Origin of the sequence: Pseudophaeobacter profundi (genome assembly GCF_029697505.1) — a bacterium.
GTDB lineage: Bacteria > Pseudomonadota > Alphaproteobacteria > Rhodobacterales > Rhodobacteraceae > Pseudophaeobacter > Pseudophaeobacter profundi.
This window is the reverse complement of sequence record NZ_JARJEF010000001.1, coordinates 1-56,496: the sequence shown is the minus strand read 5'-3', so window position 1 is coordinate 56,496 and position 56,496 is coordinate 1. Positions and strand designations below refer to the sequence as shown.

Sequence of the window (56,496 nt, the reverse complement as noted above, 5' to 3'; positions counted from 1 at the left end):
AAGGGCAGGTAGGTATTCAACATAGGCCGTGAGGCTGTCCCAGAAGAATGTAAACAGGAATGCGGTAGGCCCTACCACCAGTGTAAACAGGGCCAATAAACCTGCCAGCCCCATGTTGATTTCAGACAGGACCTTGACCCCGCCATCCAACCCGCGCAGCACCGAGACCAAGGCAATAGCGGTAATGCCGGTGACCAGCACCACCTCTGTTGTGCTGCCCATCGGTATGCCAAACAGCTCGTTCAGCCCTGCGCTGGCCTGTTTTGCACCAAATCCCAAAGAGGTCGCCAGACCAAACAATGTGGCAAAAACGGCCAGAATGTCGATGACATGCCCCGGCCAACCCCAGATCCGTTCACCAAAGACTGGATAGAAGGCAGAGCGGATCGTTAGTGGCAGGCCTTTGTTGTAGCTAAACAGGGCTAGCGCCAAGCCGAGAACCGCATAGATCGCCCAGGGGTGCAGGCCCCAGTGATAGATCGTGGCCGCCATGCCCAGGCGGATTGACTCTTGCCGATCATCCTGCGCCCCGGAAAGCGGCGCCCAGTCTGTGCGTGCGCCTGCTTCGCCTGCGGTCCCACCGAAGGAGGAGGAAAAGTGGGAAAGCGGTTCGGAAACCCCATAAAACATCAGCCCGATGCCCATGCCGGCGGCAAACAGCATCGAGAACCAGCCAATATAGGTGTAGTCTGGTTGCGCGCTAGACCCGCCAAGGCGAACGCTACCATAGGGAGAGACGATCAGGCACAAGGCAAAGAGGACCACCAGATCGGCAGCTCCGATCAGGAACCAGTCAAAGTTCTTGGTGGTGAAGTTGAACATGCTTTTGAAGATTTGCTCAGCCTCTTCTGGCAGTGCCAGGGTGAAGAAGACAAAGGCCAAAATTGCGGCGCCGGAGATGGCAAAAACCGGATTGTGAATGTCATAGCCAAACGGACCAAGAGAGCCGTCTACATTGTGCTGCCCTATTTCGTAGTCCGTCGCAATGACATCCGCTACGCCTTCTGGCGCGGGGATACCATGTTCGGGTGTGTCGTCAGACATCAGGTGCCTCCTCCTTGAGAGTGTTCATAATTGGGCCTCGTCCGCGCAGGGTAGGGCCTTGAGAGACAGACGCATTTGGCAGGCGTGGCAACACGCCGCCTTGCGACCGTTTTGTGCGCAATCGCGCCAGCAGGGCGGTGCGCGCCCGGGATCAGCCCGGGCTACTGGCATCGCCGTCTGGTGTGGGCGGTCCTATATGTGTCTTTGCACGAATATGAAAGGCGTGCGGCGGGGCGCATGTAATCCACCGTGTTTCGCGGCCTGTTGCAGCAGGCCCTGTTGCCTGGGGACGACGTCGAAACCGTGAAATTGTCAGGTGGCAGTCGGGGGCGTACAGGCAGGGGATGATGCCGCCGCTGAAGGTTTTGCACAGCTTGGGGATGTGGTGCCCTCTTGCCCGGCCAATACACCGTATCGGGATCAATCGTGCGCTGAAATGAACTGATTTAAGAAGTTGTTTTTATTTTCTTTGTGGCCCTATCTTCTGGTGACAAATTTAGCGAGGAGAGCACCATGGCCTGGATCAAGACAGTTCCATTCGAAGAGGCGACCGGCAAACTGAAGACACTCTATCAACGGGTGACCGGGCCGGGGAACAATGTCGACAACATCATGATGGCGCATTCCCTGCGGCCGCATTCGATGGAAGGGCATATGGCGCTTTACAAGAACGTGCTGCACCATAGCGGCAACAAGATTCCCAAATGGTTCCTGGAGGTTCTAGGTGTCTGGGTCTCGTCGCTGAACAATTGCGGCTATTGCGTTGAACACCATTTTTCGGGATTGCAGCGTCTGCTAAGGGATGAGGAGCGCGGCCTGGCCATTCGCGCCGCGATTGAAGCGCGCAGTCCGGCGCAGGCTCCGCTGGATGCGGCGCAGCAGGCGGCGTTGCTCTATGCGCGCAAATTGACCGATGCCCCCGCCTCCCTAGTCGAAAGCGATGTCGAGGCGCTGCGCGCAGTTGGCTATGATGATGGAGAGATCCTGGAGATCAACCAGGTCAGTGCCTATTTTGCCTATGCCAACCGTACGGTTCTGGGGCTTGGCTGTTCGACCAAGGGGGATGAGCTGGGGTTGAGCCCAAATAATTCCGACAATCCTGATGACTGGGGACATAAATAATCACGGCCAGGGGCGGTGCGGGCAAAGTGGCTGTCTGACGGCGCTTGCCGGGGGCGCAGTACCTGCTAAGACTGCTGCATGACAGATCAATTGACGCCCCCTAAATCCACCCCGAAGATGAACACAGGCGGCCATGTGCGCGCGCTTTCTGTGCTGGGCCTGCCGTTGGTAGGCGGCCATGTGGCGCAATTTGCCATTGGCATGACGGATTCTGTCATGTTGGGGTGGTATGGCGCGGCGGCGCTGGCCGCGGTGACGCTGGCGGGGTCCTACTTCTTTGTGTTTTTCCTGATGGGCGCGGGATTCGCCATCGCGGTGATGCCGCTGGTGGCAGCGGCTGCCGGGGCAGGCGAAGAGCGCCAGATTCGCCGTGCGACCCGAATGGGGCTGTGGCTGTCGCTGCTCTATGGCGTGGCGGCGATGCCGCTCTTGCTGTTTTCCGAGATCATTTTGCTGACCCTGGGCCAACCCCCAGAGGTGGCTGGCCCGGCCGCGACCTATCTGCAACTGGCGGGGTGGGGGCTGTTTCCTGCGCTTCTGGTCATGGTGTTCAAATCCTATCTGGCGGCGCTGGAGCGCACGCAGATCGTGTTGTGGATCACTATTCTTGCCGCCGTGGTCAACGGCCTGGTGAACTATGCGCTGATCTTCGGCAACTGGGGCGCGCCCGAGCTGGGAATCGCCGGTGCGGCCTATGCCTCTATCACCACGCAGACGGTATCTTTGCTGGCGGTTGGCGCCTATGCGCTTTGGGTATTGCCGGAACAGGAAATCCTGAAGAATTTTCATCGCCCCGATTGGGAGATGTTCGCGCGCGTCTTCAAGCTGGGCATGCCGATTGGCCTGACCAACCTGAGCGAAGTCAGCCTCTTTGCCGCCTCGGCGATGATGATGGGCTGGCTTGGGACCATTCCGCTGGCGGCGCATGGGGTGGCGGTCACCCTGGCGGGGCTGACCTTCATGGTACATCTGGGGCTAAGCAACGCGGCGACGATCCGGGCTGGCAATGCCTATGGGCGCGGCGACCGAGAGCACATGGCCCTTGGGGCGCGGGTGGTGATTGTGATGTCGTTGGTCATGTCCTTTGTTGGCATGGCTGTCTTTCTGCTGCTGCCGGATCAGTTGATTTCGCTGTTTCTTGATGCAGAGGATCCCAACAAGCCTGAAATTCTGCTGGTGGGGGCCGGGCTGCTGGCGATGGCGGCGCTGTTCCAGCTGACCGATGGGATGCAGGTTGTTGCCCTGGGGCTGTTGCGCGGCGTACAGGATACCAACTGGCCGATGCTGATTGCGGCGTTCAGCTATTGGGCGATTGGGGTTCCGGCCTCGTATCTCTTTGGCTTTACCTTTGGCTGGGGCGGTATCGGGGTCTGGTCGGGGCTGGTGCTGGGGCTCAGCTTTGCCGGGGTGTTCCTGATGCTGCGGTTCTGGCGCCATACCATCAAGCAGACAGGCAAACAGGCCCGCAGGCCGAGCGCCGCCATCTAGTCGGCTTTTGGGGCCTGTTTCATTAGTCGATCCGCCTTCTTGCGTACCAGCACGCTGCGCAGATCGTGCATCGCCAGCAGCAGATCATCGGTCACAGCCTCCAGCTGGTCGGGGCTGGCCTTGGTCTGGGCCCAATGGGCGGTGAGGCTCAGGTGATCCACCGCCCGTTTGATATCGTCGATGTCGCGGGCGGCCAGCACGGCGCTGCGCTCTGTCATCCAGGATTTGATCGCCGCCAGGTCCTGGTCTGACAGGGCCCGGCCACCATGCGGTTTGATCTCTCCGTTGCGGATGTTCACCGCCGCGATCTGATCCATATCGATGCGCCGCTGCCGGTTTTCGGTATCAACCCGAAACACAAAAGCACCGTTTTCACGGATGCGAAAGAAATACTCGGGCAGCGATGCAGCCATCGGGTCGGATCCTTTGACTTAGGTAAGGGAGGCGCAGAAATCCGCGATGCGGCTGCAGGCCTCGGTGAGGGCCGCGTCCGAGGTTGCATAGCTGACGCGGAAGTTGGGCGACAAGCCAAAGGCCGCCCCAAAGACCACCGCCACATCCGCCTCGGCCAAGAGCGCGGTTGCAAAGGCTTTGTCATCCTCGATCACGGTGCCCTTTGGGCTGGTCTTGCCAATCAATCCCTGGATCGAGGGGTAGACATAGAACGCACCTTCAGGGGTGGGGCAGGTCACCCCGTCGATGGCATTGAGTTTTTCGACCACCAGATCACGACGGCGTTTGAAGGCGATGTTATTGGTTGCAAGAAAGTCCTGCGGCCCGTTCAATGCCTCAACCGCGGCCCATTGGCTGATGGACGAGGGGTTGGAGGTCGATTGCGACTGTACCTTGCGCATGGCGGCAATCAGGTGCTGCGGTCCGGCAGCATAGCCAATGCGCCAGCCGGTCATGGCGTAGCCCTTTGAGACCCCATTGCAGGTGAGGGTACGTTCATAAAGGCCGGGTTCCACCTGGGCGGGGGTGGCGAATTCAAAGCCGTCAAAAACCAGATGTTCATACATGTCATCCGACATCACCCAGACATGCGGGTGGCGCATCAGGACATCGGTCAGCGCCTTCAACTCGGCGCGGCTATAGCCGGCCCCGCTGGGGTTGGAGGGCGAGTTGAAGATAAACCACTTTGTCTGGGGGGTGATGGCCGCCTCCAGCTGCTGCGGCGTCAGTTTGAAATTCGTTTCCAGACTGGCCTCAACCGGCACCGGCGTGCCGCCCGCCAAGAGCACCATGTCCGGGTAGCTGACCCAGTAGGGGGCCGGAATGATCACCTCGTCGCCGGGGTTCAGGGTGGCCATCAGCGCATTGTACAGCGTCTGTTTGCCCCCAGTGCCGACGGAAACCTGGGCCGGTTCATAGGACAGGCCATTCTCGCGCTCAAGCTTGTCGCAAATCGCTTGTTTCAGCTCGATAATTCCATCCGGGGCGGTGTATTTTGTCTTGCCTGCGGCGATCGCGGCCACCGCTGCATCCTTGATGTTCTGCGGCGTGTCGAAATCGGGTTCACCGGCGCTCAGCCCGATGACATCGCGGCCAGCGGCCTTCAGTTCTGCTGCCATGGCAGTGATCGCGATTGTCGGCGACGGTTTTACGCGCTCGAGGGTCTTGGAAAGGAAAGACATGGCGACTGGCCCCTGTTTGAATGTTCTTGGCAACTGTCATAGGGTGCCACCAAATCTCGATCAAGCAACATTGATAAAGACCGGAACGGAGATGGCATATGTCTGACGAAACAACGGATTGGTTCGGGCCAGAGGCTGCAACCTTCGGCGACCGCGTGGCCGCCGCCCGCGAAGCCGCCGACATGACACAGGCGCAACTGGCACGCCGCCTTGGGGTGAAAAAATCCACCCTGATTGGTTGGGAACAGGATCTGTCAGAGCCACGCGCCAACAAACTGTCGATGGTTTCGGGCCTGCTGAATGTATCGATGTCCTGGCTGCTGACCGGCGAGGGGGAAGGTATGTCCGAGCCTGGCGACGTTGAGCTTGAGGTGGGGGATTTTGCCGGTATACTGCAAGAGCTACGGGCGCTGCGCAATGATATGCGCAGCAGCTCTGAGCGCGCCGCCCGGTTGGAAAAGAGACTGCGCACGCTGATCCAAAGCGCTGCCAGTACATGAGGTCAAGGTGATGACACAAGCGCCTGAAAGTCATGAGCATCGTTTGAAGCGCCTGAAAATGCGCTCCATGCGTCGTGGCATCAAAGAGATGGACATTCTCTTGACTGCCTATGCTGACGCCAATCTGGGTTTAATGGATGGCCCGAGGCTGGATCTCTATGATCAGCTTCTGCATGAAAACGATCAGGATCTTTATCAATGGGTGACCGGCCAGGTCACCCCGCCCAGCCCCTATGCAGATTTGATTAACCACGTCGCCCAAACGCATCAAACTAAATAAAAAACCAGCTTAACGCATTTTTGGGAAATTTTCTGCATTATCTCCTGAGCAAACTCGAGTCGGAGACGCGTATGAGCATGGAATTACCAATTGGCCAGCAGGACCGCAAAGGGTTCATGACTGGCTACCTAGAAGCGCTGGCGCTGGTGGAACGTCTTCACCGGTTGTTGCTGGATGTTATCAAGGATGAATTTGAACGCGTCGGCGTTCTGGAAATCAACGCAGTGCAGGCACTGCTCTTGTTCAATGTCGGCGACAATGAAGTCACCGCCGGTGAACTCAAGAGCCGTGGGTATTATCAGGGCAGCAATGTCAGCTATAATCTGAAAAAGCTGGTTGAGCTGGGCTATATGCACCATCAGCGCTGTGAAATTGACCGTCGTTCTGTTCGGGTTCGTCTGACACCGCGCGGTCGAGAGATCCGCGATATTGTTGCGGGCCTCTTTGCACGCCACGCCGACGGCCTGGAAGGCAAGGATGTTATCAGCCGCGAAGGCATCGCTGACATCACAAGCTCGCTCAAGCGGGTGGAACGGTATTGGTCGGATCAGATCCGCTATATCTACTGAACACAGGCTTTGGGGCGACATGTCCCATGGCACAGACAGTATGGCAACATGCTGAAGGTCATATTGGGCAGGCGCAAGAATTGCTCCGTTCAACACGCGATACGACCTCGGATCAGCTGGGAAACAGTTGAGTCCAGACTTGAAGAATTCGGGTTCGCCACAAGACGCACCGCCTTGGTCCTGACGGGACCGGCGGTGCGTTTTCATATCTGCGATAGCGCAGGTACTGCCACCCAATAATCGCAGCAGCAATGGGGGGCTTTTGCACCTGGCCTGGGCCTTACCAGTGGCCAGTGTTTTCCATGCTGGCCCAGGGTTCTGCCGGCTCCAGAGATTCGCCGTTTTGCAGCAGCTCGATTGAGATATTGTCGGGCGAGCGGATAAAGGCCATATGGCCATCACGCGGCGGACGGTTGATGGTGATCCCATTGTCCATCAGGAACTGGCAGGTGTCATATATATTATCGACACCATAGGCCAAATGGCCAAAATGACGGCTGTCGCTTGGCAGCCCATCATCGCCATCCCAGTTGTATGTCAGCTCCAGCGGGGCTTCTTCCTGACCCGGAGGCGCCAGATAAAGCAGCGTGAAACGCCCTTTTTCGCTGTCATAGCGGCGGGTTTCGCGCAGGCCGAGCAGTTCGTAGAACGCCATGGATTTTTCCAGGTCTTTCACCCGAACCATTACGTGCAGATAGGTAAGCGCCATATGCGGTGATCCTTACAAGTTGGAACACCCGTTTCTGCAGTTGTTCTTGACCTGACAGAATCGGGGGTGTGCTGTAGTTTTCTAAAACTATCATAACTATAGGCGAAGACAGATTGATTCGCAGGGGGGCTGGAACCGGGGCGCCGCATTGACAGGCCAATCAACTTGCCTTTGGCTGACAGGCGCAGCTATAGCTGTCCCATCTAGTGATGAGCGTCAGAAAAGGGGATCCCTGTGCAGCAATATCACGCGGCCTTGCGGCAAATTCTGGAAACCGGAGTGTCTAGCAGCGACCGCACCGGCACTGGTACTATCTCTTGTTTTGGCATGCAGGCGCGCTATCCGCTGGAGGATGGGTTTCCACTGGTCACCACCAAAAAACTTCATCTGCGCTCGATCATACATGAGCTGCTTTGGTTCCTGTCGGGCGATACGAATATCAAATACCTCAAGGACAACGGGGTTTCGATTTGGGATGAATGGGCCGATGAACAGGGCGATCTCGGGCCGGTCTATGGCCATCAATGGCGGCGCTTTCCCAAGCTGGAGCTGATCCCGGGCACGACCGGGGATGAGCCCGTCTACAGGGCGGGGTCTGTCGATCAGATCGCCGATCTGGTACAGATGATCAAGACCAGCCCCGACAGCCGCCGCCTGATCGTTTCCGCCTGGAACCCGGGTGATGTGCCGGATATGGCGTTGCCGCCCTGCCATACCCTGTGGCAGGTGCGTATCCTGGGGAACAAATTGCATTTGCAGCTTTATCAGCGCTCGGCAGATATGTTCCTTGGGGTGCCGTTCAATATTGCCTCTTATGCCTTGTTGCAGCTGATGCTGGCCCATGTCACCGGCTATGAGCCTGGGGATTTCATTCATACCCTTGGCGATGCGCATATCTATTCCAATCACCGCGAACAGGTGGCCCTGCAACTGTCGCGCCAGCCCAAGCCCCTGCCGCAGATCCGGATCAAGCGGCCGGTCAGCTCTATTTTTGATTTCACCTATGATGATTTTGAAGTGCTGAACTATGATCCCGACCCAGGGATCAAAGCCCCCGTCGCGGTGTGACCGCCCGCCGGGGTATTGCCGCCATCCCATATACCACGCACCGGTTTTAACCGGGTGCTTCAGCTTCAAGGCAGACCAGCACGATGATTACCCTGATTGTTGCCCGCGACCGCAATGGCGCCATTGGCAAGGACAATACCATTCCTTGGCACGCCCCCGAAGATCTGAAGGCCTTTCAGCGCGAAACCCTGGGTGGCGCCTTGATCATGGGGCGTAACACATGGCAGAGCCTGCCGGTCAAGCCCTTGAAAAACAGGCTGAACCTGGTTGTGTCGTCTGACCCTTCTGCCGCTGACACGGTCCATGACAGTGTAAGTCGCGCAGTGGCAGCGGCCTATGCCCAGGGCTATCGCCGGATCTATGGCATTGGCGGTGCCGGGATCTACCAAGAGATGCTGTCCCTGGCAGATCGTTTGTTGATCACCGAGGTTGATCTGGCAGTTGCTGAGCCCGACACATTCTTTCCCGAGTTTGCCGAGGCGGATTGGCAGCGCCTAGGCGAAACAAAACTACGCCCAGCCGATCCTGCCTGCGTCATGGTGGAATACCTGCGCCGCATAACGACGGGCTAGGCCTGTCGCGTGCCGTCGCAACGGTGGCTGGGGAGCATTAGAACCTTCGCGGGGGTGCTTAGGCAGGCCGGATTTCGCCTGCCATTTGCCGACCATCTCGCCCCTCGGTCAGTTCATAATCGACCTTCATGTTATCTGCGAGCCCAGTCAGGCCGGATCGTTCGATCTGCGAGATGTGAACAAAAACGTCACTGCCGCCGTCTTTGGGTGTGATAAAGCCAAACCCCTTGCTGGTGTTAAACCATTTCACGGTGCCACTTGGCATTTGCCGTGCCTCCTTCTAATTTATGCGCTGTTCTGGTGCGATCCCAGGACCGATCCAGAGGTAATCTGGGCTCTGTGATACCAGCGACCTATACGCGTAATGCTGCGAATGGCTTTGCAGGTGAGCCCGGATGCAACCTTTGCATGTGGAAAAAATAAATCAAGTGGGTAAGTTTCATGCTTCTTAAGATAGATCCTTTCCCCGACCAAAGAGAGATCGAGCAATGATCCTATACGGATTGAAAAACTGCGACACCTGTCGCAAGGCGATGAAACAGCTGCCGGATGCCAGATTGGTTGATGTCCGCGCCGAGGGCGTGCCGCCCGAGGTTCTGGCAGCAGCCCTGGCGCAGTTTGGTGAGCGGCTTGTGAATACGCGCTCAACCACTTGGCGCGGGCTCAGCGCTGAAGAACGGGCCAGCGCCCCGCTGGAGCTGCTGCAACAGCATCCTGCCCTGATGAAGCGCCCCTTGATCCAATCCGGATCAGAACTGGCCCTTGGCTGGGACAAAGCCACCCAGGCAGTCCTGGGGCTGGCCTGAGGTGAAGTTTGCCAAAGGCGCCGCTGCGGGGGCAGGGCGCCTTTGGGGTGTGGTTCTGCTCGTGGCCTTAGCTCGGGTCGGCGGGGATCAGGCGGCGCAGTAATGCATCTAGTGACAGGGGACCCGCACCCTTGACGATCAGGACCAGCAGTAGAAAGCTCCACATCAGGCGTTGGTCAACCAGGCCAATGCTGCTGTCGAACAGACGGCCCAGCTCAACCCCGTGGCCGGTGACATCCACCAAGGTTTGCACCCAGATAAAGCCAAGGGTGCCAAGCGCCGCAAGGCGGGTGATCAGCCCCAGCAAGATCAGCGTCGGCAGCACATATTCCGCCAGCGTACCGGCAAAAATGATCAGTCGTTGAAGCAGGTTCAGCTGCGAAACATCATAGAGCGCCGCCTCGGCGGCCTTGGGGAAAATCTGCGCAAAGGCCCCGGCCGATGGCGAAAAGATCGACCCTTCGATCTTAAGCCCGGCTGAATTCCAGTAGTAAATCAGCAGCACCGCGACAAACACCAGTCGTGCCAGGGTGGGAAGGATTAAATCCGCAGACCGATCCAGCCGATCGGCCTGGGTCTGATATATCGAGACAACTGCGTGCATGTCTTTACCTTTTTCTTTCTAGTCCGGTGATGGCACCGCCCTGCAACAGCAGGGTCAGCGGCAAGCTCAAATCAAAATCGGCGTCTGTCGCAGTGGCACGCTGCAGTGCGGCACCAATGCTGGCCCCCTGTTGCATGGCGTCCAGCCAGACTGCGCCTGCGGTGGATAACAGATGCGGTACCGGATCAAATTCCGGCCGCGTAATCAGCACCGCCTGCGCCCCGGCCTGGGGGGCAGGGGCCTGCGGTTCGGTGTTAAAGCGCCAGATCGCCTCTATGGGCCAGGGCGATTGCAGCAACCGCAGGGCTGGGGCAAAGATAAGACGGCTTGCCAGTAGCGCGTCTTCTGACAGGTTGGCCAGAATCTCGGGCGCAATTGGTGTTGCATCGGCTGCGTGGTAGGCGTGGCGCAGGGCCAATTCCAGGCGGGCCACATCGGGGAGATAGCCGAGATGGCTAAGCTGTGGCATCTCCTCAAGGAAACTTGGAAATTCAGCGCCGTAAAACATCATCAGCGGCGAACTGGGGGGATGGGCGCGTAGGAAAAGCCGCGACAGTCCGTTCATGTTTTCCGTTCCCAACAGTTTTGTGATGACCGGAAAGGCGCTGTGCATCGCCTCGCGAAGCGAGACGGCGATATTGTTGCGATAGACGGAAAACCGCCGCCCGGCGCGGCCGCCGTCCTGATCCACCAGACCAAGGGGAATGGGCAGGCTTGCATCCCGCATCGCCCGTGCAAAGGCATCTTGGGATACCATAGCCGCAGGGGCGTGGCTTTGCTTGCAGCGGCTCATGCCCGGACAGCCGGTCTGCTGGCTTCGGCGGGAAGATGCCCCAGCGCAAAGGCAGCGCGCTCGGCTTCGGCGGCCAATAGCGGCCAGTCGGGCACATCGGTATCCCATTCTATCAGTACGGGTTTTGGGCCAGTGCGTTCCAGAGTGTAATCCAGCAGCACCCAGACCGGATCGACAACCGCGCAGCCGTGACTGTCGATCAACAGTGGGCGCCCCTGATCATCCGTGTCGCTGTCATGGCCGCCAAGGTGAATTTCCCCCACTCGCTCCAGGGCATAATCATCAATATAGCCCTGTGGTGAAAAGCCGAGATTATTGGCTGAGACAAAGACATTATTCACATCCAACAGCAGCCCGCAGCCGGTGCGGCGGCTGATCTCTGTCAGGAACTCGGGTTCTGACCAGGTGCTCTCGGCAAAAGCGAGGTAGCTGGAGGGGTTTTCCAGCAGCATCGGCCGACCAATTGCAGCCTGCAACTGGTCAATATGATCGCAGACGCGGGTTAGCGTGGCACCGGTATAGGGCAGTGGCAGCAGATCATTGTAGAAATGCCCCTCATGGGTCGACCAGGCGAGATGTTCGGAAAAGCTGGCGGGTTCCAGCCAGGCCAGCAGTCGTTGCAGCCGGGCCAGGTGGGCTGTGTCCAGTGCGGCCTCGCCGCCGATCGACAGGCCAACCCCATGTACTGAAATTGGAAATATTTCGGCCAGATGACGCAGTTGCGCCAGTGGCCGCCCGCCCTCGCCCATGTAATTCTCGGCGTGGATCTCTAGCCATTGCACCGGGGCGGCATCTGCCAGAATTTGGGAAAAATGCTGCGGCTTGTACCCAACACCAGGGGCGGCTGGCAGGGCGTTGAGGGACGGGGCTGGGGAGGTGGCAGCTGTCATGGCGGGGCTCGTGTTGTGGCTGCGGCAAGGGGGCCTGGGCGGGTCCTTGGGGAGCGGCAGATGGTTGGCCGTTTCGCACGACAAGGGGGGATTAGGTGAAAAGGGCAGCATCCCTGCGCTGCCCTTTTGTATGTTGGTCAGGCGATATCTTGTCTGGTCAGCCCTTTAGGCCGGCAGATCGCGTTCCAGCGGTTCCAGAGAACCACTGCGTTCGGTGCCATCGGGCGCGGCGGGCAGGTCGAGATCTGCGCAGGTGCCGGCATCGACCAGTGTCCACGCGTTGCCTTGGTAGTCGACAGTAGAGGTGCCTGCACAGGTGGTGCCGGGGCCTGCTGCACAGTCATTCTGACCGGCAAGCGAGACGCCATAGCATTTCTCCTTGGTTGCAGCCGCTGCAGGCAGGCTGGAGGCCGCGGTGAGGGCAGCTGCGATGGCTCCGGCAACGGCGAGAGACTTGGATGGGTTCGACATCTCTTAAAATCCTTCTGGTTGGTGACGACATGCAGAGCCTAACTCGTTGTGAGAACGAGCTTAAATCACGAGAGCGTGTCTCACGGCGGCGTCAGGCACTGTGAGGGGATTGTAACAGATTATTCCCTGAAAACAGGGGGAATCTGCGGCCTGAACAGCAAAACGGCCCCCGATTGGAGGCCGCCTCGTGGTCAAAAGGTGTTAAATGTTACAGCAGATCCGGGGCGGTTGCCTCCAGCGCCAGCGCCTTTGTAACATTCTCGAGACTGTCGACCCGGGTTTGCTTTTCCCCCAGACGGCGGATCGATACCGTGCGCTCTTCGACTTCACGGTGGCCAATGGCCAGGATCACCGGCACCTTGCCAACCGAATGTTCGCGGACCTTGTAGTTGATCTTTTCATTGCGAATATCGGCCTCGGCGCGCACACCCACGGCCTGCAACTGGGCGACGACCTCTTGCACGTAGTCATCGGCATCCGAGGTGATCGAGGCGACAACAACCTGACGCGGCGCCAGCCAGAAGGGCAGCTTGCCCGCATGTTCTTCGATCAGGATACCGATAAAACGTTCAAACGAACCAAGCGTTGCCCGGTGCAGCATAAAGGGACGGTGCTTGTTGCCATCGGTGCCGATGAAGTTGGCCTCCAGGCGTTCCGGCAGGTTGGGATCCACCTGCAGGGTGCCGCATTGCCAGTTGCGGCCGATGGCATCCGTGAGGGTGAATTCCAGCTTGGGGCCATAGAAGGCACCTTCGCCTTCCAGTAGCTCATAATCATAGCCAGCGGCCTTGCAGGCATCGCCGAGGGCCTTTTCGACCAGATCCCAGCTTTCGTCGCTGCCGATGCGTTTTTCGGGACGGGTCGACAGCTTGATGGTCCAGTTGTGGAAGCCGAGATCGGCATAGACCTTGGACAGGAAGGCGATGAACTTGGCGGTTTCGGACTCGATCTGATCTTCGGCGCAGAAGATATGGCCATCATCCTGGGTAAAGCCGCGCACCCGCATGATACCGTGCAGGGCACCAGAGGGTTCATAGCGCGCGCAAGAGCCGAATTCCGCCATGCGCAGCGGCAGGTCACGGTAGGATTTCAGACCCTGGTTGAACACCTGCACATGGCAGGGGCAGTTCATCGGCTTCAGAGCGTTGACGGCTTTTTCCCGTGCGTGGTCTTCGTCGACTTCGACGATGAACATGTTCTCCTGGTATTTGTCCCAGTGGCCAGAGGCCTCCCAGAGTTTGCGATCCACAACCTGCGGGGTGTTGACCTCGACGTAGCCGTCACGTTCCTGCATGCGGCGCATATAGTCCTGCAGGGTGGTGTAGATTTTCCAGCCATTGGGGTGCCAGAAGATTTGGCCCGGGGCCTCTTCCTGCATGTGGAACAGCTCCATCTCGCGGCCCAGCTTGCGGTGGTCGCGTTTGGCGGCCTCTTCCAGCATGTGGAGATGCGCCTTGAGCTTTTCCTTGCCGGTGAAGGCAACACCGTAGATCCGCTGCAGCATGGCGCGGTCACTGTCGCCGCGCCAGTAGGCACCGGCGATGGACATCAGCTTGAAGGAATCGCCGGGCAGCTGGCCGGTGTGCTGCAGGTGGGGGCCGCGGCACAGATCCTGCCAGTCACCATGCCAATACATGCGCAGGGGTTCGTCGCCGGGAATGGCATCGATCAATTCGACCTTATAGGGTTCATCATTGGCGGTGTAGAAATCAATCGCGCGCTGGCGATCCCAGACCTCGGTGGTTACCGGTTCACGCTTGTTGATGATCTCTTTCATCTTTTTCTCGATCACGCCGAGATCTTCAGGGGTGAAGGGGGCTGCGCGGTCGAAATCATAGTACCAGCCGTTGTCGATCACCGGGCCGATGGTGACCTTGGTGTCGGGCCAGAGTTCCTGCACGGCGCGGGCCATGACATGGGCCAGATCGTGGCGTATCAGCTCATTGGCCTGCGTCTCATCCTTGAGAGTGTGCAGGGCGATGGTGCCGTCACAGGTGATCGGCCACTGCAGATCCCAGTGCTGATCGTTGAAGGTGGCGGAGATCGCTTTCTTGGCCAGCGAGGTCGAAATATCGGCGGCCACTTCGGCGGCGGTGATGCCGTCTGCATAGCTGCGCGCGTTGCCATCGGGGAATGTGAGAGAGATTTGGGCCATGGTTTGGCTGCTCCTCGTCGGTTTGGCGCCCACTGAACGCCCGGTTGCGGGTTATGTGATTATGGGCTGATTTCGCAGGTGCGCGTTCCACTGTCAAGGCGGCGAGGGGCCAGCCCCTCGCGCTCCCCGGGATATTTGCGGCCAAATGAAATGGAATAGGCCTGTGCTGCTTTAGTCTGGCTGTGGGATGGGGACGCCCTGCCGGATCATGCGGGAATAGTCGGCAGCAATTCCATGCGCCTGGGCGCGGGCGGTGATCCGGCCTTTTTGGGTGAGTTCAGACAATGGCAGCGCGGTGGCAAGAACACCCATGTCATAGGCATATTCCGGCAGGTAGCCATTGGCCATGACGCGCCAGTCCAGTGGTACTTCGCCCAGGATGGTACGGATCAGCTGAAACACCACGGTGGTACAGTTGGTCGAGAGCGAGTTATACCAGCGCGGCGTCTCCGCCAGTTGGTTGGAGGCCGCCACATATTGCAGCAACAGCGCGCGGGCCTGTTTGGGGCCTGTGTTGAGGCGGTAGAGCTGGACGTCTTCGCCGCGGGCATTGGTGCGGGTGCCGACGAGGTCGCGTTCATCTGCGGCTATGATCGCCAGGGTATTGGATTTGAACATATCCGCGAGGGGAGAAAAGGCGCCGTCCTTTTGGCGCCGGACCTCTACGGACCAGGCGATCTGTTCGCCATTGGCAAAGCCAAAGCTGACGATCATATGCGCGATTGTCTTGCCAGCCCAATAGGACATGAACAGATCGACGGTGTCTAGCGTATCGAGATCATAGTGGCGCTGTTCCCAGTGTGGATCAAAATCTGTTGGGCTGCGCCAGGTGAAGTTGCGCAGGTTGGTCAGAGTCAGCTGGGAGCCCTTTATTTCGCCGGTGACTTGGCGCGCCACATCCGGGGCCCAGTCGCGGCTGGCAGGCGGAGTGAGGCTGATCCACCAGGTCAGCACCGCCGCCAGGGCCAGGCAATAGGTGGCCAGGGCGCGTAGGCGGCGGGGGCGAAACAGGCCGCAGATCACCGCCAGTCCAAGTAGCGCAAAGCCAACCGCCAGCCCCAGCCGCAGGCCTGGCGCCAAGGGGAGCCGATACCACAGGGCCAGCACCGCCCAGGCGCTGGAGAGGGCAATGGCAAGAGACAGCAGAACCAGAAAACTGTGGTGGAGTATGCGTGTCATGGGGCCCTCCGGGCGGTCGCAGGTCAATCGCCGCAGCCTAGGGGCAGGCCCGTTTGGGGGCAAGCCCGTCAGCGCATAGGTGATTTTGGCAATTGCAGCGCTGTCGCCTGCATGGCACATCTTGGGCACTGAAGGGGAGACGAGGAATGGCTGTAACAGAGTTTCTGAAGACCGCGCAGGGGCGTCAGATCGCCTATCACAGGCATGCTGGGGCCGGGCCGACGTTGGTGTTTCTGGGTGGGCTGAAATCTGACATGCAGGGCACCAAGGCACTGCATCTGGAGGCCTGGGCCCTTGGCCGTGGCCTTGGGTTCTTGCGCTTTGACTATTCGGGCCATGGGGAGAGCTCTGGCAGTTTTGAGGCGGGCTGTATTGGCGATTGGCACCAGGATAGCCTGGCAGCGATTTCGGAGCTGACGACCGGGCCATTGCTGATTGTGGGGTCCTCCATGGGGGGCTGGCAGGCGCTGTTGCTGGCACGGGCCATCCCGGAGCGCATCTGCGGTATGGTAACCATCGCGGCGGCCCCCGATTTCACCGAAGATGGCTATTGGCAGAGCTTTAGCGCAGCGCAGAAATCCGCGTTGGAGAGCCAGGGCTATGTTGAAATGCCCAGCGACTATATGGAGCCCTTCCGCATCAGCAAACGGCTGATCGAGGATGGTCGCGATCATCTGGTGCTGCGCGCGCCGCTGGATCTGCCCTTTCCGGTGCGCTGCTTGCAGGGCACGGCGGATACGGCTGTTTCCACCGAAACTGCATTGCGCCTGTTGCAACATGCCAGCGGAGCTGACATCCGTCTGACCCTGGTCAAGGATGCCGATCACCGGTTTTCGGACGAGACTTGTCTTGCCCTTATCGAGGCTTCTGTCGCAGAGTTGCTATAGGTTCGCCGGGCCTGTCCTGCCGATCTTGGCCGAGGGCCCGGGTGGATGAGTTGGAGTTTGAAAATGACCATGGAGCAACGCATCAGCCTGATCACCCTGGGGGTGCCGGATCTGGACCGGGCCGCAGCATTTTATGCGGCTTTGGGGTGGCAGCGCACTGAGAGCCCGGATGGGGTGGTGGCCTTTGATCTGATCTCGCAGACCCTGGGGCTATACCCGCTGGAGAAGCTCGCCGAGGATATCGGATTGCCGCTAGAGGCGCTTGGCACCGGGGCGATGACCCTGAGCTATAATACCCGCAGCCCAAGAGAGGTCGACGACGTGATGGCGCTTGCGATGGCGGCGGGGGCCGAGGTGCTACGCCCGGCGGGCGAGGTCTTTTGGGGCGGCTACATTGGCTACTTTCGCGCCCCCGATGGCCATATCTGGGAAGTGGCGCATAATCCCTTTTCGCCGCTGTCGAAACAGGGCGCCTTTCGTTGGGATGGATACTGATGGCCCTGCCGGGCCTTGCTGGGGCTCTGCATGAAATGGCCCTTGCCCTTGGCGGGCCTGGGCTGCACAAACCCCTATAGGGAGAGTTGTGCAGGATCGGCTCTGCCATATCGTTTGGCCGGATCGTATCCGGCGGGGGTTGCAGGTGCAATCCCGGCACAGAAAGGGCAGAGGCATGGGGCAGGGCGAGAACTTAGGCGCAGAACCGGTGGTTTTTCTGCCGGGAATGATGTGCGACGCGCGGATCTTCACCCCGCAAATTCTGGCGCTGTCAAAGCAGACCCCGGTCATGGCCGCAGCGCTGTTCGGCGGCGAGACGGTGGAACAGATTGCCAGCCATTTGCTGGAGATGTTGCCTGCGCGCTTTGCCCTCGTGGGGCTGTCGATGGGGGGTATTGTGGCGCTGGAAATCCTGCGCCGAGCCCCGGCGCGCGTCTCTCGTCTGTGTCTTATGGCGACGACCCCCCTGGCTGAAACGCCGGATCAGGCAGCGATGCGTGAGCCGCTGATCATCAGCGCCCGCACCGGGGGGCTGGAAACGGCGCTGCAGCAGTCACTGCCGCCAGAGGTGCTGGCACCGGGGGCGCAGCGGCTGGAGATCCTTGGTCTGGTGCGCGATATGGGGCTGGATCTGGGGGCAGAGCTGTTTGTCGCGCAAAGCCGCGCCCTGCAACGCCGCATAGATCAGCAGGCGACGGCGCGGCGCTGTCGGGTGCCGACCTTGATCCTATGCGGCGAACATGATCGCCTGACCCCGGTAAAGCGGCATGAATTCCTGGCTGAACTGATCCCCCATGCGGGGCTGAAGATCATTTCCGGGGCAGGGCATTTGCCAAGTCTGGAACAGCCGGAGGAGGTCACTCAGGCGCTGCTTGGCTGGCTCTCTGTCCCGCATGAACGCCCCCGTGAGCGACCTGTTGAACCTCTGGTAGAGAGCTGAGGGCGCGGGCACGGTGCCTGCCCACCTGGCGTTCCGGTTTTAGGGGTGCAGACTGGCCCGTTCTTCTTTGCTCAGCACCTTGGCTTTGGTCACGGGCTGGCCGGATGTGCTGTCAAAAAACGGAGTTTGGCGCCACATGCCCGAAAGGCGTGCGGTGATCATCCGGGAAAAGATGCCGTAGACCATGCGCATCATTCCCTCGTTGCGGGGGGGCTTGCCTGGCTGGGGAACGGCGGATCGCGCCCGCACCTTGCCAAGGCAGTCTGGGTTTTCAAACAGATCTGAACGCATCCCGGCAAAGGCCAGTTGCGGCTTGGCCAGTGTATTGGCAAACGGTGTGCCGCAGCAATCGGCATACCAGCGATACAGTCCCTTTGGCCCCAACCGCATCAGTTGCAGATGTTCGGCGCCTTGGGTCAGGGTGATGGCATGGGGGGCAAGTTGAAACAGATCAACCCCATCCACCGGATCGGGCTGATTATGATACAGTTCTGCCGCGCGGCAATCTTGGCAAAAGCAAAGTAGCCTCAACCCGGATTTTCGGCCCTCAGCCGAGATATGCCCGGCCAGACGACCACAGTTGCAGGAAAACGTGCAGGCCTCGTCGCTCATGGATTAGGCTTTACGGGCTTGTGTCGGGGTCTTTGCCTGGCCTGCCGCTTTGGGGCTGGTTTGGGCTTTGGCTGTGCTTGCGCCTGCCGCCGGATTTGCCTGTGCCGTGGTGGATTTGCGGGTGTTTGCATCCATGAAATCAATCACCAAGGGGCGGATATTGTCGCGCCAGCTGCTGCCGGCAAAGATACCGTAGTGACCGGCGCCAGGTTCCACATGGCTGGCTTTCTTGCTGTCGGGCAGGCCGGTACATAGATCAAGCGCGGCGATGCATTGTCCGGGCGCAGAAATATCGTCATTGGCGCCTTCGACGGTTTTGACCGCCACATCGGTAATTGCCCCGATATCGACCTTGTGGCCATCGACGACGAATTCGTTGCGCGCGATCTCGCGCGACTTGAACACCCGATCCACGGTCGAGAGGTAGAATTCCGCCGTCATATCCATAACGGCGAGGTATTCGTCATAAAACCGGTTGTGGTGATCATGATCCGAGGCATCCCCACGGCTGGCGCGCTGAATTTGGTTGCTGAAGGCCTGGGCGTGGCGTTCCATGTTCATCGACATGAAAGAGGACAGTTGCAACAGGCCGGGATAGACCTTTCGTCCGACGCCTTTGTACTTGAAACCAACCCGCTGGATCATGGTTTCTTCCAGCTGGCCCATGGTGACGCGGCGGCCAAAATCTGTGACCTCGGTCGGGGTTGCATCTGGATCCACCGGCCCACCGATCAGGGTCAACGATGAGGGCTGCGCCTTGGGGTCCTGTTCTGCCAGATAGGCAGTGGCAGCCAGAGTCAGCGGGGCGGGTTGGCAGACGGCGACAACATGGGTTTCCGGACCCATTTCGCGCATGAAATCAACCAAATAAAGTGTGTAGTCTTCGATGTCGAACTTGCCGGCGGAGACAGGAATGTCGCGGGCATTGTGCCAATCGGTGATATAAACTTCGCAGTTCACCAGCAGGCTCTTGACGGTTGAACGTAGCAGGGTTGCGTAGTGGCCGGACATTGGCGCCACGATCAGAACCTTGCGGGGCTGCTCCTTGCGGCCGGACACCCGAAAATGGATCAGGTCGCCAAAGTCGCGCTTCACAACCGGGGTGACCTCGACAAGATGGTCCTTGCCGTCTTCGCAGGTGAAGCTGTGGATGCCCCAGTCAGGTTTTACCGTCATGCGGTGAAAGCTGCGCTCGGTGACTTCGCCCCAGGCAGCCATCCAGCTGAGCGCCGGATTGGGGAGCGCTGAAAAGATGGGATATGAGCCTATGGACTGAGCACTGGCGCCGAGCCATTGGTTCATGTTCCGGGCCGTTTCCATCAGGTCGTAGGACATCATAAAACGCATAAGGCTTTCCTTTTTAACTGTTTGCCGCAGGGGCGTTCACGCAAGACACTGCAACTTTGGGCAGTAAATTACACAGGGCCTCGGACCTTTCGTCGCTTTGGCGTAACATGGTTAAACCAGTATTCTGCACAGCAGAAAGAGTATGGGGGATTCCTTAAGATGACAACAAGTGACGCAGTCGACCATGGCACTTCTCCGGAACACATTGAACGGCTTAAGGAAAATATGGAGCGTGTCGACCAGCTCTCGCAGAAATTGATCGAGATTATGGCCAACAAGAAGGGCCATCACCCCGGATTGGATGGTCCGAATCAAGATCTTTTCGCACGTGCAGCAACGTCTTACTGGGCTGAAATCCTGCAAAACCCCGCAAAATTGATGGAACAACAGGTCGAGTTCTGGGGCAAATCGGTGCTCAACTTTGCCGAAGCGCAACAGATGCTGGCAACGCAGGAGGTTGATACCCCAGAGGCCGATCACGTGGAGGATCGCCGCTTTGGTAATCCGATGTGGGAAAAGAACCCTTATTTCCACTATGTGAAGCAACAGTACCTGACCAACGCACAGACCATTCGCACTGCGGTTGAAGGGGTCGAAGATCTGGACGCGATTGATCGACATCGGCTCAGTTACTTTTCTGATCAGATCATCAACATGATGGCCCCGACCAACTTTTTGCCCACCAACCCGGATGCGCTGGAAAAGGCCCTAGCAACCGAGGGGCAATCGCTGGTCGACGGGCTGCAGAACCTGGTGGATGACCTGGAAGCCAATAACGGCGAGCTGGTGGTGCGTCTGGCGGATGAAAGCGCCTTTGAGATCGGGCGCAACATCGGCACAACTCCGGGCGAGGTGGTGTTTCGCAACCGGATGATGGAGATGATACAGTATCGCCCCACCACAGAAACCGTGCACGAAACCCCCATCGTGCTGTTTCCACCCTGGATCAACAAATTCTATATTCTTGATCTCAAAGCGCAAAACAGCCTGATCAAATGGGTGACCGAGCAGGGCTACACGCTGTTTGTGGTCTCTTGGATCAATCCAAATGGCGATTACGCAGATGTGGGGCTGGAAGAATACGTCGAAGAAGGTTTCCTGACGGCAATCAACAAGGCCAAGGAGATCTGCGCGGTCAAACAGGTCAATGCCATCGGCTATTGCATTGCAGGCACCACGCTAAGCCTGACCTTGGCGCTGATGAAGAAACGGGGCGATAAATCGGTGAAGTCGGCCACGCTGTTTACTGCGCTGACGGATTTTTCCGATCAGGGGGATTTCACCCCCTTCCTGCAGAATGATTTTGTTGATGCCATCGTCGAAGAGATTGGCGAAGACGGTATTCTGCCCTCTTACATCATGGCGCGAACCTTTTCCTATCTACGGGCCAATGATCTGGTCTATGGGCCAGCCATTCGCAGCTATATGCTGGGGGAAACCCCGCCGGCCTTTGATTTGCTGTACTGGAACGGTGACGGTGCCAATCTGCCAGGTAAGATGGCGCAGCAGTATCTGCGCCGGCTCTGTCAGGCCAATGAATTTGCGACCGACGGGTTTGAACTGTTTGGCGAGACATTGCATGTACGGGATGTGGATATTCCGCTGATGGCAGTGACCTGCGAGACAGATCACATTGCCCGCTGGCGCGATTGTTATCGCGGGGTGCAGGCCATGGGCGGGCGCAGCAAGACCTTTGTGGTCTCCCAGTCGGGTCACATCGCGGGGATCATCAATCCGCCCAGCCGTAACAAATATGGTCATTACACCAATGACGACCTCAAGCTGTCGCCCGAAGCCTGGATGGAGGGTGCAGCCTTTCACGAAGGATCCTGGTGGCCCCGCTGGGAAGCCTGGCTGAAAAAGCGTTCTGGCAAGCAGGTTCCCGCGCGGGAACCGGGTGATTCGAACAATCCCCCGCTAGAACCGGCACCGGGCAGCTATGTGTTGCGTCGGGCAAGCGATTGATTTTCTTTGATTTGCGAAATTTCTCTGCACCGCAGCATGAAAGAACTTGAAATGCTGCGATGCAGAAAGTATCTTTTCCTCATGCTGAAACGCGGGATGGTCCCGAGTTGGCAACGTAAGGAACCAGTTCAATGGCTAAGACCCAAGATTTTACCGCAATGATGAAAGACATGATGGGCGCATTTCCGGTGGATACCTCCGCTATGGAAGATGCCTTCAAAAACACTGCCGCACTGAACGAAAAGCTGAGCGCTGTTGTTCTGGGCGCTGCTGAGCAGTCCTCTGAGATCTCCAGCAAGTGGACCAAAGACGCCCTGGCCAAAATGTCCGGCGTTTCCAAAGTACAAAGCGACCCTGCCGAATACGCAAAATCCGCCACCGATTTCGCAAGCGCCTCTGCCGAGGTTGCCGCTGAGAACCTGGCCGCTTTTGCTGAAATTGCAAAAAAAGCCCAGATGGAAACTGTTGAGCTGCTGATGTCCGCTGGCAAGGACATGGGCGAAGAAGCAACTGCCGCCGTCAAAAAGGCCACCAACGAGGTGACCTCTGCTGCGAAAAAAGCCGCTGCAAAATAAGCAGTCGCAAGGCTGAGCACCAAGCGCGGGATCAACACGTCTCCTCCCTGATGTTGAACCTAGGCTATGGTGTTGAAAAGGACAGATCCCCGGGATCTGTCCTTTTTTGTATGTTCAGGCCCTGCGCTGATAGGGCTCGTTCACGCTCTGGCAGGGCGATAGGTCAAAAGGCCGCCTGGGTGAAATCCGCGACTTCGGGTTGCCAGCCGCAGCTTTGCCGGATCTTTTCCGCCCGCATCTGCTGGTCCAGAGTGGGGCCCTCGGCCCAGGCACCATATTTGAACATGACATATTTGCGGTTGCGCACCAGATAGGCCCCATCATGGGGGTGGCGTGTCAGGATCTCTGCCAGGATGTCACGCACGGGTATGCCGGATTGTGCCGCCACATTGAAATGGCCGGTCAGCTGTGCTTGCTCGGCCAGCAGGCGATAGGCGCGGGCCAGGTCGCGGCGGTGCACCAGCGGCCAGCGGGTGTGAATGCTGCCCCAGACTTCGAGCGGCAGACCTGCGGCGGCCTGGTCCAGCATTCGGGCAAAAACCCCACCGCCATCTTCGTGATAAACCATGGCAGGATGCACCACTGCGCAGCTCAGGTTAGGGTCCCTGAGCAAAAGACTGGCAGACACCTGCATCCAGGAAAAGGCCGGAATGGGGCGCTGCGGGCTGGTCTCGCAGGCCGCGTGATCGCCGGTTTCGCCATAGATCCAGCAGCCCCCGGTATAGATCACCCGCAGCGGCTGATTGCTGGGGCGCACCCTGGCTTCCGCCCGCAGGCAGGTCATCGCTGCGGCATCCACTGACGCCATATCCGTGCCAAATGTGCTGGCTAGCTGGATGACCACATCCACCCCGGCAAGTGCGGCCCGCCAACTGCTTGGAGCCCGCAGATCCCCGCGCCAGGGCTGGCCACCAAGCTCTGATAGCTTTCGCGCCGAAACCTCAGAGCGGCACAGGCCAATAACCTGGTGTTGATGCGCCACCAGATCTGCAGTGACGGCGCTACCGATGGAGCCGGTGCCCCCAAGGATCAAAATTTTCACGTTATCGCTCCTGTGGTCTGAGGGGATCCTTGTAAAACCTCAAGTCTGGTTTAGCTCAAGCGAAATCTGCGGTTTATTTCATGGCAGTTGAAATTCAGGTACGATGGTGGAACCATTCTGCAGGCTTTTCTTTTGTTCTGCACTCGCATAGGATTTTCTGCGATGCATCATGTCCGGGGAGGGACAGTATGGCCGACCAGGAAAAAGCCCTGCTTATCAAGCGTTACGCCAGCCGGCGTTTGTACAACACTGAGACCAGCGACTATGTCACGCTTGAAGATATTGCGGGGTTCATCCGGGAAGGGCGCGAAGTCCAGATCGTCGATTTGAAATCTGGTGATGATCTGACGCGCCAATATCTGCTGCAGATCATCGCCGAGCATGAAAGCCGTGGGGAAAACATCCTGCCGGTCAATGTGCTGAATGATCTGGTACGTAGCTATATGCAGCCCGGCGGCGGGGTTATGCCGCAATTCCTGCAGGCCTCTTTCGATATGCTGCGCGACAGCCAATCGCAGATGGTGGAAAATATGTCAGCGATGAATCCGATGGCGCAGATGCCCGGTTTTGACGCGATGAAGGCCCAGCAAGAGGCCTTCTTGAAGGCCATGACTTCTGGCCTGCCCGGCGGTGTCGGCGGTTGGGGCAGTGCAGCCGAAGAGACAAAGGCCAAAGATGCGGATGAGGGCGAGGATCTGGATGCGATCAAGCGCCAGCTGTCAGAGCTGCAGGAAAAGCTGTCCAAATTGAAATAGCATTCCCCGCTGGGGCCAGTCGCAGACCGGATCGGTACAGGCGGCAGGCTCGCGGATAAGCAAAATGCGGCACCTCCAGAAGGGGTGCCACATTTTGATGTCGGGCTTTGGTCGGGGCTTAGCCTAGGCCGCGGCGCGCTCCATGGTAGAGGTGACGGCTGTCACCAGAATATCGGCCACGAGGTCCAATTCTGACTGGGTAAGGCGGACCGGCAGGCGCACGTCACAGGCCTGCATCAGCATGGCGCGGGTCTGTGGCAATTCTGGCAGATCCGGAATGAACTGCCAGTTCCAGAAGGCACGGGCATTGTCGGCAGAGCGGCCAAAGATCTGCACCTTGACGCCGGCCTCGGCCGTGGCTTCGGAAAAGGCGGTGATCTGCTCGGCTGTCATCCCCACCAGGTTGAACTGGATCGAATCCGGTGCGCGCTGTTCGGGGGCGAGGGGGGCAGGGACATAAAAATAAGGCGAGGCATTCAGCTGCGCTGCGACATAGTCGTGGTTTTTCAAGCCGTCCGTCACCCGGCGGGCCAATTCGGGCAGTTGCGGGCGAATGACCACGGCGGATAGGTTGCTCATCCGCAGGTTATACAGCGGCAGCTGGTTCTGCCATTTGGCAAAGGCATCCGCCAGGTCTGTGCTGTTGTCGCCCATTGGGCCTTTGTGCTTTTTCCAGTTGTGTTCATAGGCACCGGACATGATGACGGCGCGGGCCACCAGATCAGCATCATCGGTGATCAATATGCCACCTTCGCCGGCATTGATCATCTTGTAGGACTGGAAGGAAAAGCAGCCAATCCGGCCTAAGGTTCCGATATTGCGACCATTCCAGGTGGTGCCTAGCGAATGGGCTGCATCCTCGATCACCGGAATGTCGCGCGCCTCACAGAGCGCCAGAATCGCATCCATATCAGAGGTATGGCCGCGCATATGGCTGATGATGACCGCCTGAATGTCGCTCTCCAGCCGGGCTTCGAAATCCACCAGGTCAATGCGGTAGTTGTCGCCAACCTCGCACAGGACGGGCAGACAATCGGCATGGAGCACGGCAGAGGGCACGGCGGCAAAGGTAAAGCCAGGGATCAGAACCCTTGCATCGCGTGGCAGGTCCAAGGCCTTGAGAGACAGAAACAAGGCTGCAGAACAGGAGGAAACCGCCAGTGCATATTTGCTGCCCAGAAGGCTGGCAAATTCCTGTTCCAACAGGGCAACCGGGGCATTTTCTGGCGCGGTATAGCGAAACAGATCGCCAGATTGCATCAGCGCATCAATTGCCTCGCGGGCTGCTGAGGGGATCGGTTCCGCAGCATGAACATTGGGGGCCTGAGTCATATTTCAAATTCCTGAATTATGGATTTGATAAATATAAAACAATTGGCACCTCCTGCCAAGTCGCAGATGGATTTTGTCGGTGGCTTTTGGCGTAATTTCACAAATCCGTTGCGTTGGGACGTGCCGCTGGGACGGTCTTGGGCGGCAAGGCGGGGGTGAAACCGGGCACAGGGGCGAAAATGCCCCCTCCAGCGGTGCGAAAGGGAGCATATCCAAAGTCAGAGATTTGGCAAATGAACAGAAACGGCCCGCGTTCAGATGCCGATCCGGTCGCGCAGCGCATACCAGCTCATGGCGAGGGCCAGCAGCGGCGAGCGCATGGCGGGGCCGCCAGGGAAGCTGGGCGCCGGAACCTTCGCCATGGTATCAAACCCTTCGGCCTCTCCCCGGATGGCATGGGCCATCAGCTGCCCGGCGTGGACGGCGGTGCCGACCCCATGGCCGGAATAGCCAGAGGCCGACAGCACATTGGCGCTGAGCCGTGCCAAATAGGGCATGCGTTTCATGGTGATCCCAAGGGTGCCGCCCCAGGCATAGTCAACCCGGACGTCTTTTAGATGCGGAAAGATCTGGGTCATGGGCCGACGTACCACGGCCTCGATATCGGCGGGAAAACGATAGCCATAGCTTTCACCGCCGCCAAAGAGCAGCCGTTTGTCATGGCTGAGCCGAAAGTAGTTGACCACGAACCTGCCATCGGCCACGGCGATGTCGCGGCTCAGCACCCTGGCGGCATCATCGCCCAAGGGTTCGGTTGCGACAACAAAGTTGTTGATCGGCATGACCTTGCTGGCGACCTGACGGTTCAGCCCACCAAGATAGCCATTGCAGGCCAGGATCAGGTGGTCGGCGCGCAGGCTTCCCTTTGCGGTTTTCACCCGCACCTCGGGGCCTTCGCTGATCTCCAGCACTTCGCTTTGTTCATGCAGGGTGGCCCCGGCTGCGGCGGCCGCACGGGCCAGACCAAGGGCGAGGTTCAGCGGATGCAGATGGCCAGCGCCATGGTCCAGAATGCCGCCCTTGTAATCGGGCGAGGGGCAGATTTCCTGGCAGGCCTCGTCTGATAAAAGGTCAATCTGGTCATAGCCATAGCGATCTTGCAGGTGACGGCCATAGTCATGCAGATGGGCGACATCCTTGGCGTTGGAGGCGGTCCAGGCAACGCCTGGGCGCAGGTGGCAATCGATCTGATGCTTGGCAATCAGGGACTTTACCAGATCCTTGGCGTCCTCGCCCAATTGCCACAGCTTTTGCGCATCTGGTATTCCGACAAAGCTCTCCAGGCCTTCTTGATCCAGGCGCTGACCGCTGCCCAACTGGCCACCATTGCGCCCCGAGGCACCAAAGCCCACCCGATGGGCTTCTAGGACGACAACCTTCATCCCGGCTTCGGCCAGGTGCAGCGCGGCCGAGAGGCCGGTAAAGCCGCCGCCGATGATGCAGACGTCGGCGCGCTGGTCGCCCTGAAGTGGCGCAAATGGCGCTTGCGGTGTTGCTGTCGCCGCATACCAGCTGGTGGGATAGCGCCCTTTTTGATCGTTGGAATGCAGCAGGTTCAAAGTCATTGGGGTCACCCTCTTGTCAGCTGTCGTTCGCCCCTTTTGCCGCACCAGCCTTGGGCTGGGCAGAGAAACCTCTGGCGGCGATGCCTGCAGGGCAAACGGGGGCGGCTATTGGCGCGGCCACCGCCAGTCGGGGGCGGGTGTGCCGCGCGGGTCAGATATCGCCTTAGACATTCATCAGCAGATGCTCGCGCTCCCAGGGGGAGATCACCTGCAGGAACTCTTCGTATTCGGCCCGTTTCACGATGCTGTAGACGCGGGCGAAATCAGGGCCGAGCACCTCGTGCAGTTTGGTTGCTTCGTCGAACAGATCCAGCGCGCTGCCCATGACATTGGGAATATCGCCTTCGCCTTCATAGGCGTTGCCTTTGAACTGCGTGTCTGGCTTTTGTTGTTCCAGCAGACCAAGATAGCCACAGGCCAGCGAGACAGCGATCCCGAGATAGGGATTGCAGTCCATCCCGGCGAGGCGGTTTTCAACACGGCGGGCCGCAGGGCTGGACAGTGGAATGCGAATGCCGGTGGTGCGGTTGTCACGCGCCCATTCCAGATTGATCGGGGCTGCGTGGTCTTTCACATAGCGCCGGTAGGAATTCACATAGGGTGCCATCACCGCAATCCCCGCAGGCAGGTGGTTCTGCAACCCGGCGATAAAGTGGAAAAAGGCATCAGTTTCACTGTCGTCATCGGCGGAAAAGATGTTCTTGCCAGTTTTCAAATCCAGCACCGAATGGTGAATATGCATCGCCGAGCCAGGTTCATTCTCGATCGGCTTGGCCATAAAGGTGGCAAAGCAGTCATGGCGCAGGGCAGCTTCGCGGATCAGTCGTTTGAAGTAAAAGACCTCATCCGCCAGCTTGACCGGATCGCCGTGCAGCAGGTTGATTTCCAGCTGGCCTGCGCCGCCTTCCTGGGTGATGCCGTCGATCTCAAAGCCCTGGGCCTCGGCGAAGTCGTAGATGTCGTCGATTACCGGGCCAAATTCATCCACCGCTGTCATCGAATAGGCCTGTCGCGCCGCTGCTGGGCGACCAGAGCGCCCCATCATCGGTTCGATCTTTTTGCCCGGATCAATGTTGCGTGCGACCAGGAAGAATTCCATCTCAGGCGCGACAACCGGCTGCCAGCCCTTGTCATGGTACAGCTGAACTACGCGTTTCAACACATTGCGTGGGCTATAGGGGATCGGCGTGCCGTCACGGTCCAGCGCATCATGAATGACCTGCAGCGTCCAGTCCCCCGTCCAGGGGGCCGCCGTCGCAGTGGACATATCGGGTTGCAGGGTCATGTCTTTTTCAATCCAGCCGTCATCATCGGCGGCCTCGGCCCAATCCCCGGTGATGGTCTGGTAAAAGATGCTGTCCGGCAGGTGAAAGAAATCCTGCTTGGCGAATTTGGATGCCGGCACCGCCTTGCCCCGGGCGATACCGGGGAGGTCCGAGATAACGCATTCAACTTCGTCGAGACGACGGCCCTCCAGATAGGTTCTTGCCGCTTCGGGAAGGTCGTCAATCCAGGATGACATTAAGTCCTCTCTTTCTTCATAAAATCTGCGAGGAAGGTTGCAATTTCGGGGGCGTCTACAGAAGTGTCGAGATCTTGGCGGGCCTGATCAAGCAATGCGTCGGGCACCACGCCGCGACCGCGCTTTTCAATCAATCCGCCGGTGAAGGCATTGCTGAATTCGGGATGTGGCTGCAGGGTCCAGATATGGTCACCATAGGCCAAGATGCCATTTTCACAAAATGCATTGCCAGCCAGAACGCGGGCCTCGGCTGGGCGTTCGATCACCTGATCCTGATGCCAGGCATTCAGGGTTATGGGCTGGCCATCCTGTTCATAGGTGACATGGCCCACCGCCCAGCCGCCGTCAAATTTGGCCACCTTGCCGCCCAGAGCCTGGGCAATGATCTGATGACCAAAGCAGATCCCGGCAAGCGGTTGCTTCCTGGCGTGAATGTCACGGATCAGATCTTCCAGCGGTGGGATCCAAGCATGATCTTCATAGGCCCCATGGCGGGAGCCCGTGATGATCCAGCCCTCTGCCGCCTGCGCATCCTTGGGGAATTGCCCATCCACAACCTCAAAGGTTTCAAAGGCAAAGCCGTGGCCCGCCAAAAGGTCGCAAAACATCTGGTCGTAGTCGCCTGCCTCTTGGATAAGATCCTCGGGGGCGTGGCCGGTTTGCAAGATGCCGATTTTCATAGTTCACCAGATTTGATCAAAAGATAGAGCCCAAAGCAACATGCTCCTGGCTGGCTGAGGTCATACCGCTTCCAGCCAGCTGAGCCAATGTTTCTCTGGCGGCAGGGCTGCAAAGCCGACGTGTTCCTGTCGCTTGGTCATCGTCAGATTGCGGATCATCATCTTTGGCAGGATCCGCGCCATCAGCGGGTCTTGTTCGAACAGGGAAATGGCGCTTTGCCAATCGTCGGCCAGCTGCGGCAGATCGGGAATGTCGTAGATATTGCCAGAGGATGCAGGCGGCGGCACCAGGGCGTCTTCGATGCCCAGCAGGGCGGCGCCAAGCACGACGGACAGCATCAGATAGGGGTTGATGTCGCCGCCAGCGGTCCGGTGTTCGATGCGTCGTGCCTTGGGGTTGCCACCGGGAATGCGGATTGCAGCGGTGCGGTTTTCATAGGCCCAGGCGGCGCTGGTTGGCGCATGGGCACCAGGCACCAGTCGTGCATAGGAATTGCCATGCGGAGCAAAGATCAGGGTGCTGGCTGGCATGGCGGCCAGGCAGCCTGCCACGGCCTGCTGCAACAGATCCGATCCCTTCTCAGAGCCATCATCAAAGACGTTGTTGCCGTCCCTGTCGACCACCGAAAAATGCACATGCATGCCATTGCCGGCTTCGTCCTCATAGGGCTTGGCCATAAAGGTGGCGGCCAGGTCGTGCTTGCGTGCAAGTCCTTTTACCAGCGCCTTAAACAGCCAGGCATCATCCGCGGCGCGCAGCGCATCCTGATGGTCGAGGTTGATTTCAAACTGCCCCAGACCGGCCTCTGAAATAGCGGATTGGGCGGGGATGCCCATCTCTTCTGCACCGTTGTACAGATCGGTGAAAAAGGCATCGAAAGCGTCCAGCTCTTCGACCGAGAGCACCGATTGCTGCACCAGTTTGCGCCCGGTGTGCGGGTGCGCGGGGGGGGTAGGTTGGGGACCGCTGTCATCAACCAGATTGAATTCCATTTCAGTGGCGGCCATCACCTGCCAACCGCGTGCGGCGTAGCGGTCCAGCACCTGGGCAAGCACCTGCCGGGGGTCACCCAAAAAAGGCTCACCAGCTTCGGTTTCCATCACCATCGGCACCAGCGCCGAAGGGGTCGCAAGCCAGGGCATCGGCACTGGCCCCCGTGAGGAAGGTGTGAGAATTCCGTCGGCATCACCGGTTTCAAACACCAGCGGACTGTCTTCGATGTCCCGGCCCCAGATATCGACGTTCAAGGCCGAGAGCGGCATTCTGGCCGCGCCGGTGGCCAGTTTGGCCATCTGCGAGGCAGGCATCCGTTTGCCACGCATCTGCCCGTTCAGATCGCAGGCGGCGATGCGGATGGTTTTCAGCTGTGACAGATCCATGCTCTGATCTCCTTGGTCGCTATGACAGTGTTGTACTGCAGGATCGCGAATGAGCCAAGGAAATTTGATCAAAAGTTTCAGTGTTCGCCTGTTTTCCGCCTAAGTTTGCATAAAAATAGGCCCCAGAGGGGCCCATTTTTCTTGCAATTATTTGATCTTTTAGCGGATGAGGTTCGGTTTGAACTTTAGCTTTGGGCGCTTGCTCTGGGGCAGATGCCGATTCAGCCATGTGTTGACCCGGCCAAAGACGGCGATGATCACCAGGGTCAGCAGGATGAAATAGAAGGCCAGGATCGGGTAGGGCACAAAGGGATTGAAGGTCTTGTCGGCGAAATAATTCGCATAGTACAGCGCATCGCCCTTTTGCTGCCATGCGGGAAAGCCGGAAAAGAACACCAGGGTAGTGGCATGGAACAGAAAGATCGCTTCGTTGGTATAGGCAGGCCAGGCCAGACGCATCATGGTGGGCCATTCGATGCGCCGAAAACGTGTCCAGCCGGACAGCCCATAGGCATCGGCCGCCTCTATATCGCCCTTGGGGATCGACCGCAGCGCACCATAGAGGATTTCGGCGGAATAGGCCGCTGTGTTCAGGAACAACACAATCAATGCACCTGCCCAGGCCGACGACAGCGGGTTGAAGAAGCTTGAAACGCTTTTCAGGCTGAGAAACAGGAAATAGGCAAAGAAGAACTGGATAAACAGCGGCGAGCCACGGAACAGAAAGATAAACCATTCAGCCGGTTTGCGCGCCCAGGCCGATTTGGAATTCTTGCCAAGCGCCAGAAAATTGGCAAGGACAAACCCGGTGGCCACGGCAATGACGCCAAAGTAGATGTTCCACAACAGCCCCGATCCAATCAGGGTGAACTGTTCACACAGGGTAAAGTCGCTGCGCGGTAACATGCGTTCGCCATAGCCAAAGGCGCGAAAGGCATAGTCTTGTAGAGTTTGATAGCAGCTCATGCGGCTTTCCTTTGCGCTTCACCATCCACGGTGGCTTGGCCATGGGCCAGGCGGGTGGTGATCCGGTCCAAGACCAGTTCCGAAACACGGGTAAAGACCAGATAAAACACCAGAAGCCCCAGAAAATACCACATGCGCCAGTCCGGATGCGGATAGTCGGTGAATTTGGCGGTCTTGGAGCCGCCAAGCTCGCGGGCCCAAAAGACGATGTCTTCGACGCCGAGCAGGAACAAGAGCGGCGTTGCCTTGATCAGTACCATCCACAGGTTTGACAGGCCGGGCAGGGCATAGGTCCACATCTGCGGCACCAGAATACGCCAAAAGGTCTGCCGGTGGCTTAGCCCGTAGGCTGCGGCGGTTTCGATCTGGGCATGTGGCACGGCCTGCATGGCCCCAAACAGGACATTGGCGGCAAAGGCACCAAAGACGATGGCAAAGGTCAGCACCGCCAGGCTGAACCCATAGGCTTCATGCAGCCACTGTGGTGCATCGCCAAGCGGCATCTTGGCAATACTGCAGACCAGGAAATCATTGCCCTGGCGAATGGGTGCATCCCAGTCGGGGCATTTCACCTTGTGGCGCAGGTATTCGATGCCCTGATCCAGCGCGATGACGAAGAACAGAAAAAAGGCGATATCGGGCACGCCGCGCACGACCGATATATAGATCTTGCCGAGCCAGGAAAGCGGGGTAAACCGCGCCCGAGCCGCCATGGCACCGCCAAACCCAAAGAGCAGGGCCGTCGGTGCCGTCACCGCCAGCAACAGCAACACGGTGCCAAAGGACATGTAGAAAGCAAGGTGCTTTCCGGTGGTCAGGTAGCAGCTATACCACTGGATACCCTCCAGCGTGGCCGGGTCAGAGCAAAAGGAAAAAATGGTGGACCTCGTCGGGATCGGGACCGGAGACAAGAAACAGGGCTGTCTGGTCAGGGGCAAAGGGGGGCAACCGCCCCCCTTCATTATTGATCAATGGGAAGGCGTGTTTCAGAACTTGCCTTCGATTTCCCATTTGTCGAGCATCGTGTTCAGCGTGCCGTCTTCTTTCATCGAAGCGATCGCGGCGTCGAACTTGGCAATGACGTCGGTGTCGGACTGACGGAAGGCCATGCCGATACCTTCGCCGAGGAAGACATCGTCGCCAACAAACTGCAGCTCGGTTTCGCCAACGATGGGCAGCAGGAAGTCCTTGTCCGCCATGACGGCGTCGACTTCACCCGAATTTACCGCAGCAATGGTTTCATCCGGTGTGGGGAATTCAACCAAGGTGGCACCAGTGCCGGCAACATGCGACGACTGAATGGTGGAGGCCTGAGCCGCGATCACGGCGCTCCCTAGATCAACGTCAGCCGAAAGCGCCGCATAGGCCGAAGGCGATGGGCGCGTGTAGCCTTGGGTGAACTGCACAACTTCCTTGCGCTCTGGGGTGATCGACATGCCGGCGATGATGGCATCGTAGTTGCCCGACAGCAGGTTGGGGATGATCGAATCCCAGTCATTGGTGACCCACTCGCAGGTCAGCTCGGCGCGTTTGCACAGCTCGTCGCCCAGCTCGCGCTCAAACCCGTCAACTTCGCCATTGTCGTTGAGGAAATTATAGGGAGGGTAGGCGCCTTCGGTGCCAAGACGTACGGTGTCGGCCAGGCCCATGCTGGCGGTCAGGGCCAGGGCTGCGGTGCTCAGAATAAGTGATTTCATTGTGGTACTCCCAGTTTTTTGATTGGTATTTTGGTGTCTTGTCTTGGTCTTGTCCGGTGTTTTGCCCTGCTTCAGGGGCGTGTGCCCCCTAGGTCAAAGCCCGAATGTGGTGTGTCGGCCTATCCGTTGCGCGCACTTCGGCTTGGCGAGAGGAAACCGCGCAGACGTTCCGATTGTGTGCTGCCAAACACAGCGTCTGGTGTGCCCTGTTCTTCGATCAGCCCTTGATGCAGGAACACAACCGAATCAGAAACATCCGCCGCCAGGTTCATGTCATGTGTCACGATCATCATGGTCCGGCCCTCGGCGGCAAGATCCTTGATCACCTTGATGACCTCCTGTTCCAGTTCGGGGTCCAGCGCCGATGTGGGTTCGTCAAACAGCAGCGCCTCTGGCTCCATGCACAGGGCTCGCGCGATGGCGGCACGCTGTTGTTGCCCCCCGGAGAGCTGCGCCGGATAGGCATCGCATTTGTCGCCAATGCCAACCTTGTCCAGATAGGCGCGGGCCGAGGCTTCGACGGCGGCGGGATCCAGCCCCAGTACGGTTACCGGGGCCTCCATCACATTTTGCAAAATGGTCATATGCGCCCAGAGGTTAAACTGCTGAAAGACCATGGACAGATTGGTACGTATGCGCAGCACTTGCTTGGGGTCGCAGGGGCGGCGGGCCAGCCCGGTTCCGCTCCATTTGATGGGCTCTCCCTTGAACAGGATCTCGCCCTCCTGGCTGTTTTCCAGCAGGTTGCAGCAGCGCAAAAGGGTTGATTTCCCCGACCCGGAAGAGCCGATCAGCGACACAACGTCACCGCGGTTTGCAGTGATACTGACACCTTTGATGACCTCCAACTCGCCATAGGATTTATGCAGGTCGCGGATCTCGAGTACAGGTGTCGAATTGGTCAAAGCGGTTTCGCCCGATTAAGAAAAACTGGTTCTAAATGGACCGAAAAAATGGCTGAATGCAACGCTAAAACCGGAAGCTTTTGGCCTGAACATGCAAAGCGGGTGAAAAAACGGTCAAATCGGAAGGTGCAGCGACCTACCTGCGAGCGGCGATCTTTAGCCCTGTCAGCACGGGCCCCGGAGGGGTCGGGACAGAGAGATATTCACTGATCGGAATCTGCAGGATTCCGGTCAGATGCAGTGCCGCCCGTGTCGTCGGGTCAAGGTCTTTGATCGCGTCGTCAATGGCCTGATAGATCTGCACCGGATCCTGCGAGAGCGCAGTAATAAAGGGCAGGCCAGGGGTTGGGGCTGTCCGTTCAAAGACACAGAGCTGGTCGGCGAAAGCATCGTATTTCTGCATCAATTCCCAAGACAGGATATCCAGCGCGGCAAAATCGGCGCGCCCCTCGGCAACTGCCAGGGCCGAGGCCCGGTGGCCACCGGTTTCGACCAGTTCGCCCGGCAGAATGCCACGATCCTGCATATGGATCAGGGGCGCAGCCCAGCCCGATTGTGACAGTCCGTCATTATAGGCAAAGCGGGCGCGATCAAAGTCTTTCAGCCCGGGCAGCGGCGTCGCGGCCTTGGCAACAAAGACGCTGCGATAGTATCCCGGCGGGCAGTCGGGCAGGCCATAGTCGGGGGTGCCTACCAGATCGACCTCGCCATAAAGCCGGGTGCGATACGGGCACCCACAGGTCTGTGCCAAGAGGAGATCTGGCGCATTCCACGCCTCCCAAGGGTCGATGTCCCGGTTCAGGATCTCTGGTGGTTTTTCTGGTCCCAGATCAAGGTTGCTGCGAATGGCCGCCCAGAACAGATCATTGGCCTCCGCGGTTTCTGGCCTGTCATACATGCCGAGATAGGCGATCATACAGTGGTTTCCACCCGCTTGCGGGCCTGGGCGCTGTCGATATCGCTGACGCCGAGCAGATTTGCTGACAATCGCATGAGGGCATCTTCGCCCTGGTCGCGACGGCCATCCGCCAGCACCACCTGCCACATGGCCTCTACCACGCCGATACGATCTTCATAGGCGACGGCCTCTTTGATGGCGCGGGTGAAGCGGACGGTATCGGGGGCCTCTGCCTCCATGGCTTCGGCCTGTTCGCGCAACAAGATCGCGCCACCGATGTCCTGGCCATAGCGGGTGCAGATGATACGGTCGATGCGATCTTTTTCAACTTCGGAGTAATTGTGATCAGATCGGGCAATACGCACCAACAGCGCAGTCAGAGCCAGACGCGCGCCTTCATCAGTCAGCGGGGCTGGGGCCGGGGCCAGCAGGTGGGCAAGCAATTCCTTGAACATTACTCTTCTCTCTCCCGCTTGGCGGCAATTTTCGCCATGGCCTTGCTGCGTGCCGCTTCGTTGTCGGCAAAGGACAATCCCATGGCCTTGTAGGCCTCTTCGATGATGCGCACTTCGCCTTCATGTTCGTTGTGATCTGCCAGCACCACCTCCCAGAGGGCATCCAGCGCGGCAAGCCGTTCGTCCAGGCCTGTGGTTTCACGGATCAGTCGGCCAAAGGTATCGGTTTCTGGTGCCGCCGAGTGCAGCTTTTCGCAGGTGGCCCGCACCTTTGCGGCCTCAATCGCGTCGTGCTGGTACAGCCGCGACAGGATGCGATCAATCAGGCTGATCTCTTCAAGTTTATATTCGCGGTCAGACTGTGCCACCCGCACCAGCAGGGCGCCCAGGGCCAATTCCGCGTCGGGGTCAGGCAGGGCTGGCGGGTCGGTGGGCCGAAAGGCCTGAAAGAACTTCTTGAGCATGCTTGGATACTCCATCTCTCTGAGCGTCGGTGCTTGCAGCCACATGTTGCTGGGCCGACTGTTATGAACCTTTGGGGCGGGCTGCGGAACGGACCCGATTGGCGCGGCGCATGTGCTGTAGGGCAAGACGCCGGGCCGGTTTTCCAGGCAGGGCCCAGCCAGTCTGTGGCTAGCCGTCGTAGCCTTCGACAATTGCCATATCGCCGTTGGCAACCGGATCCCGCAGCGCCTTGGCATCTTGATAGGCGATACTATCATAGCAGGATTTTGCGGTTTCGAAATCTTTGAATTCAATCACCACGGTCCGCGAACGCATGGTCCCTTCGCGGATCTCCTTGGTGCCGCCTCGCACCAGAAACCGGGCACCATATTCAGCGAATGGTGCGGCATTGGCAGCGATGTAGTCCTTGTAGCGCTCCATGTTGTCAACATCGACATGTGCCACCCAGTAGGCCTTTGGCATTTTGTGAGCTCCTTCAATTTATCGGTGCCAAGCTGATACAGAACTACCGCAAAGGCAATGGTGCGCGGGCAGGGAATTTCCCCGTAAGCAAATGATCTTGCCAAGAGTTATTGCAAAACCCGTCCCGTTGGCCAAGGGAAAACACCCAAGGCTGCGGCAGGGGGCAGGACCGGGAACGCAAAAAACGCCCGCGCAAAGGCGGGCGTTTGATGCCGTGACAGGCCGGGGAGCGGACTATCCTTACGGGTCAGCCGATTTCCTGCAGGCGCGCGAGGGCGTCTTTGATCTTGGCTTCTTCCTCTTCGCGCAGGGCCAGGTTTTCGCGGGCTTCTGCCACCACCTCTTCGGGGGCCGAGGCGGCGAATTTGGGGTTTTTCAACCGCCCACGCAACCCGCCCAGCTCCTTGGTCAATTTGCCAAGGTTCTTTTCCTGACGTGCCTTTTCTGCGGCAACATCAATGATATCGGCCAGAGGCAGCGCAAAGGAGGCCCCCGGTGCGGCGATTGAAATACAGCCCTTGGGCAGGTCCTTTGCCTGTGTCAGGCTTGCAATGCGCGCCTTGTTCAGGATCAGCTCTGCGTTGCGATCCCAATAGCCCTGTGCCGCTGCGTCCATTTCGGTGACCAGCATTGGCACGATGGAACCCGACGGCACGTTCAGCTGCGAGCGGGCCGAGCGCACATTGCCAATCACCGCGATGACCCAGTTCATTTCGGCCTCGGCCTCGGCGTCTACCAGATCGGCGGCGCGGTAGCTCGGCCAGGCGGCATGGGCCAGCATCTTGGAGGCCTCGCCCATCTTGACGCCGCGCCCTTCGGTGGCATTCCACAGCTCTTCGGTGACAAAGGGCATGATCGGGTGCATCAGGATCAGCGCCTGATCAATCGCCCAGGCAAAGGTGGCGCGGGTTTCTTCCTTGGCCGCCTGATCCTCGCCCTGGAATACCGGTTTGGTGAATTCCAGATAGCGGTCGCAGAAGGTGTTCCAGAAGGTGGCATAGATCGCATTGGCGGCGTCATTGAAGCGGAAGCTTTCAAAGCCCGCCTGCACATCGTCGCGCAGCTTGGCGATTTCGCCAATGATCCAGCGGTTCAGCGGCAGTGTCGCTTTGGGCGGGGTGCTGTCGCGATCAACCGAGAAGGCATCAATCTGGCTGTCGCCATAGGAACAGGCCTGCCAGATCTTGGTGACAAAGTTGCGATAGCCCTCGATCCGCTTCATGTCGAGCTTGAGCACACCACCGAGGCTCGCCATGGCCGCATTGGTAAAGCGCAGCGCATCAGCGCCGTATTCGTCAATGATTTCCAGCGGGTCGACGACGTTGCCGGTGGATTTGGACATCTTCTTGCCCTTGGCGTCACGTACCAGCCCATGCAGGTAAACGGTGTCGAATGGGATGCGTTCCTTGACAGGCAGGTCCTGATCCAGAACCGCCAGCTGCATCATCATCATCCGCGCCACCCAGAAGAACAGGATGTCCTGCCCGGTCACCAATGTGGAGGTTGGGAAGTATTTCGAGGTTTCCTCGGTCCATTCCGGCCAGCCCAGGGTGCCAATCGGCCATAGACCGGAAGAGAACCAGGTGTCCAGCACGTCGGGGTCACGGATGAGTTCAACGCCTTCCCCCGCCTGAGCCTGAGCCTCGGCCTCAGTTGTGGCGCAATACTGCTTCCCATCGGCATCAAACCAAACCGGGATCTGGTGGCCCCACCAGAGCTGGCGTGAGATGCACCAGGGCTCGATGTTTTCCAGCCAGTGGTAATAGGTTTTCTCGCCAGACTCGGGCAGGATCTTGACGGTACCGTCTTTCACCGCGTCCAGCGCCGGGCCGACGATCTTGTCGGTCTCAACAAACCACTGGTCAGTCAGCATTGGTTCGATCACCACCTTGGAGCGGTCGCCAAAAGGCTGCATGATGGGCTTGGCCTCAACATAAGGCACGACCTCCGAGACCTCAGTCTCGTTGCCGTCCTCGTCTTTGACCACCTTGGTGACGGTATGCATCACCGCCAGACCCTCGGCGGTGATATCAGCCACCACGCGTTTGCGGGCCTCAAACCGATCCAGCCCGCGATATTCTTCCGGCACCAGGTTCATTGCGGCGATTGACGCCTCGGTGAACTCAGCTTCCCCATTGGCAATCGCCTGGGCCTCGGCGGCCTCTTCCACATAGGGGCGACCGTCGGCGCGCATTTTGGCCTTGGTGTCCATCAGATTATACATCGGAATGCCGCCGCGTTTGGCGACCTGATAGTCATTGAAATCATGCGCGCCGGTGATTTTTACCGCGCCAGAGCCAAAGTCCTTATCGGGGTATTCATCCGTGATGATCGGGATCTGGCGGCGCTGCGCCTTGGGGCCAACGGGGATTTCGCAGAGCATACCAACGATGGGCGCATAGCGTTCATCCGAGGGGTGCACCGCAACCGCGCCGTCGCCCAGCATGGTTTCGGGCCGGGTGGTGGCGATGGAGATATAATCACGCTCTTCAGTGAGCGTAACATTGCCGTCCTCATCCTTCTCGACATAGGTATAGGTCGCGCCATTCGCCAGCGGATATTTGAAGTGCCACATGTGGCCCGCGACCTCGATATTCTCCACCTCAAGGTCAGAGATCGCGGTCTCAAAATGGGGATCCCAGTTGACCAGACGCTTGCCGCGATAGATCAGCCCCTTGTTGTACATCTCCACAAAGACCTTGATCACGGCATCGTGGAAGTTGGGCGAGTTCTCGTGGCCGGTGCGGGTGTCACCTGCTGCGCCCGCCATGGTAAAGGCGGTGCGGTCAAAATCGCAGGATGCACCAAGGCGTTTCAGCTGTTCGATGATGGTGCCGCCCGACTTTTCTTTCCATTCCCAGATTTTGGCAAGGAAATCAGGGCGTGCAAAATCGGTGCGTTTCTTGCCCTCTTTGGCCAGCTCGCGTTCCACAACCATCTGCGTCGCAATCCCGGCGTGGTCGGTGCCCGGCTGCCACAGGGTGTCAAACCCCTGCATACGCTTCCAGCGGATCAGGATATCCTGCAACGTATTGTTGAAGGCATGGCCCATATGCAGCACCCCGGTCACATTGGGGGGCGGGATCATGATGCAATAGGTCGAGGCCTCAGGCTTGGCATTGGCGCCTGCCTTGAAACAGCCAGCCTCTTCCCAGGCCTTGTAAAGGCGGCTTTCAGCTGTGGCCGCGTCGAATGTCTTGTCCAGTGCCATGAGGGTCGTCCTGCGTCGATTGAATTCGGGGTTGCTGCCTCCAATAACGAATGGGGGGGCAAAGGGGAAGGGACCGCGCAAACCAGCCTGAAAAATCCGGCAGCGGTGGGGCTGGGGTGGCGATGCCCAAGGGCAGTCTAAAGGCTGCGGTCCAGCTTGGTGGCCAGGTGGATCAAGCTTTCGGAGGAGCGGACGCCACGGGCCTCGCCGATCCGGTCGATGGTTTCGTCCAGTGCGGTGGTGGTCTGAGCAACCACCTGGGCCAATAGATCAAACCTGCCGGATGTCGTATGCACCACCTCTACCCCCAAAAGGCTGCGCAGGCGCGACAGAACCTCGGGACCGGAGCGCGGCTCGATCGAGATCAGCACCGTGGCCTGTAGGGGCGCGCGCTCAACCGCGGATTGGCGCAGCGTATAGCCTGCGATGACGCCGCTGCGTTCCAGTCGTTCGATACGTGCCTGTACCGTGGTACGCGCCAGCCCCAGGGCGCGGCCCAACTCTGCCACCGGGCGACGGGCGTTGTCACGCAAGAGGGCCAATAACTGTTGGTCTGTTTCGTCGATTTTCATGTTTTTGCCTGCGATCTGGCGAAATGTTTCGTCACTTTAGGCAAACTGCCGGGCGAAAGCGATGCAAAATCAGCGCAAAATAGTCAAAACAATAGAGGCTTTCCCGATGCAGCAGATTTCCCCGCTTTGGCTTGACCCTGAAACTCACCTGGCGCGCCGTCAGCCGGATCACCCGATCCTGTATTTTGCCCCCCAGGTGCTGCACCAGACGGCCAAGCGGTTCATGGCGGGCTTTGACGGGCTGGTGACCTATGCGGTCAAGGCCAATCCGCACCCGGCTGTATTGTCTAATCTGGTGGCGGCGGGGCTCAACGCCTTTGATGTGGCCTCCCCCGGCGAGATGGCAGCGGTGCGCGCAGCCAGCCCTGATGCGGTGCTGCACTACAACAATCCGATGCGATCCGAGGCCGAGATCGCGGCCGGTATCGCCTATGACGTGGCCAGCTGGTCAGTGGATGAGCTGTCCGAGCTGGAAAAGCTGGATGCGGTGCCGCGGGATCGCGAAATCGCGGTGCGCTTTGCCCTGCCAGTGGGGGGGGCTGCCTATGATTTTGGCAGCAAATTTGGCGCCGCCCCGCAAGAGGCCATCGCCTTGTTGCAGAAGGTCGCGGCCGGGGGCTGGACCCCGTCGCTGTGCTTTCACCCCGGCACCCAATGTGAGGATGCGGCGGCCTGGGTTGAATATATCCACGCCGCCAAACGCATTATTGATGAGGCGGGGGTCCCTGTTGCCCGGCTGAATGTCGGCGGTGGCTTTGCGGCCAATCGCGATGGGGTCGCGCCAGATTTGGAGGCCGTTTTTACCGCCATTCGCGCCGCAACAGCCGCAGCCTTTGGAAGCGGCGCGCCGCAGCTGATCTGCGAGCCGGGCCGGGCGATGGTGTCAGAGGCGTTTACTCTGGCGGCACGGATCAAGGGCCTGCGCCGGGATGGCGAGGTGGTTTTCCTCAATGACGGGATCTATGGCGGGTTGGTCGACATCCGCGACATGGGGTTGCCGGGCCGGGTCGCCGTGGTCAGCGCCAAGGGCGAACACCGCTGCGCACCGGGGCGCCCAAGGGTGATATTTGGCCCCACCTGCGACAGCCTGGACCGTTTGCCCGATGGCCTGGAACTACCGACAGACAGCCAGATGGGCGACTATGTGCTGTTTCCTGGGCTTGGCGCTTATTCCTCCGCCATGAGCACGCAATTCAACGGCTATGGGCTGTCTGACGTTGCAACTGTGATAGAGCTCTCTGGACAAGCGCTGCGCTAGGGCTAAGGTCCCCTAAAAGCACTAGCGTAGCGCGAATAGGGGGCGAGCATGGAAAAATTTGGAAAGAGTCAGCCGGTCAAACGGGTTGAAGATGTTCGGTTCCTGACCGGCCATGGGAATTACCTGGAAGACTGCGCCCCGGATGGGGCGCTGCGTGCCTGGGTGTTGCGCAGCCCCGTTGCCCATGGCGAGATTACGGCGTTGGATGTCGCAGAGGCCCGCGCCGCTGAGGGCGTGCATATGGTTGTCACCCTGCAGGACCTTCAAGCGGCGGGGCTGATCACGACCATGGATGCCACCGTGGTGAAAAATCGTGACAAAAGCGATGGCGCGGCGCCGGAACGCCACATGCTGGCCAATGGTCGGGTGCGTTTTGTCGGCGAACCCATTGCGGTGGTGATTGCCGATACCCTGGAACAGGCCCGCGACGCCGGAGAGCTGATCGAGGTGGATATCGCGGATCTACCGGTCAAGCTGGACCTTGAGGCCGGGGGCGAACCACTGCACGCCGAAGCGCCAGACAACAAAGCCTTTGATTGGGGCATGGGGGACGAAGAGGCCACCAAGGCAGCCTTTGATACCGCAGCCCATACTGTATCGCTACAGGTGGCGGACAACCGGATCATTGTGAACGCGATGGAGCCACGCGGCTGTTTTGCCAGCTGGGAGGCGGAGCGGCTGCATTTCACCTTTGGCGGCCAGGGCGTCTGGGGGGCCAAGAGCCAGCTGGCCGCCAAACTGGGGCTGGAAGAAGACGCGGTGCATGTGATGACGCCAGATGTTGGCGGCGGCTTTGGCATGAAGGCCATGACCTATCCGGAATATTTTGTCGTCGCCCATGCCGCCCGCGCCCTGGCGCAGCCAGTGTTCTGGATGTCTGACCGTACCGAAGCCATGCTGAGCGACAATGCCGGGCGGGATCTGACCTCGCTGGCGGAACTGGCCTTTGACGCGGATCTCAAGATTACTGCCTATCGGGTGCAGACCCGTTGCAACCTTGGCGCCTATAATTCGCAGTTTGGCCAGCCCATTCAGACCCAGCTGTTCAGCCGGGTTCTGACCGGGGTCTATGATATCAAGACCACCTGGCTACAGGTGGAGGGTATCTATACCAATACTACCCAGGTGGATGCCTATCGCGGTGCGGGCCGCCCCGAGGCAATCTATGTGCTAGAGCGGCTGATGGACCGGGCGGCGCGGGAGCTGGGTGTCGACCCGTTCGAGCTGCACCGGCGCAACTTTATCGCGCCAGCCCAGTTCCCCTATGCCACCGCCACCGGCGAGAGCTATGATGTGGGTGATTTTGCCATGATCCTGTCACGGGCCTGCGAAGAGGCGGATATGCAGGGCTTTGCTGCTCGCCGCAGTGCCGATGTGGCCAATGGAAAACTGCGCGGCGTTGGCCTGTGTTACTATATCGAAAGCATTTTGGGCGACCCTTCCGAAGGTGCGGAAGTCGAATTTCTGGAGGACGGCAGAGTGAATATCTACGTGGGCACGCAAAGCAACGGGCAGGGGCATGAAACTGTCTATGCCCAGTTCCTTGCGGATCAGACGGGTATTCCGGCCGACAAAATCACAACCATTCAGGGCGACAGCGACCGCATCGCCAAGGGCGGCGGTACCGGTGGGTCGCGTTCGGTGACGACACAGGCCAATGCGACACTGGCCACGGTCGAGGTGATGGTTGCGGCCTTTGCGCCCTTTCTGGCTGATGAAATGGGCGTCGAGGCAGAGGCTGTCCACTTTGATGGCGAGACCTTCCGTGCGCCGGGATCCAACCTGACACCATCGCTGCTGGAGACAGCAGAGATGGCCCGCGCGCAGGGGCGCGTTGATTTGCTACGTCACACAGCGCGGGCGCAGCTGCCGGGGCGTTCCTTTCCAAACGGGGCCCATATCGCCGAGGTCGTGATTGATCCCGAAACCGGGGTTTCCGTGGTGGACCGCTACACGGTGGTTGATGATTTTGGCAACCTTATCAATCCGATGCTGGCTGAAGGTCAGGTGCATGGCGGCGTGGTGCAGGGCTTGGGCCAGGCGATGATGGAGCATGTGGTCCATGACGAAGATGGCCAGCTTCTTACCGCGACCTTCATGGACTATGCCTTGCCGCGTGCGGCCGATGTGCCCATGATTGACTTTACCTCCGAACCGGTGCCCTCCACCCAGAATCCAATGGGAATGAAGGGCTGTGGCGAGGCGGGGACCGTTGGTGCCCTGGCCGCTGTCGCCAATGCGGTGCAGGATGCCACCTGGGACAAGGGGTTGCGGCAGGTGGATATGCCGTTCACCCCACTGAAACTATGGGAAGCGTTGAGGAATGGGACTAAAGCAGCTTGCTAATGATCTGCGCAGATGGCTGGGGCTTGGCTGGCTTGGACGGCCCCTGCGGTCCGAGCATTCTGGCGAGGCAAAGCTGCGCGGGCCGCAGGCCCATGTGATCATTCTGGATGGCACCATGTCGACGCTGGAGCCCGGACAAGAGACGAATGCCGGCCGTCTCTATCAGATGTGCCTTGAAATGAGTGGTGAGGTGTCCGTTTTCTATGAGGCGGGCGTGCAGTGGACGGGCTGGGCCAGCGCGCCGGATGTTATGATGGGCCGGGGCATCAACCGGCAAATCCGCCGGGCTTATGGCTATCTTGCGTCGCGCTATCGTCCGGGCGACCGGATCTATCTGCTGGGGTATTCGCGCGGTGCCTATGCGGTGCGTTCACTTGCCGGGGTGATCGGCGAGGTTGGCCTGCTCAAGGCGGAACATGCGACCGTGCGCAATATCCGTACGGCCTATCGCCACTATCAACAGGCAGGGTCACCGCTGGTGGCAGAATCTTTTCGCAAGGCATATTGCCACCCTGAGACCCAGATCGAAATGATTGGTGTCTGGGATACGGTCAAGGCGCTGGGCCTGCGGTTGCCCCTGCTGTGGCGCTTGGCAAAAAGCCGACATGCCTTTCACAACCACGAACTGGGCGCGCATGTCAAAAATGGCTATCAAGCCCTTGCGCTGGACGAGACGCGCAATGTGTTCCAGCCGGTGCTCTGGGTCGGCTCGGAGCGCTGGAAGGGGCATGTCGAACAGGTTTGGTTTCACGGCGCACATGGGGATATTGGCGGTCAACTGGGCGGATACGAAGAGGCGCGCCCCTTGGCCAATATTCCGCTGGTCTGGATGCTGGAGAGGGCCGAACATTGCGGCTTACCCCTGCCGCGGGATTGGCGCATGCGCTTTCCGGTGGATCCAAAGGCGCCGTCGGTTGGCACCTGGAACGGGTGGGGCAAGATCTTTTTGTTGCGGAGCAAACGGCAGGTGGGGCTGGACCCTAGTGAACGTCTGCACCACAGCGTGCGCGATGTTACGCTGTCAAAAAAGCCGACAGGCTGGTTTGCCGGGCAGACTGGAAACGCGCCTTAGCGCTACCCGATCCCCCGGCGACCTGCGCAGTCTGCGCTGCCGCAGGCCGTATGTATAGGCGGGGCCCGGCAGGTAATGTACGCTCAGGTCTTTTTGCCGGTCATATTCATCACAATGCAGGTGGTCGATCCGGTGGCGTAAAGCTTGCCGTCGTCAACGCCGCGCAGTTCCCCATGGGCGACCCCGGTTGAGCGGCCAACATGGTCGATAACGCCAATGCAATCCACTGTGGTGCCCAGCGGAACAGAGCGCAGGATGTTGATCTTGTATTCCAGGGTTGTATAGGCTGAACCCTTTGGCACGGCTGTCATCACCGCGCAGGCCATGGCGCTGTCCAGCAGGGTGCCGTACCAACCGCCATGCACCGTACCCATTGGGTTGGTGACTTCAAACCGGGGCGTGCCGCGAAATACCGCGCGTCCTTCGCTTACCTCATGCAGGGTATACCCCATTTGGGCGCCAATTGGCGGGCCGGGCAGGCGGCCATCCAGAATGGCTTGCATGAACTCCAGCCCCGAAAGCTGTACGATCTGGTCCATGGTCGGAAGGTCGGCGGGTGATTTTGCGATCGGCATGGCGTGCCCTCTGTATTTACAGCTGAAGAAGCTGCGCCCCAGGGGTAATCCCCTAGAGCACATAGCTTTTTCAATGACAGTATCGGGCAGGAACGATCGGCAACAAGCCTTACGCTACGTTCTCGAGCGAGACCTTGGGAGAGAGCCCGAGGGCAAAGCAGACATCGCGGGTCAGCTCGGGGCGGTTGAGAGTGTAGAAATGCAGTTTCTTCACCCCTTCGTCGAGCAGGTCAGAACACAGTTCGCTGCAGATCGCCGTGGCCAGCAGATCCGCGCGGTTGTCGCGGGTGGCTTTTTCAAAGGCGTCATCGACCCAGGCCGGGATCACGGTGCCGCAGCGTTTTGCAAAGTTGCGCGCACCTTTCCAGTTTTCGATCGGCAGGATGCCCGGCACCAGCTTATCCCCATCAATGCCGGCCTTCGCGCAGGCGTCACGGAAACGCAGGAAGGTCTCCGCCTCAAAGAAAAATTGGGTCAACGCCTCATCGGCACCGGCGTCCAGTTTACGCTTGAGCCAGTCAACATCCGCCTGGGCATTTGCCGCTTCTGGATGCGGATCGGGATAGGCACCAACGCGCAGGGAAAATTTGCCTGTGGCGGCCAGCGCCTCGATCAGGTCCACCGAATTGGCAAACCCATCAGGATGGGGCACAAATCTGCCGGTATCCTTGGGGGGATCACCGCGCAGCGCCACGATTTCGGTGACACCCACTGCGGCAAAGTTTTCCGCGATTTCCAGTGTTTCGGCGCGGCTTGCATCCACACAGGTCAGATGCGCTGCCACATTGAGCCCAGAGCTGCCATGCAGGGTTTTCACAGCGTCGCGGGTCAGGTCGCGGGTGGTGCCGCCCGCCCCATAGGTGACCGAGACAAAGCGCGGATCCAGCGGTGCCAGGGTCTGTACCGTATCCCAAAGTCGAAAAGACGCCTCCAGAGACTGGGGGGGGAAAAATTCAAATGAAATCTCAGGGCTCGTCATTGCTGTGCTCTCCGTAGGATTTGCCTCTTGTTGCACGTGCAGCATTGTGAGACAATTTCATAATTCTCAAGAACAACATGAGTAGATCTGAAGTCATGCATATCGAGTTTCGCCACCTGCGTACGATAAAGGCCATCCACGAGGCCGGCGGATTGGCTCGGGCGGCTGAGCAGCTCAACATCACGCAAAGCGCATTGAGCCATCAAATCAAAGGCCTGGAAGATCAAGCTGGGGTCGAACTTTTCAAACGCCGCTCCAAGCCGATGAAATTGTCGGCGGCGGGGCTGCGGTTGCTGCGGCTGGCCGAACAGGTGCTGCCCCAGGTTGAGGCGACCCTGGCAGAGTTTTCCTCTCTGCGCGACGGCCACACAGGACGGATGCACATCGCCATTGAATGTCACGCCTGTTTCGAGTGGCTGTTCCCCGTACTGGAAGCCTTCCGCCAGAGCTGGTCGGATGTTGATGTGGATATTCGTCCCGGTCTTGCCTTTGACGCGCTGCCAGCCTTGCAAAAAGAAGAGGTCGATCTGGTGGTCTCGTCCGATCCCGAAGATATACCAGGTGTCGAGTTTATCGAGCTGTTTGATTACAAAGCGGTGTTTGTCGCTTCTGCACAGCACCCGCTGGCCCAGAAGTCTTTTGTCGAAGCCGAGGATTTTCTTGATCAGACATTGATCACCTATCCGGTTGAAAAATCGCGGCTGGATGTGTTCAGCCAGCTGCTGACCCCGGCGCGGGTCGAACCGGAAAGCATTCGTCAGGTAGAGCTGACTGCAGTCATCTTGCTGTTGGTGGCGTCGAACCGGGGCGTTTCGGTGCTGCCGGACTGGGTGGTGCGCGAGGTGAAATATTCCTCGGATTATGTCACTCGCCCGCTGACCAAGGCCGGAATTACCCGCCGTCTTTATGCGGCGATCCGCAGCGAAGATCGCGAAAAGCCTTATATGAAGGAACTCATTCGCCTGGCGAAGGTCGAGGCCCGCAAGCTACAACAGCAGTAGCTGGCGCGCTCCTTGAATTGGCTGCGGACACCAGGGCCCCCGGTGCCCGCAGAGATTTTCTGTATCAGATCAGTTTGACGATCTGCTTGCCGGTGTTGCCGCCGTTCAGCATCGCCATAAAGGCGGCTGGGGCGTTCTCCAGCCCTTCGGCGATGTCTTCGACAAAACGGATCTCGCCTTTGGCGACCATTGGGGCGACCTCTTTTAGGAACTCGGGGTAGCGATCAAAGTGGTTCGAGATGATAAAACCTTTCACGGACAGGAACTTGACCAGGATATTGCGCCAGATGTTTGGCCCGGTAAGCCCTGCTTCCTTGGCACCTTCGCCCAGCCCCCCGGCGTTGTACCAGGCAATCATGCCGCAGATCGGAATGCGGCCATTTGGATTCATCAGCGGCAGAACTGCCTCTAGCACCTTGCCGCCGACATTCTCGAAATAGATGTCGATGCCATTGGGGCAGGCCTCTTTCAGGTCCTTGCGCAGGGCGCGGGCATCGGCATAGGCGCGGTGATCGAGGCAGACATCAAAGCCAAAGGTATCAACGGCAAGCTTACATTTGTCGGCACCACCGGCGATGCCCACAACCCGCAGTCCGGCCTGTTTTGCCAGTTGCCCGACCATTGAACCCACCGGCCCGGTTGCGGCGGCCACCACCAGGGTTTCGCCTGCCTGCGGGCGCCCATAGGCGGACAAGCCATGCCATCCGGTAAACCCTGGCATGCCCAGAACGCCAAGCGCCGCCGTGATTGGCCCCTGTGCGGGATCAATTTTGCGCAGCTCTTTCGCGGGCAGGCAGCCGTGGCTGGCCCAGCCAAACATCCCAAAGGCAAAATCACCAATCTGGAAATGCGGGCTGTTTGAGGCAATGACCTCGCCGACGGCACCGGCCTCCATGCGGCCACCGATGGGCACCGGGGCGGCATAGGATTTCGCATCGTCCATACGACCGCGCATATAGGGATCCAGCGACATATAGTGCAGCTTTACAAGCACTTCGCCTTCACCGGGTTCGGGCAGGGCGACTTTTTCCAGCCGGAAGTTTTCTGCCACTGGTGCGGCCTCGGGGCGGCTGGCCAAAACGATCTGTTGCATTTCACCGGTCATCTCTGTCTCCTTATTGTGGTCGGGCGCAGCTGTCGCCTGCGCTGAGAGCGTTTTTTGAACTCTGTCGTTCAGTTTGGCTTTTGACAACTGTAGAGCTACTGTGACCCAGCGGAAAGCCCGACTGGGATCTGGTGCAGCCAGGGCCTCTGAGCTTGATTTGATGCGCTATTGACCCTTGGCAAATGGAGGCTTGCCGCGTATAGGCACGGTTTGACCGACATCTCCCCGAGCACAACAGGATCCAGCAGACATGATTGGCAGCGCAAACCTCAATGTGATGATCAAAGCGGCCCGCAAGGCTGGCCGGTCCCTGGCAAAAGACTTTCGTGAGGTTGAAAACCTGCAAGTCTCCCGCAAGGGCCCTGGAGACTTTGTGTCCAAGGCGGACATCGCTGCCGAAGCGATCCTGAAGGAAGAGCTGATGGGCGCGCGCCCTACTTATGGCTGGCTGGCGGAAGAGGGCGGCGAAATTCCTGGCGACGATCCAACCCGTCGCTGGATTGTCGATCCGCTGGATGGCACCACCAACTTTTTGCATGGTCTGCCGCATTGGTCGATCTCCATCGCGCTGGAACACAAGGGCAAGGTCATCGCTGGGGTGGTCTATGATCCCAGCCGGGATGAGCTGTTCTTTGCTGAAAAAGGCGCGGGTGCCTGGATGAACGAAAGCCGGATCCGTACCTCGGGTCGGCATCGTCTGATCGAATCCATCTTTGCCACCGGACTGCCTTTTGCGGGCCGTGCTGACCTTCCCGATACCCTGCAGGATCTGGCCCGCCTGTTGCCCGCCTGTGCCGGTGTGCGCCGCTTTGGCTCTGCTGCATTGGACATGGCCTATGTGGCTGCAGGTCGTTACGATGGCTTTTGGGAACGCCGCCTGAATGCCTGGGATCTGGCCGCGGGCATCATCATCGTGCAAGAGGCTGGCGGTCTGGTTGAAGCCATCAACCCAAGCGACAGCATTGTGGAGTGCGGCGAAGTTGTCTGCTCCAACGAGCCGATCTTTGAAAGCTTTGCCAAGGTTGTACGCGCCTGATTGCTTGCTTTTTCGCCCAACCACTTTGGCGCTCCATGGCTATGCATAGTGCGGGTTTTCCGAACCTGGCGAAACAGAGATGAAACCTATTACAAAAGCGCGCCCTTTGAGGCGCGCTTTTTCGTTGTATGCTGCCGGGACTATTTCCCCCAGGGGCCGGGACGCCGCCGTTTGCGGGGCAGGCGCGGGATGCGACTGGCACTATAGGTATACTGGGTTGGCGGATTGGGCGGCAGGCCATGGGTGCGCGACCAAAAGGCCGGTCCGCCAAGGCGTAACCACAGCGGCAGCATCAGCACTAGCCCCACCGCAAACCCACCGGCATGGGCCCAATAGGCAACCCCGCCCTGGTCGGGATCCGAACCCAATCCGCCAAAGATCTGCAGCGCCAGCCAAAGCCCCAGCATCAATGCGGCAGGCACGGTGACGACACGGAAAAAGATGATTAGGATCAGTAGGATATCGACACGCGCCTTGGGGAAGAGCAATAGGTAGCCCCCCATTACCCCGGCAATGGCCCCCGAGGCCCCAACCGTGGGAACCTGCGAGCCAGGCGCGGCCAGCACATGGACCAGCCCGGCGCCGATGCCGCAGGCAAGGTAAAAGGCCAGAAAGGGCAGGTGCCCCATCTCATCCTCGAGATTGTCACCAAAGATCCAGAGAAACAGCATATTGCCGCCCAGATGCATCAGCCCGCCATGAATGAACACAGAGGTAAGCAGTGTGGCAGCCCCTTCACCACGGGCAAGATTGGCAGGGATGATGGCGTAGCTCTGATAAAACTGCATCAGGGCGCGGGGATCATTGCTCAGGCCGGAATACATCAGATAGGCCAGAACATTGGCGGCAATCAGCCCATAGACCACATAGGGTGTACCGGCTGAAGGGTTATGGTCACGCAGCGGAAACATGGCCCGACGCTGAGCCGATTTTGGCCCAGCGTCAAGGGGTTATCAGCGCACCAACCCGGAACTGGGGGTCAGGCTGCGCCGCCCAGAAGCGCCGCATTCCCGCCCGCGGCAGTGGTGTCGACACAGACATGGCGTTCTGCCAATACGCGGGCGCGATCCGGCAGACCGGGAATCAGGGGTAAAATGGGACCGTCCCGCATGGCCAGGCTGCGCTCGATCTCGGTAGCGGTTTCGCTGTCACCCCACCACAGAACCCCTGCGATGCCTTCGACCTGTTGCAGCTCTTGCACGTTCAGCGGACCCTGTGCCTGCAGCGCGGTACCGCCAAGATCGATTACCGCCTGCACCTGCGCAGCCACCGTCTGCACCCCAGGCCCCAGACAGAGCAGTGGTGCGCGGGGCAGGGTGGTCAGCCGGTTCGATTCCCCCGTGGGGCCGGGCAAGGTGGTGGTGACGCTGGGTCCCGGCGTGCCGGTTGGCTTTGCGCGCGACAGCGGCACTGGGGCGGTCGTCTCCCAGTCATCACTTGGCGTCTGGCGGTCTGGTGCACAGAACCTGGCCAGGTAGTTTGGCCCCCCTGCCTTTGGGCCGGTGCCCGAGAGACCTTCGCCGCCAAATGGTTGGCTGCCGACAATCGCGCCGATCTGGTTGCGGTTCACATAGACATTACCAGCGTGAATGCTGTCGCAGATATGTTGCACCCGATCATCAATGCGGGTGTGCAGGCCAAAGGTCAGCCCGTACCCGGTGGCATTGATATCAGCGATGACCCGGTCCAGATCTTTTGACTTGAACCGCGCCACATGCAGGACCGGGCCAAAGATCTCTTGTTCAAGGTCGCCAATACGAGAGACCGAAATCAGCGTCGGGGCAACAAAGGTGCCAGCCTGCGGGGTGTTCACCTCCTTGAGCACCCGACCCTCGGCGCGGGCCTGGTCGATATGGGCCAGGATGACCGCGCGGGCATTGGCGTCGATTACCGGGCCGCTGTCGACCTCCAGGTTCCAGGGGTCACCGAGGTGCAGCAGATCCATCGCGCCTTTCAGCATGGTCAGCACAGCGTCGGCGATGTCTTCCTGCAGGTAGAGACAGCGCAGTGCCGAACAGCGCTGGCCCGCAGATTGAAAGGCGCTTTCGACGATGGCCTGTACCGCCTGTTCCGGCAGGGCGGTGCTGTCGACGATCATCGCGTTCAACCCGCCGGTTTCAGCGATCAGTGGTGCACCCGGTTGCATGTGCTCTGCCATGCTGGAACGGATGCGCAGGGCGGTCGCGGTGGAACCCGTAAAGGCGACGCCATGCACCCGGCGATCTGAGGTAAGGGCGGCACCGACAACCGCACCGGCACCGGGCAGAAATTGCAGGGCGGTGCGCGGCACCCCGGCTTCGTGCATCAGGGAAATGGCGCGATGGGCGATCAGTGGTGTCTGTTCGGCTGATTTGGCCAGCACCGCATTGCCAACGGCCAGCGCCGCTGCGATCTGCCCCGAGAAAATCGCCAGAGGGAAGTTCCAGGGTGAGATACAGGTGAACACACCGGCGGGTTCCGCATCGGGAATGCGGGCGGCGTAGTAGCGCAGGAAATCCACCGCCTCGCGCAGTTCGGCCACGGCGTCGGGCAGGCTCTTGCCGGCCTCGCGCGCCAGGATCGCAAAGAGCTCTGCATAGTTTTCCTCAAACAGATCGGCAGCGGTATTGAGAACCGCAGCCCGCTCTGCCGCGCTGGCCTGCCATGGTGTGGCGGCCTCAAGGGCGGCCTCTACGTCGGCGGCGCTTGACGGGGTGACCTGGCCGACATTGGTGAAATCCGCAGGGTTGGACACGTTTTCGGGCTGTGAGGGGGTTATCTCGGCGGCAATCAGCGGCTCGGACAGCCAGCTGTGCTGACGCCAGGGGTCGCGGTCTTCTTCGATCCGGGCGAGGGTCGGGGCATGGCCCAGGTCAAACCCGATGGAATTGGGGCGTTCCGGCGCGAAGAGTTCAGGCCCGGTGGGAATGGTATTGGCGCAGTCCGCGGCGTCCAGAAAGGGATCGGCCGCGACGATTTCAGGCGCCACATCTTCATCGACGATCTGGTTCACAAAAGAACTGTTGGCGCCGTTTTCCAGCAGACGCCGCACCAGATAGGCGAGCAGATCCCGGTGCGCGCCCACGGGGGCATAGATGCGGCAACGGGTCTGGTTCTGTTCCAGCACCATATTGTGCAGGGTTTCGCCCATGCCATGCAGGCGCTGGAATTCATAGCTGTCGGCATCGCCTGCCATGTGCAGAATGGCGCTGACAGTATGGGCGTTGTGGGTGGCAAACTGCGGATAAATCCGGTCTGTCATACCCATCAGTTTGCGGGCATTGGCAATATAGGACACATCGCTCAGCGCTTTGTTGGTGAAGACCGGAAAGCCATCGACGCCCTCGACCTGGGCCAGCTTGATCTCGGTATCCCAGTAGGCCCCCTTGACCAGGCGGACCATAAAGCGGCGGTCGTGTTTTTCCGCCAGATCATAAAGCGCATCAATCACCAGCCCGGTGCGCGGGCCATAGGCCTGTACCACGACACCAAAGCCTTCCCACCCGTCCAGCGATGGTTCGGAGACCACCGCCTCTATCACCTCAAGCGAGAGCGACAGGCGGTCTGCCTCTTCGGCATCGATGTTCAGCCCCATATTGGCCGCCTTGGCCAGCAGTGCCAGCGCTTTGACGCGCGGCACCAATTGTTCCATGACGCGGCCTTCCTGGGCCAGCTCATACCGGGGGTGCAGCGCCGAGAGCTTGATGGAAATGCCGGGATTCTTGCGAATGTCATCGCTGTCACAACCGGCCGCAATTGCCGAAATCGCCTTGGAATAGGCCAGATGATAGCGGGCGGCATCCGCCTCGGTCCGGGCGGCTTCTCCCAGCATGTCGTAGGAATAGGTGTAGCCCTTTGCCTCCATGCCGGCGGCACGTTTCATTGCTGATTCAATGGTTTCGCCCAGAACGAACTGGCGGCCCATTTCCCGCATGGCGCGGGCTACGGCAGTGCGGATCACCGGCTCGCCCAGGCGTTTGATGGCGCCGCGCAGGGCTCCGACCGGGCTGCGATCTTCATCCAGTACCTTGCCTGTCAGCATCAGGGCCCAGGTCGAGGCATTGACCAGCGAAGAGGATGAATGGCCCAGGTGTTTACCCCAGTCAGAGGGGGCAATTTTATCCTCGATCAGGGCGTCGATGGTATCGGCATCCGGCACCCGCAACAGGGCTTCGGCCAGACACATCAGGGCGATACCTTCATCGGTGGACAGGCCATATTCCGCCAGGAAGACCTCCATCAAGCCAGGGTTGGAATGGCTACGGATGTCGCGCACCAGGGCAGCGGCGCGGGTGCAAATCGCCGCGCGATCGGCCGCGCTAAGCGCGGCGGTACTACACAACTGATCAAACATATCCTGTTGATTGACATAGGTTCCGGCATCAATCCGGTCACGCAATTTGCTGTGCAGGTTCATCTTGAGGCTCCATTCTTTTGCGGAGGGTGTTTTGCTAGCTTTACTGTCTTTTATTCGGGACAATCTCCCGAAGGTGTGGCAAAACGGGATCAATCGTATCGCAATTTTGGTCAGAGGCAGGCTGAATGGATTTATCTGATCTGGATCGGTTCGACCGAGAGATTCTCAATGTACTGGGGGGCGATGGGCGTCTCTCTATTGCTGATCTAGCGCGCCGGATCGGCCTGTCAAAATCGCCGACCCAAACCCGGCTGCGTCGGCTGGAGCTTGGCGGCATCATCACCGGGTATCGGGCGCAGATTGATCCCATTCGGCTGGGGCTGGATCATATCGCTTTTGTGGAGGTCAAGCTGGAAGACACCCGCGAGGCGGCGCTGTCAAAGTTCAACGCTGCCGTGACCCGCATCCCCGAGATTGAACAGGCCTATCTTATGGCCTCTCATTTTGACTATCTGCTGCGGGTACGCACGCGGTCCATGTCGGCCTATCGGCAGGTGCTGGGCGAAAAAATTTCCTCTCTGCCCTATGTGGCTGCAACCTCGACCTATGTTGCGATGCAGGCGGTCAAGGAGGACGCGGGCCTGGCACCGATTTAATGCCTGCCTGCGCCCGGTAGGTGTGACGCAGCCTGATCGAGTAGATCAACCCAGGTGGCCATCTGTGCAGGGCAGGCCCGCTGGCATATCCGTAGCTTTGCGCGCAAAAAGTTGATTTGCCAGCCCAGGCTTGGTTTTGCAGTCTGTCTGTATGACCTGTGCTGATGCTCTTTCCGCTCTGTTGTCTTGTCCAGCAGCTTGGCTGCGCTCTCGTCTCGTGCCGCGCGGGCAGCCTTTTTGGTCCTGCTGCCTCTCTCTCTTTCTTGTGGCGCCTGTTCTGACGGCAACTGCGGGGGCAGGGCTTGCCCGTTGCCCCTCTGCCCAGGATCATTCCGCCGCCCTGGATGCGCTGATTGCAAAGGTGCAGCGTGCGTCTGATGAGGCCGAGGCCCAGGCCCTGTTCAATCAGATGTGGGCATTTTGGGCGGATGCGCCGGATGCCCAGGCTCAGGCGATCCTGGATCGCGGCATGACGCGGCGCGCTGCCTACGATTTTGTCGGTGCGCTGGCGGATTTCGACAGGCTGATCGCCTATTGTCCTGCCTATGCCGAAGGCTACAACCAGCGGGCCTTTGTGCATTTCCTGCGCCAGGATTTTGCCGCCGCCCTGCTGGATCTGGATCGCGCGCTGGCCTTGTCACCGCGCCACGTTGCCGCCCTTAGCGGTCGCGCCTTGGCGCTCTATGGTCTGGCCCGCCTGCCAGAGGCGCGGGATGCCTTGGGGGAGGCCCTGCGGTTAAACCCCTGGTTGGCAGAGCGCAGCCTGGCCCTGCAAGGCGGCCCCCTGGCACCGGAAGCCCTTGACAAGGTGACGCCCGAGGGCAGCGAGCTTTAGGGGGGGGGCTCGCCCAGGCTCGTCGATCCCGCTCGGTGTGTTTGCAGATAGGCTTTGCAGCAGTACGAAAAATGCTCGTTCTGCGAGAAAAACGAATTGTGCCCCAAGGGTTAGGCCGTTAGATATTTGAACCAAGGCGCCGACCTGTTCTGTGCCTTGGTTGCGGGCGTGATGGAATGGTAGACATACCAGACTTAAAATCTGTTGGGCCTTGTGCCCGTGTGGGTTCGAGTCCCACCGCCCGCACCACTACTTTCCATAATATTCATAAATATCAGCGTCTTGATGGATGTTTGTTGATTTCAGGCCACCTTTTGGTCCACCTTTTGGAAGCGGCTTAACTTTCAATGAGGTTTTAATTTCAGGGGGGCTGACGGAATGACACCGAAATGTGGCCCTGCATTACTTTTTTGAGGATTTTTTCAGGCAACATGAGCCGCTGATTCAAGAACGCGCTCGTCAACTCCATATGCATTAGCAGTCTGAAGAGGAACGGAACAGCTCAGTGTCAACAGTACGTTACTTCGATACAGTCCTAACCAGCCACAAACAGAGGTAGGCCGCTGTTGATTGTCACTGAGAACTGACCCGGTATGCCGATAAATTGTCACTGAGAATTGACCCATGTGAACACACTGCCCCGACGGTTTTCGTTGGGGGGATTGGGAGTGATAGACATGGGATT

General features: G+C 59.2%; 55 protein-coding genes and 1 tRNA gene (1 of these 56 only partly in view). 22 read left to right on the top strand and 34 right to left on the bottom strand.

The genetic code is table 11. The annotated features are described in order from the left end of the window. Positions 1-1,044, bottom strand: the 5' portion of a protein-coding gene (locus P2081_RS00280; protein WP_278920884.1) for a BCCT family transporter. 600 nt of this gene lie to the left of the window's left edge; 1,044 of the gene's 1,644 nt are visible here — the first part of the coding sequence; the start codon lies at positions 1,042-1,044; its stop codon lies beyond the left edge, outside the window. A 513-nt stretch (positions 1,045-1,557) separates the two neighbouring features. Between P2081_RS00280 and P2081_RS00275 the strand changes: the two genes are divergently transcribed. Beyond that, complete coding sequence (locus tag P2081_RS00275) at positions 1,558-2,166, top strand: carboxymuconolactone decarboxylase family protein (RefSeq protein ID WP_278920883.1); 609 nt, start codon at positions 1,558-1,560, stop codon at positions 2,164-2,166. A gap of 78 nt (positions 2,167-2,244) precedes the next feature. Then, a complete protein-coding gene (locus P2081_RS00270) occupies positions 2,245-3,654 on the top strand; it encodes an MATE family efflux transporter (RefSeq protein WP_278920882.1) in 1,410 nt (469 codons plus the stop codon). On the opposite strand, the gene P2081_RS00265 is transcribed toward P2081_RS00270, so the two are convergent. Continuing rightward, positions 3,651-4,067, bottom strand: a complete 417-nt coding sequence (locus tag P2081_RS00265) for a hypothetical protein (protein ID WP_278920881.1) — start codon at positions 4,065-4,067, stop codon at positions 3,651-3,653. The genes P2081_RS00270 and P2081_RS00265 overlap by 4 nt on opposite strands. Before the next feature lie 18 nt (positions 4,068-4,085). Beyond that, positions 4,086-5,288, bottom strand: a complete 1,203-nt coding sequence (locus tag P2081_RS00260; RefSeq protein WP_278920880.1) for a pyridoxal phosphate-dependent aminotransferase — start codon at positions 5,286-5,288, stop codon at positions 4,086-4,088. Positions 5,289-5,386: 98 nt separating this feature from the next. Between P2081_RS00260 and P2081_RS00255 the strand changes: the two genes are divergently transcribed. The 3 genes from P2081_RS00255 (at position 5,387) to P2081_RS00245 (ending at position 6,637) form a co-directional block, all read left to right on the top strand. Continuing rightward, on the top strand, positions 5,387-5,788 hold the full coding sequence (locus tag P2081_RS00255; RefSeq protein WP_278920879.1) for a helix-turn-helix domain-containing protein: 402 nt from the start codon (positions 5,387-5,389) through the stop codon (positions 5,786-5,788). A 10-nt stretch (positions 5,789-5,798) separates the two neighbouring features. After that, positions 5,799-6,068: an FAD assembly factor SdhE gene (locus tag P2081_RS00250; RefSeq protein WP_278920878.1), complete on the top strand. Its 270-nt coding sequence runs from the start codon at positions 5,799-5,801 to the stop codon at positions 6,066-6,068. Between the two features lie 71 nt (positions 6,069-6,139). After that, on the top strand, positions 6,140-6,637 hold the full coding sequence (locus tag P2081_RS00245; protein WP_232400642.1) for a MarR family winged helix-turn-helix transcriptional regulator: 498 nt from the start codon (positions 6,140-6,142) through the stop codon (positions 6,635-6,637). 280 nt (positions 6,638-6,917) lie between these two features. On the opposite strand, the gene P2081_RS00240 is transcribed toward P2081_RS00245, so the two are convergent. Next, a complete protein-coding gene (locus P2081_RS00240) occupies positions 6,918-7,346 on the bottom strand; it encodes a VOC family protein (protein WP_278920877.1) in 429 nt (142 codons plus the stop codon). 234 nt (positions 7,347-7,580) lie between these two features. Between P2081_RS00240 and P2081_RS00235 the strand changes: the two genes are divergently transcribed. Together P2081_RS00235 and P2081_RS00230 are read left to right on the top strand one after the other, a co-directional pair. Then, positions 7,581-8,414 carry a thymidylate synthase gene (locus P2081_RS00235; protein ID WP_278920876.1) on the top strand — a complete coding sequence of 278 codons (834 nt, stop codon included), beginning with the start codon at positions 7,581-7,583 and terminating at the stop codon, positions 8,412-8,414. An 83-nt stretch (positions 8,415-8,497) separates the two neighbouring features. Next, a complete protein-coding gene (locus P2081_RS00230) occupies positions 8,498-8,986 on the top strand; it encodes a dihydrofolate reductase (protein WP_278920875.1) in 489 nt (162 codons plus the stop codon). 58 nt (positions 8,987-9,044) lie between these two features. Here the strand turns inward: P2081_RS00230 and P2081_RS00225 are convergent, their stop codons facing one another. Next, positions 9,045-9,251 carry a cold-shock protein gene (locus P2081_RS00225; RefSeq protein ID WP_278920874.1) on the bottom strand — a complete coding sequence of 69 codons (207 nt, stop codon included), beginning with the start codon at positions 9,249-9,251 and terminating at the stop codon, positions 9,045-9,047. A gap of 223 nt (positions 9,252-9,474) precedes the next feature. On the opposite strand from P2081_RS00225, the gene P2081_RS00220 reads away from it, so the two are divergent. Next, a complete protein-coding gene (locus P2081_RS00220) occupies positions 9,475-9,792 on the top strand; it encodes an ArsC/Spx/MgsR family protein (protein WP_278920873.1) in 318 nt (105 codons plus the stop codon). 67 nt (positions 9,793-9,859) lie between these two features. Here the strand turns inward: P2081_RS00220 and P2081_RS00215 are convergent, their stop codons facing one another. The 6 genes from P2081_RS00215 to P2081_RS00190 form a co-directional block, all read right to left on the bottom strand. Further along, positions 9,860-10,396, bottom strand: coding sequence for a DoxX family protein (locus P2081_RS00215; RefSeq protein WP_278920872.1), 537 nt, complete (start codon positions 10,394-10,396; stop codon positions 9,860-9,862). Between the two features lie 4 nt (positions 10,397-10,400). Continuing rightward, entirely contained in the window at positions 10,401-11,189 is a 789-nt protein-coding gene (locus tag P2081_RS00210; protein WP_278920871.1) for an HvfC/BufC N-terminal domain-containing protein, read from the bottom strand. After that, a complete protein-coding gene (bufB, locus tag P2081_RS00205) occupies positions 11,186-12,079 on the bottom strand; it encodes an MNIO family bufferin maturase (protein WP_278920870.1) in 894 nt (297 codons plus the stop codon). Before bufB ends, P2081_RS00210 begins: the two co-directional genes overlap by 4 nt. Before the next feature lie 165 nt (positions 12,080-12,244). Continuing rightward, positions 12,245-12,550 (bottom strand): BufA1 family periplasmic bufferin-type metallophore, encoded by a 306-nt coding sequence (locus P2081_RS00200; RefSeq protein WP_278920869.1) that lies wholly within the window; start codon positions 12,548-12,550, stop codon positions 12,245-12,247. A gap of 208 nt (positions 12,551-12,758) precedes the next feature. Further along, a complete protein-coding gene (thrS, locus tag P2081_RS00195; protein ID WP_278920868.1) occupies positions 12,759-14,705 on the bottom strand; it encodes a threonine--tRNA ligase in 1,947 nt (648 codons plus the stop codon). Between the two features lie 171 nt (positions 14,706-14,876). Then, positions 14,877-15,884, bottom strand: a complete 1,008-nt coding sequence (locus P2081_RS00190) for an Lnb N-terminal periplasmic domain-containing protein (protein WP_278920867.1) — start codon at positions 15,882-15,884, stop codon at positions 14,877-14,879. Between the two features lie 146 nt (positions 15,885-16,030). Here P2081_RS00190 and P2081_RS00185 point away from each other — a divergent pair, with 146 nt between their 5' ends. From P2081_RS00185 to P2081_RS00175, 3 genes are all read left to right on the top strand, one after another. Further along, entirely contained in the window at positions 16,031-16,771 is a 741-nt protein-coding gene (locus P2081_RS00185; RefSeq protein WP_278920866.1) for an alpha/beta fold hydrolase, read from the top strand. A gap of 69 nt (positions 16,772-16,840) precedes the next feature. Further along, positions 16,841-17,266: a VOC family protein gene (locus P2081_RS00180; protein ID WP_278921433.1), complete on the top strand. Its 426-nt coding sequence runs from the start codon at positions 16,841-16,843 to the stop codon at positions 17,264-17,266. Positions 17,267-17,474: 208 nt separating this feature from the next. Beyond that, on the top strand, positions 17,475-18,206 hold the full coding sequence (locus tag P2081_RS00175) for an alpha/beta fold hydrolase (protein WP_313790309.1): 732 nt from the start codon (positions 17,475-17,477) through the stop codon (positions 18,204-18,206). A gap of 39 nt (positions 18,207-18,245) precedes the next feature. Here P2081_RS00175 and P2081_RS00170 read toward each other — a convergent pair whose 3' ends face one another. Then, positions 18,246-18,818: a DUF6151 family protein gene (locus P2081_RS00170; protein ID WP_278920864.1), complete on the bottom strand. Its 573-nt coding sequence runs from the start codon at positions 18,816-18,818 to the stop codon at positions 18,246-18,248. Positions 18,819-18,821: 3 nt separating this feature from the next. After that, positions 18,822-20,165, bottom strand: coding sequence for a polyhydroxyalkanoate depolymerase (phaZ, locus tag P2081_RS00165; RefSeq protein WP_278920863.1), 1,344 nt, complete (start codon positions 20,163-20,165; stop codon positions 18,822-18,824). Positions 20,166-20,324: 159 nt separating this feature from the next. On the opposite strand from phaZ, the gene P2081_RS00160 reads away from it, so the two are divergent. Further along, a complete protein-coding gene (locus tag P2081_RS00160; RefSeq protein WP_278920862.1) occupies positions 20,325-22,130 on the top strand; it encodes a PHA/PHB synthase family protein in 1,806 nt (601 codons plus the stop codon). A 131-nt stretch (positions 22,131-22,261) separates the two neighbouring features. Further along, positions 22,262-22,705 (top strand): phasin, PhaP, encoded by a 444-nt coding sequence (locus P2081_RS00155; RefSeq protein ID WP_278920861.1) that lies wholly within the window; start codon positions 22,262-22,264, stop codon positions 22,703-22,705. 163 nt (positions 22,706-22,868) lie between these two features. Here P2081_RS00155 and P2081_RS00150 read toward each other — a convergent pair whose 3' ends face one another. Continuing rightward, positions 22,869-23,747, bottom strand: a complete 879-nt coding sequence (locus P2081_RS00150) for an NAD-dependent epimerase/dehydratase family protein (RefSeq protein WP_278920860.1) — start codon at positions 23,745-23,747, stop codon at positions 22,869-22,871. 188 nt (positions 23,748-23,935) lie between these two features. Between P2081_RS00150 and phaR the strand changes: the two genes are divergently transcribed. After that, positions 23,936-24,502, top strand: coding sequence for a polyhydroxyalkanoate synthesis repressor PhaR (phaR, locus tag P2081_RS00145; RefSeq protein WP_278920859.1), 567 nt, complete (start codon positions 23,936-23,938; stop codon positions 24,500-24,502). A 123-nt stretch (positions 24,503-24,625) separates the two neighbouring features. On the opposite strand, the gene P2081_RS00140 is transcribed toward phaR, so the two are convergent. From P2081_RS00140 to P2081_RS00070, 15 genes are all read right to left on the bottom strand, one after another. Beyond that, positions 24,626-25,834: a DegT/DnrJ/EryC1/StrS family aminotransferase gene (locus P2081_RS00140; RefSeq protein WP_278920858.1), complete on the bottom strand. Its 1,209-nt coding sequence runs from the start codon at positions 25,832-25,834 to the stop codon at positions 24,626-24,628. Between the two features lie 254 nt (positions 25,835-26,088). Then, entirely contained in the window at positions 26,089-27,399 is a 1,311-nt protein-coding gene (locus P2081_RS00135) for an NAD(P)/FAD-dependent oxidoreductase (protein WP_278920857.1), read from the bottom strand. Between the two features lie 163 nt (positions 27,400-27,562). Beyond that, positions 27,563-28,921 carry a glutamine synthetase family protein gene (locus P2081_RS00130; RefSeq protein ID WP_278920856.1) on the bottom strand — a complete coding sequence of 453 codons (1,359 nt, stop codon included), beginning with the start codon at positions 28,919-28,921 and terminating at the stop codon, positions 27,563-27,565. Then, positions 28,921-29,601, bottom strand: a complete 681-nt coding sequence (locus P2081_RS00125) for a type 1 glutamine amidotransferase (RefSeq protein WP_278920855.1) — start codon at positions 29,599-29,601, stop codon at positions 28,921-28,923. The genes P2081_RS00130 and P2081_RS00125 overlap by 1 nt, the downstream gene beginning before the upstream one ends. 60 nt (positions 29,602-29,661) lie before the next feature. After that, the gene (locus P2081_RS00120) at positions 29,662-30,981 is read right to left on the bottom strand and encodes a glutamine synthetase family protein (protein WP_278920854.1); all 1,320 of its coding nucleotides are present in this window, start codon (positions 30,979-30,981) and stop codon (positions 29,662-29,664) included. A gap of 159 nt (positions 30,982-31,140) precedes the next feature. Beyond that, entirely contained in the window at positions 31,141-31,947 is an 807-nt protein-coding gene (locus tag P2081_RS00115) for an ABC transporter permease (RefSeq protein ID WP_278920853.1), read from the bottom strand. Then, positions 31,944-32,825 (bottom strand): ABC transporter permease, encoded by an 882-nt coding sequence (locus P2081_RS00110; RefSeq protein ID WP_278921432.1) that lies wholly within the window; start codon positions 32,823-32,825, stop codon positions 31,944-31,946. Before P2081_RS00110 ends, P2081_RS00115 begins: the two co-directional genes overlap by 4 nt. 108 nt (positions 32,826-32,933) lie before the next feature. Beyond that, the gene (locus P2081_RS00105) at positions 32,934-33,644 is read right to left on the bottom strand and encodes a transporter substrate-binding domain-containing protein (RefSeq protein ID WP_278920852.1); all 711 of its coding nucleotides are present in this window, start codon (positions 33,642-33,644) and stop codon (positions 32,934-32,936) included. A 119-nt stretch (positions 33,645-33,763) separates the two neighbouring features. Then, positions 33,764-34,549: an ABC transporter ATP-binding protein gene (locus tag P2081_RS00100; protein ID WP_278920851.1), complete on the bottom strand. Its 786-nt coding sequence runs from the start codon at positions 34,547-34,549 to the stop codon at positions 33,764-33,766. Between the two features lie 136 nt (positions 34,550-34,685). Continuing rightward, positions 34,686-35,465, bottom strand: a complete 780-nt coding sequence (locus P2081_RS00095) for a phosphate/phosphite/phosphonate ABC transporter substrate-binding protein (protein ID WP_278920850.1) — start codon at positions 35,463-35,465, stop codon at positions 34,686-34,688. Next, positions 35,462-35,902 carry a tellurite resistance TerB family protein gene (locus P2081_RS00090; RefSeq protein WP_278920849.1) on the bottom strand — a complete coding sequence of 147 codons (441 nt, stop codon included), beginning with the start codon at positions 35,900-35,902 and terminating at the stop codon, positions 35,462-35,464. Before P2081_RS00090 ends, P2081_RS00095 begins: the two co-directional genes overlap by 4 nt. After that, positions 35,902-36,366 carry a tellurite resistance TerB family protein gene (locus tag P2081_RS00085; protein ID WP_278920848.1) on the bottom strand — a complete coding sequence of 155 codons (465 nt, stop codon included), beginning with the start codon at positions 36,364-36,366 and terminating at the stop codon, positions 35,902-35,904. The genes P2081_RS00090 and P2081_RS00085 overlap by 1 nt, the downstream gene beginning before the upstream one ends. Positions 36,367-36,535: 169 nt before the next feature. Beyond that, the gene (locus P2081_RS00080) at positions 36,536-36,829 is read right to left on the bottom strand and encodes a DUF1330 domain-containing protein (protein ID WP_278920847.1); all 294 of its coding nucleotides are present in this window, start codon (positions 36,827-36,829) and stop codon (positions 36,536-36,538) included. A gap of 247 nt (positions 36,830-37,076) precedes the next feature. Next, complete coding sequence (locus P2081_RS00075; RefSeq protein ID WP_278920846.1) at positions 37,077-40,040, bottom strand: valine--tRNA ligase; 2,964 nt, start codon at positions 40,038-40,040, stop codon at positions 37,077-37,079. A gap of 137 nt (positions 40,041-40,177) precedes the next feature. Beyond that, a complete protein-coding gene (locus P2081_RS00070; RefSeq protein ID WP_278920845.1) occupies positions 40,178-40,612 on the bottom strand; it encodes an Lrp/AsnC family transcriptional regulator in 435 nt (144 codons plus the stop codon). A 106-nt stretch (positions 40,613-40,718) separates the two neighbouring features. On the opposite strand from P2081_RS00070, the gene P2081_RS00065 reads away from it, so the two are divergent. From P2081_RS00065 to P2081_RS00055, 3 genes are read left to right on the top strand one after another with little or no spacing between them, the layout of a single operon-like run. Beyond that, the gene (locus P2081_RS00065; protein WP_278920844.1) at positions 40,719-41,870 is read left to right on the top strand and encodes a type III PLP-dependent enzyme; all 1,152 of its coding nucleotides are present in this window, start codon (positions 40,719-40,721) and stop codon (positions 41,868-41,870) included. A gap of 48 nt (positions 41,871-41,918) precedes the next feature. Continuing rightward, a complete protein-coding gene (locus tag P2081_RS00060; RefSeq protein ID WP_278920843.1) occupies positions 41,919-44,216 on the top strand; it encodes a xanthine dehydrogenase family protein molybdopterin-binding subunit in 2,298 nt (765 codons plus the stop codon). Then, on the top strand, positions 44,194-45,288 hold the full coding sequence (locus P2081_RS00055) for a T6SS phospholipase effector Tle1-like catalytic domain-containing protein (RefSeq protein ID WP_278920842.1): 1,095 nt from the start codon (positions 44,194-44,196) through the stop codon (positions 45,286-45,288). The genes P2081_RS00060 and P2081_RS00055 overlap by 23 nt, the downstream gene beginning before the upstream one ends. Positions 45,289-45,371: 83 nt before the next feature. Here P2081_RS00055 and P2081_RS00050 read toward each other — a convergent pair whose 3' ends face one another. Next, positions 45,372-45,863, bottom strand: coding sequence for a PaaI family thioesterase (locus P2081_RS00050; RefSeq protein ID WP_278920841.1), 492 nt, complete (start codon positions 45,861-45,863; stop codon positions 45,372-45,374). A gap of 109 nt (positions 45,864-45,972) precedes the next feature. Further along, entirely contained in the window at positions 45,973-46,842 is an 870-nt protein-coding gene (gene metF, locus P2081_RS00045; protein WP_278920840.1) for a methylenetetrahydrofolate reductase [NAD(P)H], read from the bottom strand. 95 nt (positions 46,843-46,937) lie between these two features. Here metF and P2081_RS00040 point away from each other — a divergent pair, with 95 nt between their 5' ends. Beyond that, positions 46,938-47,843, top strand: coding sequence for a LysR family transcriptional regulator (locus P2081_RS00040; RefSeq protein ID WP_278921431.1), 906 nt, complete (start codon positions 46,938-46,940; stop codon positions 47,841-47,843). A 64-nt stretch (positions 47,844-47,907) separates the two neighbouring features. Here the strand turns inward: P2081_RS00040 and P2081_RS00035 are convergent, their stop codons facing one another. Beyond that, positions 47,908-48,948 carry an NADPH-dependent curcumin/dihydrocurcumin reductase gene (locus P2081_RS00035; protein WP_278920839.1) on the bottom strand — a complete coding sequence of 347 codons (1,041 nt, stop codon included), beginning with the start codon at positions 48,946-48,948 and terminating at the stop codon, positions 47,908-47,910. 250 nt (positions 48,949-49,198) lie between these two features. Between P2081_RS00035 and P2081_RS00030 the strand changes: the two genes are divergently transcribed. Beyond that, positions 49,199-49,984 (top strand): inositol monophosphatase family protein, encoded by a 786-nt coding sequence (locus P2081_RS00030; RefSeq protein ID WP_278920838.1) that lies wholly within the window; start codon positions 49,199-49,201, stop codon positions 49,982-49,984. Between the two features lie 140 nt (positions 49,985-50,124). Here the strand turns inward: P2081_RS00030 and P2081_RS00025 are convergent, their stop codons facing one another. Then, a complete protein-coding gene (locus tag P2081_RS00025) occupies positions 50,125-50,895 on the bottom strand; it encodes a rhomboid family intramembrane serine protease (protein ID WP_278920837.1) in 771 nt (256 codons plus the stop codon). A gap of 68 nt (positions 50,896-50,963) precedes the next feature. Next, on the bottom strand, positions 50,964-54,380 hold the full coding sequence (gene putA / locus P2081_RS00020) for a bifunctional proline dehydrogenase/L-glutamate gamma-semialdehyde dehydrogenase PutA (protein ID WP_278920836.1): 3,417 nt from the start codon (positions 54,378-54,380) through the stop codon (positions 50,964-50,966). Between the two features lie 125 nt (positions 54,381-54,505). Between putA and P2081_RS00015 the strand changes: the two genes are divergently transcribed. From P2081_RS00015 to P2081_RS00005, 3 genes are all read left to right on the top strand, one after another. Continuing rightward, a complete protein-coding gene (locus tag P2081_RS00015) occupies positions 54,506-54,976 on the top strand; it encodes an Lrp/AsnC family transcriptional regulator (protein WP_232400714.1) in 471 nt (156 codons plus the stop codon). Positions 54,977-55,241: 265 nt separating this feature from the next. Further along, the gene (locus P2081_RS00010) at positions 55,242-55,811 is read left to right on the top strand and encodes a tetratricopeptide repeat protein (RefSeq protein ID WP_278920835.1); all 570 of its coding nucleotides are present in this window, start codon (positions 55,242-55,244) and stop codon (positions 55,809-55,811) included. Between the two features lie 162 nt (positions 55,812-55,973). Then, positions 55,974-56,060: transfer RNA gene (locus P2081_RS00005), tRNA-Leu, on the top strand. The last annotated feature ends 436 nt before the right edge of the window (positions 56,061-56,496 follow it).

Coding starts and splice junctions, on each gene's coding strand:
- P2081_RS00055 (WP_278920842.1), top strand. CDS start 44,194: ATGGGACTAAAGCAGCTTGCTAATGATCTGCGCAGATGGCTGGGGCTT.
- P2081_RS00115 (WP_278920853.1), bottom strand. CDS start 31,947: ATGAGCTGCTATCAAACTCTACAAGACTATGCCTTTCGCGCCTTTGGC.
- P2081_RS00275 (WP_278920883.1), top strand. CDS start 1,558: ATGGCCTGGATCAAGACAGTTCCATTCGAAGAGGCGACCGGCAAACTG.
- metF (WP_278920840.1), bottom strand. CDS start 46,842: ATGACGAGCCCTGAGATTTCATTTGAATTTTTCCCCCCCCAGTCTCTG.
- P2081_RS00130 (WP_278920856.1), bottom strand. CDS start 28,921: ATGTCATCCTGGATTGACGACCTTCCCGAAGCGGCAAGAACCTATCTG.
- P2081_RS00140 (WP_278920858.1), bottom strand. CDS start 25,834: ATGACTCAGGCCCCCAATGTTCATGCTGCGGAACCGATCCCCTCAGCA.
- P2081_RS00040 (WP_278921431.1), top strand. CDS start 46,938: ATGCATATCGAGTTTCGCCACCTGCGTACGATAAAGGCCATCCACGAG.
- P2081_RS00090 (WP_278920849.1), bottom strand. CDS start 35,902: ATGTTCAAGGAATTGCTTGCCCACCTGCTGGCCCCGGCCCCAGCCCCG.
- P2081_RS00070 (WP_278920845.1), bottom strand. CDS start 40,612: ATGAAAATCGACGAAACAGACCAACAGTTATTGGCCCTCTTGCGTGAC.
- P2081_RS00170 (WP_278920864.1), bottom strand. CDS start 18,818: ATGAGCGACGAGGCCTGCACGTTTTCCTGCAACTGTGGTCGTCTGGCC.
- P2081_RS00120 (WP_278920854.1), bottom strand. CDS start 30,981: ATGGATCTGTCACAGCTGAAAACCATCCGCATCGCCGCCTGCGATCTG.
- P2081_RS00025 (WP_278920837.1), bottom strand. CDS start 50,895: ATGTTTCCGCTGCGTGACCATAACCCTTCAGCCGGTACACCCTATGTG.
- P2081_RS00015 (WP_232400714.1), top strand. CDS start 54,506: ATGGATTTATCTGATCTGGATCGGTTCGACCGAGAGATTCTCAATGTA.
- P2081_RS00105 (WP_278920852.1), bottom strand. CDS start 33,644: ATGAAATCACTTATTCTGAGCACCGCAGCCCTGGCCCTGACCGCCAGC.
- P2081_RS00215 (WP_278920872.1), bottom strand. CDS start 10,396: ATGCACGCAGTTGTCTCGATATATCAGACCCAGGCCGATCGGCTGGAT.
- P2081_RS00065 (WP_278920844.1), top strand. CDS start 40,719: ATGCAGCAGATTTCCCCGCTTTGGCTTGACCCTGAAACTCACCTGGCG.
- P2081_RS00080 (WP_278920847.1), bottom strand. CDS start 36,829: ATGCCAAAGGCCTACTGGGTGGCACATGTCGATGTTGACAACATGGAG.
- P2081_RS00160 (WP_278920862.1), top strand. CDS start 20,325: ATGACAACAAGTGACGCAGTCGACCATGGCACTTCTCCGGAACACATT.
- P2081_RS00260 (WP_278920880.1), bottom strand. CDS start 5,288: ATGTCTTTCCTTTCCAAGACCCTCGAGCGCGTAAAACCGTCGCCGACA.
- P2081_RS00225 (WP_278920874.1), bottom strand. CDS start 9,251: ATGCCAAGTGGCACCGTGAAATGGTTTAACACCAGCAAGGGGTTTGGC.
- P2081_RS00060 (WP_278920843.1), top strand. CDS start 41,919: ATGGAAAAATTTGGAAAGAGTCAGCCGGTCAAACGGGTTGAAGATGTT.
- P2081_RS00255 (WP_278920879.1), top strand. CDS start 5,387: ATGTCTGACGAAACAACGGATTGGTTCGGGCCAGAGGCTGCAACCTTC.
- P2081_RS00200 (WP_278920869.1), bottom strand. CDS start 12,550: ATGTCGAACCCATCCAAGTCTCTCGCCGTTGCCGGAGCCATCGCAGCT.
- P2081_RS00095 (WP_278920850.1), bottom strand. CDS start 35,465: ATGATCGCCTATCTCGGCATGTATGACAGGCCAGAAACCGCGGAGGCC.
- P2081_RS00270 (WP_278920882.1), top strand. CDS start 2,245: ATGACAGATCAATTGACGCCCCCTAAATCCACCCCGAAGATGAACACA.
- P2081_RS00230 (WP_278920875.1), top strand. CDS start 8,498: ATGATTACCCTGATTGTTGCCCGCGACCGCAATGGCGCCATTGGCAAG.
- P2081_RS00155 (WP_278920861.1), top strand. CDS start 22,262: ATGGCTAAGACCCAAGATTTTACCGCAATGATGAAAGACATGATGGGC.
- P2081_RS00265 (WP_278920881.1), bottom strand. CDS start 4,067: ATGGCTGCATCGCTGCCCGAGTATTTCTTTCGCATCCGTGAAAACGGT.
- P2081_RS00220 (WP_278920873.1), top strand. CDS start 9,475: ATGATCCTATACGGATTGAAAAACTGCGACACCTGTCGCAAGGCGATG.
- phaR (WP_278920859.1), top strand. CDS start 23,936: ATGGCCGACCAGGAAAAAGCCCTGCTTATCAAGCGTTACGCCAGCCGG.
- P2081_RS00245 (WP_232400642.1), top strand. CDS start 6,140: ATGAGCATGGAATTACCAATTGGCCAGCAGGACCGCAAAGGGTTCATG.
- phaZ (WP_278920863.1), bottom strand. CDS start 20,165: ATGCGTTTTATGATGTCCTACGACCTGATGGAAACGGCCCGGAACATG.
- putA (WP_278920836.1), bottom strand. CDS start 54,380: ATGAACCTGCACAGCAAATTGCGTGACCGGATTGATGCCGGAACCTAT.
- P2081_RS00240 (WP_278920877.1), bottom strand. CDS start 7,346: ATGGCGCTTACCTATCTGCACGTAATGGTTCGGGTGAAAGACCTGGAA.
- P2081_RS00075 (WP_278920846.1), bottom strand. CDS start 40,040: ATGGCACTGGACAAGACATTCGACGCGGCCACAGCTGAAAGCCGCCTT.
- P2081_RS00030 (WP_278920838.1), top strand. CDS start 49,199: ATGATTGGCAGCGCAAACCTCAATGTGATGATCAAAGCGGCCCGCAAG.
- P2081_RS00210 (WP_278920871.1), bottom strand. CDS start 11,189: ATGAGCCGCTGCAAGCAAAGCCACGCCCCTGCGGCTATGGTATCCCAA.
- thrS (WP_278920868.1), bottom strand. CDS start 14,705: ATGGCCCAAATCTCTCTCACATTCCCCGATGGCAACGCGCGCAGCTAT.
- P2081_RS00035 (WP_278920839.1), bottom strand. CDS start 48,948: ATGACCGGTGAAATGCAACAGATCGTTTTGGCCAGCCGCCCCGAGGCC.
- P2081_RS00135 (WP_278920857.1), bottom strand. CDS start 27,399: ATGACTTTGAACCTGCTGCATTCCAACGATCAAAAAGGGCGCTATCCC.
- P2081_RS00125 (WP_278920855.1), bottom strand. CDS start 29,601: ATGAAAATCGGCATCTTGCAAACCGGCCACGCCCCCGAGGATCTTATC.
- bufB (WP_278920870.1), bottom strand. CDS start 12,079: ATGACAGCTGCCACCTCCCCAGCCCCGTCCCTCAACGCCCTGCCAGCC.
- P2081_RS00180 (WP_278921433.1), top strand. CDS start 16,841: ATGGAGCAACGCATCAGCCTGATCACCCTGGGGGTGCCGGATCTGGAC.
- P2081_RS00050 (WP_278920841.1), bottom strand. CDS start 45,863: ATGCCGATCGCAAAATCACCCGCCGACCTTCCGACCATGGACCAGATC.
- P2081_RS00085 (WP_278920848.1), bottom strand. CDS start 36,366: ATGCTCAAGAAGTTCTTTCAGGCCTTTCGGCCCACCGACCCGCCAGCC.
- P2081_RS00250 (WP_278920878.1), top strand. CDS start 5,799: ATGACACAAGCGCCTGAAAGTCATGAGCATCGTTTGAAGCGCCTGAAA.
- P2081_RS00185 (WP_278920866.1), top strand. CDS start 16,031: ATGGCTGTAACAGAGTTTCTGAAGACCGCGCAGGGGCGTCAGATCGCC.
- P2081_RS00190 (WP_278920867.1), bottom strand. CDS start 15,884: ATGACACGCATACTCCACCACAGTTTTCTGGTTCTGCTGTCTCTTGCC.